The sequence below is a fragment of the Kocuria varians genome, assembly GCF_006539885.1.
Taxonomy (GTDB): domain Bacteria; phylum Actinomycetota; class Actinomycetes; order Actinomycetales; family Micrococcaceae; genus Kocuria; species Kocuria varians.
The window spans coordinates 1-56,614 of sequence record NZ_BJNW01000019.1 but is presented as its reverse complement, the minus strand read 5'-3'; the positions used below and the strand labels follow the sequence as shown (position 1 = coordinate 56,614).

Below are 56,614 nucleotides of genomic sequence, written 5' to 3'. Positions count from 1 at the left end.
CGAAGCGCCCATGCTGGCCACGTACTCCTTCAAGCCCATGGTCGAGGCCTTCGCGTCGACCGCCGGTGTGGAGGTGGAGACCAGGGACATCTCCCTGGCCGCGCGCATCCTGGCCCAGTTCCCGGACCGGCTCACCGAGGAGCAGCGCGTCCCGGACACCCTGACCGAGCTGGGGGAGCTCGCGAAGACCCCCGAGGCCAACATCGTGAAGCTGCCCAACATCTCCGCGTCCATCCCGCAGCTCAAGGCCACCATCAAGGAGCTGCAGGCGGACGGCTACGACCTCCCGGACTACCCGGAGGACGCCGCCACGGACGAGGCCAAGGACATCCGCGCCCGCTACGACCGCGTCAAGGGCTCCGCCGTGAACCCGGTGCTGCGCGAGGGCAACTCGGACCGCCGCGCCCCCAAGGCCGTGAAGAACTACGCGCGCAAGCACCCCCACACCATGGGTGCCTGGAGCAAGGACTCCAAGACCAACGTGGCCACGCTCGGCCACGACGACTTCCGCACCAACGAGCAGTCCGTGGTGATCCCGCAGGACGACACCCTCACCATCCAGCTCGTGACCGACCACGGCACCACCGTGCTCAAGAAGTCCGTGCCCGTGCTCGCCGGGGAGGTCGTGGACGCCACGTTCATGAGCGCCTCGGCCCTGGACGCCTTCCTGCGCGAGCAGGTGGCCCGCGCCAAGGAGGAGGGCATCCTCTTCTCCGCGCACCTAAAGGCCACCATGATGAAGGTCTCGGACCCCATCATCTTCGGCCACGTGGTCAGGGCCTTCTTCCAGGACGTGCTCGAACGCTACGGCGAGGACCTCGCCAAGGCCGGGCTGTCCCCCAACGACGGCCTCGCAGGCATCCTCGCCGGGCTCGACCAGCTCGAGAACGGCCAGGAGATCGCCGCCGCGTTCCAGAAGGCCATCGACGAGGGCCCCGAGCTCGCGTACGTGAACTCGGACAAGGGCATCACCAACCTGCACGTCCCCTCGGACGTGATCGTGGACGCCTCCATGCCCGCCATGATCCGCACCTCGGGCCAGATGTGGGGCCGCAAGGGCGAGCAGAAGGACACCCTCGCGGTGCTCCCGGACTCCTCCTACGCCGGTGTCTACCAGGCCGTGATCGACGACTGCCGCGCCAACGGCGCCTACGACCCCACCACCATGGGCACCGTCCCCAACGTGGGCCTCATGGCGCAGAAGGCCGAGGAGTACGGCTCCCACGACAAGACCTTCGAGATCCCCGAGGCCGGCACTGTGCAGGTGGTCAACTCCGCCGGGGACGTGTTGATGTCCCACGACGTGCAGCCCGGTGACATCTGGCGCGCCTGCCAGGCCAAGGACGCCCCCATCAAGGACTGGGTGCAGCTGGCCGTGCGCCGCTCCCGCGAGTCCGGGATGCCCGCCGTGTTCTGGCTCGACGAGACCCGCGCTCACGACCGCAACCTGATCGAGAAGGTCAACACCTACCTCGCCCAGGAGGACACGGACGGGCTCGACATCCGCATCCTCTCCCCCGTGGAGGCCACGCAGTTCACCATCGAGCGCCTGCGCCGCGGTGAGGACACCATCTCCGTGACCGGCAACGTGCTGCGCGACTACCTCACGGATCTGTTCCCCATCCTGGAACTGGGCACCTCCGCGAAGATGCTCTCCATCGTGCCGCTCATGAACGGCGGCGGGCTCTTCGAAACCGGTGCCGGCGGCTCCGCACCCAAGCACGTGCAGCAGTTGCAGCAGGAGAACCACCTGCGCTGGGACTCCCTCGGTGAGTTCCTGGCGCTCGCGGCGTCCTTCGAGCACCTCGCCAGCCGCTACGACAACGCCAAGGCGCAGGTCCTCGCGGACACCCTGGACCGCGCGACCGGCACGTTCCTGGACGAGAACAAGTCCCCCTCGCGCAAGGTCGGGGAGCTCGACAACCGCGGTTCGCACTTCTACCTGGGCCTCTACTGGGCCGAGGAGCTCGCGAAGCAGACCGAGGACGCCGAGCTCGCCGCGGCGTTCCGCGAGGTCGCCTCCGAGCTGCGCGCCAACGAGGACACCATCAACGCCGAGCTGCTGGGCGTCCAGGGCTCCCCGGTGGACCTGGGCGGGTACTACTGGCCCAAGCCCGAGCTGGTCTCCGGCGTCATGCGCCCCTCCGCCACGCTGAACCGGATCGTGGACGGCCTCTCCGCCTGACACGCTCCACGCACGACGACGCCGCCGCGTCCCCTTCCGGGGGCGCGGCGGCTTCCGTCTGTGCTGGGTTGTCCGTGGCCCGCGGGCTCACGCGAAGGCGGGGGTCAGGAGAGGGCGGCCACGGCGGCGTCGTAGTCCGGCTCCTGGCCGATCTCCGGGACCAGCTCGGTGTGCACGACCGTGCCGTTCTCGTCCACGACCACCACGGCGCGCGCGAGCAGGCCGGCCAGCGGACCGTCCTGCTGCAGGACGCCGAAGTCCTCGCCGAAGCTGGAGCGGAAGGCGGAGGCGGTCACGACGTCGTCGATGCCCTCCGCGCCGCAGAAGCGGCCGAGCGCGAACGGCAGGTCCTTGGACACGCACAGCACGGTGGTGTCCTGCAGGCCCGCGGCGAGCTTGTTGAACTCGCGGACGGACTGCGCACACACGCCGGTGTCCACGGACGGGAAGATGTTCAGGACCACGCGGCGGCCCGTGAGCTCGTCCGAGGTCACGGGAGACAGATCCGCCCCCACGAGTTCGAAGGACGGGGCGGTGGAGCCCGTGGCGGGCAGTTCGCCGCTGACGGTGACGGGAGTTCCTTGGAATGCAGTAGTAGCCATGAGTTCATTGTGGTGCGCCGCCGGAGTGCGGGCCAGCGCCTTATGCCGTGCGCTGAACCAGCCCCGCTGCTACTGTCGGTGCCACCGGACCCGCAGTGACGCGGCCCACACGCGCCACCCCAACCAGGAGGTATTCCGTGAGCCCCACTCCCCTGACCGTGGCCGTGACCGGCGCCGCGGGACAGATCGGCTACAGCCTGCTCTTCAGGATCGCGCACGGCGATCTCCTGGGCCGCGAGCGTCCGGTGCGGCTGCGGCTGCTGGAGATCCCCACCGCGCTGTCCGCGCTCGAGGGCACCGTGATGGAGCTGCAGGATTGCGCGTTCCCGCTGCTGCAGGACGTGGAGATCGGCTCGGACCCGCGCACGGTGTTCGACGGCGCCCAGGTCGCCCTGCTCGTGGGGGCTCGGCCGCGCTCGCCCGGCATGGAGCGCGGGGACCTGCTCGAGGCCAACGGCGCCATCTTCACGGAGCAGGGCAGGGCGCTGAACGACGTCGCCGCGGACGACGTCCGGGTGGTCGTGACCGGCAACCCCGCCAACACCAACGCGCTGATCGCCCAGCGCAACGCCCCGGACATCCCCGCCTCCCGCTTCAGCGCGCTCACGCGGCTGGACCACAACCGTGCGGTGGCGATGCTCGCGGCGCAGACCGGCGCGTCCGTGGACGACGTCAAGCACCTGAGCGTGTGGGGCAACCACTCCGCCACGCAGTACCCGGACCTCGACCACGCCCGCGTGGCGGGTCGGCCCGCACTGGACCTGGTCTCCCGGGAGTGGGTCACGGACACGTTCATCCCCACGGTCGCGCAGCGCGGGGCGGCGGTGCTCAAGGCCCGCGGGGCGTCGTCGGCGGCGTCTGCCGCGAACGCGACCATCGACCACGCGCGGGACCTCATGCTCGGCAACCAGCGCGGGGACTGGACCTCCATGGCCGTGGCCTCCGACGGCTCCTACGGGGTGCCCGAGGGGCTCATCAACTCCTTCCCCGTGACGACTTCCGGCGGGGACTGGTCGATCGTGCAGGGGTTGGAGATCTCGGAGTTCTCCCGCTCGCGCATCGACGCGTCCGTGGCGGAGCTGGAGTCGGAGCGCACGGCGGTGACGGACCTGGGGCTGGTCTGAGGGGGCGGTCGGTGCGCCGGGTGCTGTGAAGTGGAGTAAATGCAGCCTGACGGGCCGGAACCTGCATTTACTCCACTAGAAAGCACGAGCTGTCCGCTGAAGCCCATGCTCCGGGGCGCTCCGGGCATTCCTGGGCTCCGCGTGGGTTCCTAGGGTTCTGGCTCGGGTCAGGCCTTCGACGCGGCGAGGGCCGCCTGGAATGCTTCTTCCGCATCCGCGGAGAACGGGACGAAGACGACCGTCTCGACGTTCGTGTCCGCCGCCAGGACGGTGTCCACCGCGATCTGCGTGGCGCTGTCCATCGGCCAGCCGTAGATGCCGGCCGAGATCGCCGGGAACGCGACGGACTTCGCACCGATCTCGTCCGCCACGCGCAGCGACTCCCGGTAGCACGACGCCAGGACGTCACTCTTGTCCTTGGTCTTCGCGTACACCGGGCCTACCGTGTGGATGACCCAGCGCGCCGGGAGGTCGTAGCCGTCCGTGGCGACCGCCTGCCCCGCGGGGAGACCATCCACGAGGGTGGTCTCGCGCAGGTGCTTGCACTCGGCCAGCAGCTGCTTGCCCGCGGCCCGGTGGATCGCGCCGTCCACTCCCCCGCCGCCGAGCAGCCGGGAGTTCGCGGCGTTGACGATCGCGTCCGTCTCCACCTTGGTGATGTCTCCCTTGCGGATCTCGATGTTCATGTGGGCCACCCTACTGCGGGGGTGCGGAGGTGCGAGGATGCGGGCGCGCACGAGGCGCGGCGAGTGCCGCTCTGCCCGCCGGCCGTGGACATCAACTTCAGGTGCCCGCGGCGCCTCTCACGGATCAACCGGCCCGGAACGCCGTGGCCTCTCGCAGATCGACCGCTCCGGAAGGACGGGGCCTCGGTTCGATCCACGCGATGTCGTCCCCGCGAGGCTACTGCGAGGCGGGCCCCACGTACATCCAGCGCTTCGCGCGCTTCGTGAACTCGGAGACCTCGTGCATGCCGCCGGGTTCCCCGTCAGCGACGTAGTGCGCGGTGAAGTCGACGACGCCGCTCTCGTCCTCCGCGCCACCGGCCACCACGCGGTGGATCGTCAGTCCCGTCCACCGGGTGTCCGGGTCCACGGACGTGTCCGCCGGACGGGTGCGGGGGTGCCAGGTGCGGAAGAGGTGGTCCTCGGAGCCGGTCGCGAAGGCCGTGTACCGCGAGCGCATCAGGGCCTCCGCGGTCTCGGGCCATGCCTCGTTGGCAAGCGCCGGTCCGCAGCACTCGGCCAGGGACGCACCGGCAGGGACACCACCGCAGGGACAGACGCTCATGGTCACCGAGCCTACCGGGAGGGCGGGGCACCGAGGCGGGCAGACCTGCGGTTAACCCGGGCCCGCCGAGCCGGTGCGTTGCGCGGCCCGCCAGCCCGCACTCAGGCGAGGGGCGCGGCGGCCAGGGCGAGGGCGTCGTCGAGCATCTGCTCCGTGAGCAGACCCGTGAAGGTGTTGCGCTGGCTCACGTGGTAGCAGCCCACCAGGCGGACGTCGCGCCCGTCCGGGGTGCGCAGCATCACCACCGTGCCGTGGCCGAACTTCGGACGGGGGCGGGGCACCTCCCACCCCATGCGCACCGCCGCCGCGAGGACCGTCTGCCACGCGATGCCGCCCAGGGCGAGCATGCCGTGCAGCTCGGGCAGCAGGGCGATCTCGCGGTCGAACCAGCCGCTGCACGTGGCCTTCTCCTGCGGCAGAGGCTTGTTGGCCGGCGGGGCGCAGCGCACGGGCGCGATCATGCGGACACCGTGCAGCTCCTGGCCGTCCCCGGCGGTGCTCACAGTGGCGTGCTCCGCGAAACCCGCGCGGTGCAGGGCCGCGTAGACCCAGTCCCCGGAACGGTCCCCGGTGAACATGCGCCCCGTCCTGTTGCCGCCGTTGGCCGCGGGGGCCAGCCCGATGATCGCGAACCCCGCCCGCGGGTCCCCGTAGGACGGCACCGGTCTGCCCCAGTACGGTTCCCCGGCGAAGGACGCCCGCTTGCGCTGCGCCACGTCCTCGCGCCACTCGACCAGCCGGTCGCACGCGCTGCACACGCTGCACAGGGCGTTGAGGTGCTCGACGTCGTGCGCGCTCGCGGCCAGTTCCCGCACCTCGGCCGCCGTGCGGGCCACCGGGGTGTCCCGCGCCGCGGGGTCCTCGGGCCAGCCCGTTCCGGGCGGCACCGGCGACGGGAAGAGCTGCCCGGTCAGCGGGTGCGGCAGGTGCTCGGCATCCGGCTCAGTCACGGTGAAACCTCTCCTGGAATCAGTGGGTGTGCCCTCTCGCAACCGCAGAGCACGGGGCGCCGGGCGAGACGGTGCCGCCCCGGGCCGGGCGCCGGCAGACGGGGAAGGGCTTCGCAGGCCGACGGCAGGTGGCGGGTCCGCCCCGCCCGCCCGGCGAGCGCGCCCGGACCGAGCGGCGTCGTCGTCCCCGCTCAGAGCAGCGTGTCCTCGCCCAGCCTGCGCAGGATCTGGCGGCGCCACCGCTCCGGAAACTCCGGGGCGCGCGTCAGGCCCCGCAGGGCGTCCCGGTCCGCAACGCCCGCGGCCATGATGCGCACGACGTCGGCCACGGGCACCGCGCCCGAGGGTCGACTCACGAACTCGAAGGCGTCCCCCACCGTCACGTGGCCCTCTCGCAGCACGCGCAGATAGAAGCCGGTGCGGGCGGTCCGCTCCATCTCGCGCGGCAGCTCCCAGTCCGACCAGCGCCGGGAGAGGGTGTTGCAGGGCGTGCGCGGCTGGGTGACCTGCACGATCGCCGTGCCCACCTGGAACACGTCCCCCAGGGCCACGAGGCCCTCGGTGGCGCCACGCAGCGTCAGGTTCTCCGAGAACGCGCCGGCGTGGAGGTCGCGCCCCTCACGCTGCCAGGCGTCGTAGTTCTCCGCGGGGTAGCAGCACACGGCCTTGTCCGGACCGCCGTGGTTCGTGAGGTCGCCCTGCTCGTCCCCGATGAATCCGGTACCGCTGAGGAAGACCCTCCCGCCGCACGGCGTCTTCTCCGCGCCGGTCTCGAATTCGCGGCCGTCCCAGTGCTGCCTGCGCACCGCGCCGGTGTGCAGAGCGGTCACCGTGGCGCCGGTGACGGTCTGCTCGGGGTTGTCCATGGGAGCTCCTGGGAAGTCGGGCGGTGGTGGGCTAGTTCCCGGTCACCGGCACGCAGTCGGGGCACCGGGTGCGCGTCCCCGTCTGCGTGCAGCGCTCGCAGCACAGGAACAGGCGGCGGCACTGCGGGTCTGAGCAATTCACGTAGCGAGGGGTCGCGTCGCCGCACTCGGCGCAGCGCCCCAGGGACTGCGCGTGCGGTGAGAACTCAACGTGCATGCGCTTGTCGAACACGTAGAGGGAGCCGTCCCACAGACCGGCGTCCCCGTACTGCTCGCCGTAGCGCACGATGCCACCGTCCAGCTGGTACACGTCCCGAAACCCGCGGTTCTTCAGCAGCACGCTCAGCACCTCGCAGCGCACGCCACCGGTGCAGTAGGTGACCAGCGCCTTGTCCTTGAGGTGGTCGTAGGCACCGGAGTCCAGGTCCGCGACGAAGTCCCGCGTGGTCTGCGTGCGGGGGACGACGGCGCCGCGGAACCGTCCGATCCCCGCCTCCAGCTCATTGCGGCCGTCGAAGAAGACGACCTCCTCGCCGCGCTGCTCCACGAGCTCGTGCACCTCGCGCGGTGTCACGTGCGTCCCGCCGCCGGCCACGCCGTTCCCGGTCACGGTGATCCGGTCCGGCGCGTCGAAGGTGACGAGCTCCGGGCGGACCTTCACGCTCAGCCGGGGGAAGTCCTCCCCCGCGCCGTCCGACCACTTGACGTCCGCGTCCTTGAACGGTCCGTACTCCCTCAGACCCCGCACGTAGGCCTTCACATCCTGGATGTCCCCGCCCACGGTCGCGTTGATGCCCTGCTCCGAGACGATGATGCGCCCGGTCACCCCGCAGCGCTCCGCCAGGGTGCGCTGCCACAGCTTCACGGCCTCCGGATCGGCGAGCGGGGTGAAGACGTAGAAGAGCACGATCTTGGGGAGGGCCATGCGTTCCAGGGTAGTGGCGGGGTGCGGTGGCGACCGAAAGGTGGGCGACCCCGGACGGGAGTGGGCGGCGTCGTCGCACGTCATGTGCCGGGCGGCCAAGAGCTGTCCCCCAATGCACCCACATCACCGGATACTCTTGCCCGGTGGCCCGCCCCCCCCGTCGCGCCGTCGGACGTTCCCCGCCCAGCAGTTCCTCGTGTCCTCGGGTGGCGGCTGGACGCTCACGCCAACGCCCTGAACTTCCTCCGGCTGCTGCTCGCCGCGGCCGTGATCCTCGGCCACTCGGTTCCGGTGGGCGGCTTTCCCGAGAGCGCGTGGCAGAGCGCGAGCGGCACGGCGGTCAACGGTTTCTTCGCGATTTCCGGCTACCTGATCGCCGGTTCGCGCATGCGGCTCTCCCTGCGGGCGTTCCTGTGGCGTCGGGTGCTGCGGCTCTACCCGGCGTTCTGGGTGTCACTGGCCGTTACGGCGGCGGTGACAGCACCCTTGAGCTCCCTCGTCAGCGGTGAAACCTACGTGCCCACGAGTGCCCTAGCCTACGTCGTGGCAAACGCGACCCTCTACGTCACGCAGTGGGACATCCAGCACCTGCTCACGGGCGTGCCGTTCCCCGGGGTGTGGAACGGCTCGCTGTGGACGCTGTGGTACGAGGCCGCCGTGTACGTCCTCACGGGCCTCGCCCTCACCGTTCCCCGCGTCCGACGCCGCCCGCTCCCCTGGCTCCTGCTGCTGTTCGCCCTCGTCGCGCTCCTGCAGATCGTCTCCGAGGGGCCCGTGGACCTCACGACCACCAAGGCCTACCAGGGCTTCCGGCTGGCGGGCTTCTTCCTGGCAGGCATGGTGCTCTGGGCGGCCCGTACCCGTGTGCCGCTGCGCTGGTGGCTCGGCGTCCCGGCGCTCGTCATCACGCACTTCGCCCAGTCGTGGCCCGTTCCCTGGGGCTGGTTCGCGGCCGCGTTTCCCCGCGCGTACGGCCTGCTGTGGCTCGGCGCGGTGCTGCCGGTCCGGATCGGTGCACGCAATGACATCTCCTACGGCACCTACATCTACGCGTTCCCGGCCCAGCAGCTCCTGGTGGCCCTGGGCCTGAACACGGCGCTCGGCTACTGGGGCTACTGCGCGGCCAGCCTGGCCCTGACCCTGCCGCTCGCCTGGGTCTCGTGGAAGGTCGTCGAACAACCTGCACTGCGCTGGAAGTCGCTGGTCAGGTAGACCACCGCGGCGTCGTCGCCCCGATCTCAGCCGCGCTTCTCGTGCCGTCCCTGGCGAGGACGACGCCGCAGCTTGCGCAGGGTGCTCGGGCTCAGGTTCGCGGGGCCGGGCAGCCGCCAGCAGAAGCGCCGAGCGGGGACGCTGACCACCGCGCTCACCACGATGGCCCCGGCCATGCCCCAGGTCGGGTGACCCAGGCCGGCCAGCAGCGCCATGAGGCCGCTCGCGAGCACCGCACTGGTCGCGTAGAGGGTGTTGCCGCCGAAGATCGCGGGCAGCCGGCCGACCGAGACGTCGCGGATCATGCCGCCGCCCACCGCCGTGACGACACCCAGCAGGGCCGCCGGGGGCCATGCCAGCCCGGCGCCGAGGGCCTTCACGGTGCCCGTTGCCGCCCAGCACCCCACGGAGAGGCAGTCGGCGAGGAACAGCGCGCGGAACGTCCACCGGCTGCCGAACACCAGGAAGTAGGCGAGGACCGCGCCCAGGAGCGAGCACGTGAGGTACGCCGGGTTGGTCAGGGCCACCGGGAAGCCCTGCTGCAGCAGGGTGTCGCGCAGGATGCCGCCGCCCAGGCCGGAGAGGATCGCGAGCACGGTGAACCCCACCAGGTCCATGCGCAGCTGCCGGGCGACCACTCCGCCCAGGATGCCGTTCGTGACCACTCCGAGCAGGTCCACGAGATCGAAAACGACCTCCGCCTCAAACGTCACTGCGTGCTCTCCCGTCCGTCCTGCCCGTCCCGCGCCCGGTCCAGCATAGGGGCGCGCCGGTCGTGCGCGCCCGTCCGCCCTGGCGCGGGTGCCGAGGTGCCGGCCTCCGCCGAGGCTCTTCTGCGTGTCGGTCCGGTGCGCCAGGATGGCACCATGACCCACACACCCGCCGGATACACCCTGCTGGACGGCCCGCCCACCGTCCCCGAGTACGTGAGCCTGCGCCGGGAGACCGGCCTGAGCCCCAAGAACGAGGAGCAGGCCAGGGCCGGGATCGACGGCGCGTGGGCGGCCGTCCGTGTGCGGCACGACGCCACGGGAGCCACCGTGGGGATGGGCCGGGTGATCGGCGACGGCGGATGGTACTTCCACGTGATCGACATGGCCGTGCCGCCCGAGCACCAGGGGCAGGGAATCGGCAGCGCCGTCCTGCAGCACCTGCTGGACCGGATTCGCCGGGACGCTCCCCCCGGTGCCTACGTGAGCCTCATGGCGGACCGCCCCGGCCAGCCCCTGTACGCCAAACATGGTTTCGAGGACCCCTCGCCCAGGACCATCGGCATGACCCTGAACCTGGACGACTCAGCGGGCGGGTCCGAGAGTCGTGGCTGAGCCGCTGCCAGACGCTGGTGGGCACGCTGACCCCTCGGCGCCGCGCTGGGAGGCGCCGTGCGGCGTCGTCGTGGGACGCCACGACGGTCTCGTGGACCGCGCCACGGGAATCTGCTACGCGACCGCGGGTCGCTACGAGGCCCCACGACCGCTGGCGCCCTCCACCGCGGAGATCGACGCCACGCATCCGTCCCCGGCGTGCCCGCAGCCGCCCATGCCGTTCCTCGACGACATCGTGGGCAGCACCCTGGGTGACCTGCCGCAGGACGAGGACTGCCTGCGCGTGTCGGTGACGGTTCCCGCGGGCACCCCACCGAACGCCGAGCTGCCCGTGATGGTGTGGATCCACGGCGGCTCGTACGCCTCCGGCGGCGGGGACGCCCCGTTCTACGACCCCGCGGCGCTCGTGGCCGAGCAGCGCGTGGTGGTCGTGAGCGTGACCTACCGTCTCGGCCTGCTCGGATTCCTCGGGGATGGGGTGACCATCCCCGCGAACCTGGGACTGCTGGACATGATCGCCGCCCTGCGGTGGGTGCGGGAGAACATTGCCGCGTTGGGCGGGGATCCCGGCAACGTCACGGCCTTTGGCCAGTCCGCGGGTGGCGACGCCGTGGCGCACCTGATGATCGCGGACGGAGCCTGCGGCCTGTTCAGCCGCGCAATCATCCAGAGCGCGCCGTTCGGCCTGCTCCCCGGGCGCGCCCGCATGAACTCCGTCATGTCCGCCACGGCGAGGAGCCTCTCACGGGACGCCACGCTGTCCGAGGTGGGGGCGGTGCAGGAGCGTGTCGCCCGAGCGGCCGTGCGGTTCGGGCTCAAGGGACAGATGCCGTTCGGACTGCAGTACGGACACGCACCGCTGCCCCCGGAAGCGGAGCTGGACGCGCGGTGGCGGGAGACCGCCCAGGACGTGGAGGTTCTCGTGGGCAACACCGCACGGGAGGCAGCGCTGTTCACGGCCCGGATTCCGACCCTGCTGCGGTGGATGCAGCGGCGCCGCTCCGCCCACTGGATCGAGCGGGCCCTGATCCGGCCGTTCACCCGACGGATCTACGGGGCGGGCGCTGTCCGCTTCGCTCACCGCCATGCCGCGGCCGGCGGCGCGGGGGCGCGCTACGAGTTCTCGTGGGGCGTGGGCCGCAGTCCGGCGGCCGCCGCGCACATCTCGGAGCTGCCGCTGCTCTTCCCCGGGGACGGTGTCTGGCAGCGCACCCCGCTCGTCGACGGTCACTCGTGGTCGCAGGTGCTCGACGACGGTGCCCGGCTGCGGCGGGCGTGGGCGGGCTTCGCCCGCGGTGAGGGAATCGGCGACGATCCGCAGGCCGGGCTGCGGGTATTCGCCCTCGGGGAGGCCCGGCCGGTCCGGTGATGCGCCCGTACCGTGCGGGGTTGTCACCGTTCACCGCGCAGGACTCGTCATGGCCCGCCGCGCAGGATCGTGTGGGACACCCACGGTGCGTGACAGACAGCGGTGGCGGGTGACGGTCACCCACGCGGCGTCGACACGATGCCAGCGGCGCGCGCGATCTCCCGGTAGGTCCGCACGAGGTCGTCCAGCGAGGAGTGCGCGTTGAGCCCGCTGGGGTTCGGCGCCACGAACAGCTCCGTGCCCGGCCAGGGCGACTCCTGGCGGCCGGTGGTGGCTTTCGGGCGGTCGAATGCGGAGCGGTACGCGGTGATGCCCAGCACCGCGACCACCGCGGGCCTCCGCTCCCGGATCAGCCGGTCCAGCCGCTCAGCACCCTCGTGGAGCTCGTCGCGGGTGAGCTCGTCCGCCCGCGCCGTGGCCCGCGGGCACACGTTGCTGATCCCGATCCCGCGCTCGGTGAGCTGCGCGAGGTCCGCCGGATCGTAGCCGTCCGCGGCGTCCACCAGGGTCTCCGTGATTCCGGCCCGGTGCAGGGCCGGGTAGAAGCGGTTTCCCGGGCGGGCGAAGTGCGCCCCCGTGGCGGCCGTCCACAGCCCGGGGTTGATCCCCACGAACAGCAGCCTCAGCGGGTCCGGCAGCAGGTCCGGGACGGTGCGGTCGCGGAAAGATTCGAGGTCGGCGCGCGAGAAGCCCATGGCTCCATGCTAGGTGCCGCTCCCCGGGCCAGTCCCCATCAGGCGGCGGGCGGCGTCGGCCCCTTCGACGGCGCGCGGCCGGTGCGAACCGCGGCGGCACTCGCGAGGATCACAAGTGCCATGCCCGCCAGTTCGAGGGGCCCCAGTGCCTGTCCCAGCAGCAGCCAGCCCACCAGCGCGGCGACCGCGGGGGCCGTGCTCAGCAGGATGGAGAACGTCTCCGCGGCCAGGCGCCGCAGCGCCGCGAGCTCCAGCGCGTAGGGAAGGGCGGAGGACATCAGCGCGACCGCGAGACCGATCAGCAGCACCCGCGGTTCCAGCAGCCCGGCTCCCCCGCTGACGATGCCGAACGGCGCCGCGACCACCGTGCCCACGACCATGGCGAGCGCAAGCCCATGGATGCCGGGGAACGAGCGCCCGGCCTGGCGGGACATCAGGATGTAGAGCACCCACATGGACGCGGCGCCGAGGGCGAAGAGCACGCCCACCAAGTCCGGGACGCCCGTTCCCGGTCCCACGCCGCTGAGCAGCAGCACCCCGGCGAGCGCGAGGCCGGCCCACAGCACCCCGCTGAGCCGCCGCGAGAGCACCACGGAGAGCACGAGCGGACCGAGCAGCTCGATGGTCACGGCCACCCCGAGCGGCAGCCGGTCGATGGCCTGGTAGATGAGCATGTTCATCCCGCCCAGGCTCACCCCGAACGCGAGCACCACGCCCAGGTCGCGGCGGGTCAGACGAGCCAGGGAGGGGCGGACGACGGCGCACAGCACCACCGCGGCCATGGCCAGTCGCAGGAACACCGCCCCCGCTGCGCCGACGTCCTCGAAGAGGCCCACCGCTATGGCCGCACCCGTCTGGGTCACGAACGCGGCGGCAAGCACCAGCAGCACGCCCTGGGTGGTGGTGCCCTCGGCGGGCCGTGCCCCGGCCACCGTCAGCGGTCGCCGAGCAGGAAGGTGCGCAGGGCGTCGATGAACTCGCGGGGCCGGTCCGCGTGCACCCAGTGGCTTGCGCCGCGGATGGTGATGCGCACGGTGCGCGGGAACAGGGAACGCATCACGGGGGCGTCCTCGTCCTGGATGTACGCGGAGTGCTCACCCGCGATCCACAGGACGGGTCCCGTGAAGGTGCACCCGGCGACATCGCCCGTGGGCCAGGCGCCCACGGCCTCGAGGTTCCCGTGCAGCAGGGCGAGGTTCGGCTGCCACGTGAACGAGCCGTCACGGTGGCGCAGGTTCTGCAGCAGGAAGCCGCGCACCTGGTCCTCGGGGATCTGGTCCCGTAGCGCGGCGTCCGCCTGGGACCGGTGGGTCATCCCGCGCAGGTCCAGGCGGGAGAGCGCCCCCAGGAGGTGCTCGAAGTTGCCGCGGGGCGAGTCCTTGTCCGACTCGCGGGTGTCCACGGGGGCGATGTCCACGACCACGAGACGCCGCACGATCTCCGGGTGGCGCAGCGCGAGGATCATGGCGACCTTCCCGCCCATGGAGTGCCCGACGACGTCCACGGGCCCCTCCGCGGCGAAGCCCGAGCGCAGCTCCTCGGCCACGGTGTCCGCCATCGCGGCGTACCCGAAGGTCTCGGTCCAGGCGGAGTCCCCGTGGTTGGGGAGGTCCACGAGCAGGCAGCTGAACTCGGGCTGCAAGCCCTTGGCCACGTTCGTGAAGTTCTTGCCACGGCCGAAGAGCCCGTGCAGGAACACCACGCGGTGCTCCCCCGAACCGACGAGGGTGGTCTTCAGCCTGGGTTCTGTTTCGTGGGGCACGCCGGTCAATCTACTGCGCACCCCTGGTGCGGCCAAAGCCGCCGCCCGTTGCGGGGAACGCCGCCCAGAAGCACCCGTGGGCCGCCCCCTGCTGCCGGGAGACAGCTGGGGGCGGCCCACGGGATGGGGTTCGTGCTAGTTCGAGGTGCCCTTGAGCCGCTCGATGTGCTCGGAGGCCTCCGCCTTGGTCAGGTCCGCCGGCAGTTCCTCACCCGCCTGCTTGGCGAGGGTGTCCAGGTATGACTTCTGCGCCGGGGTCATGGGCTCGTCACCACTGACCCACTCCGAGGGGTCCTTCTCGAGAGTGGAGTCCTGGGCGTCCCCGGTCGCACCGATCGTCTCGCCCTGGGCCCCGCCGTCCTGGGCAGCACCGCTGCGGGCCGTCGCGTCCTGGGGTGCGCTGCCGTCCGGGGTGCCGTTCTCGAGCGGGGGCTGGGCGTCCTGGCCCTGGGGATCATGAGCCGGGGTCTCGGTCATGGTTGCTCCTTCGTGTCGTCCGGGTTGTTCGTGTCCTCGACGGTAGCCGCGGCGCTGCACCGCGGTCAGGGGGTTTCGCTCACGGCGCGCACTCCGAGCAGCAAACCCCGGGGTCAACCCCGGAGCTGACCCAACGGCCGGGCGCGGTCCACGCCGACCGTAGCCCCGGAACTCGCAGCACATCGCGCGTCGAGGACGAGCTGGCGGTGCAGCCCGGATCGGGGCCTCAGCGCACGATGCTGCGGTTGCTGCCGTCCTCGCGGCGCGTCCAGCCCTTGGAGTCCAGGTGTTCGAGCAGGGGGATGGCAACGCGCCGCGTGGTTCCCCACGCCTGGCGGGCCTGGCTGGTGGTGAACGGCTGTGGCAACCGGGCCAGTTCGCGCATGGCGAGGGCGGGCGCGGTGGGCAGCAGCACGACGTCGCCCGGCAGGCGCAGCAGCCTGCCTAGCCGTAGCGCCGCGGCGAGTTCGCGCGGTCCGAGCCCCAGGGCGTCCAGTTCGTAGGCCTCGGGCGCCGCGAAGGGCTTGGCGCGCAGCCTCGACTCGAGCTCCGCGATCGCAGCCTCCGCCGCGCCGAGACCGCCACCGCGGCCCGGAACGGTGAGGTGGCCGTCGCGCTCCTCGAGACCGGCCCGCGCGATCACAGCGGGCAGCACCTTCGCACCGGGGTCACCGAGCGTCGTCGCCGCCGCGCCCCGTGAGAGCCCCGGCGCGAGGGGCTCGCGCGCGTGCAGTGTCTCCGCGGCTTTCCTGAGCTGAGCGGCCCAGCGGTCCATGGCGGGCTCGTGGATCCACCACCCGTCCGCCGCGTGCACCGGGGCGCCCGCGGGAACGGCGGACGTGTCCCACCCCAGCAGGCGTAGCCGTGCCTCGGGAATGGCACCGCGCTTCACGGTCTCCGCCACCGGATCGCCGGTTTCCGGCACGGCCGCGAGGCGCTCCGCCTCCCGCGCGGCGGCACCGCGGCGCTCCAGCCGGGGCGGGTCTACGTCCAGCACGCGCGCCCCGCCCACGACCACCCGCGCCCCGGGGTAGCGCAGCACCAGCCGGTCCCCGGGCACGAGAGTGAGCGGGTGCTCGAGCTGCAGCCGCGCGTGGTCCTCCCCGAGCGGCCGCAGGTGAGCGCCCGCACCGGCGGTCCCGGCGTGCACGACGACGTCCTCCGGGACCTCCGTGAAGGCGGCCCCGCGGTCGCGCCGCACCTCCACGCAGTCCGTGGTGGGCCACGCGCCCGGAGTGAGCAGGACGTCCCCGCGGTGGATCGTGTCCTTGTCAAGGCCGCGCAGGTTCACGGCCACCCTGTTCGTGGGTCCGATCTCCCGCACGGACGTGTTCTGGCTCTGCAGCGAGCGCACCGTGACCTCCCGCTCCCCCGCGGGGCCGCGCAAGACCATGCGGTCGCCCACGCGCAGGGTGCCCGCGGTGAGCGTGCCCGTGACCACGGTCCCCGCGCCGGAAATGGTGAACGCGCGGTCGATCCACAGCCGGACCCGCGCCGACGGATCAGGCGCTCGGACCCGGGCCAGGACGACGTCGAGCGCGGCGCGGAACTCGTCGAGCCCCGTCCCCTCCTGCGCGGAGACGACGACGGCGGGTGCCGCCGCGAGCCCCGTCCCGGCGAGTTCCGCGCGGGCCTGGGCGACGACGGCGTCCACCCGTTCCCGAGCACGGTCCGCCTTGGTCACCACGATGAGTCCGTCCGTGATGCCCAGCGCGGCCACGGCGTCCCGGTGGTCGCCGGACTGGGCCTGCCAGCCCTTGTCCGCGGCCACCACGAAGCACACGACCGGCGCGGGACCCACCCCGGCGAGCATGTTCCCGAGGAACCGCTCGTGCCCGGGGACGTCCACGAACGCCACGTGCGTCCCGGACGGCAGCTCGGTCCACGCGAAGCCGAGGTCGATGGTCAGCCCGCGCTTCTTCTCCTCGTCCCAGCGGTCCGGCTCGATGCCGGTGAGGGCGCGCACGAGGGTGCTCTTGCCGTGGTCCACGTGCCCGGCAGTCGCCACCACGTGCATCAGCGTGTCCCCTCCAGCGCGCGGCGCACGGCGTCGAGCAGCACGTCGTCCTGGCTCTGCGGAACGCAGCGCAGGTCCACTAGGCACGCGCCGTCGTGCACGCGCGGCAGCACGGCGGGTGAGCCGAGGCGCAGCGCACGTGCTGTGGCCTCCGGCAGGCGCACGGCCCAGCCCGGCAACGGCACCCCGGGGGCGCCCCCGCCGCCCACACGCCCGTCGTGCGGCACGACGTCCGCGCCCACGGCGGCCGCGAGCGCCTCCGCACGCTCCCGCAACTTTTCCGGGTCCGTGTGGAGGGCTCGGGCCACGGGTGATGGCCCACCGCGCAGCGTCGCTTCCAGCGCGGCGAGGGTCAGCTTGTCCGCGCGCACCGCTCGGGCGAGGGGGAACGTCGCCAGGCGCTCGATGATCTCCGCGCGCCCCAGCAGCAGTCCGGCCTGCGGTCCGCCGAAGAGCTTGTCACCGCTCGCGATCACGGCGTCCGCGCCGGCCTCCAGCGCCTCCGAGAGGCTCGGCTCGTCCGGCAGCACGGGGTCCGGGGTGAGCAGGCCGCTGCCCACGTCCACGACCAGCGGGATCCGGTGCTCGTCCGCGAGCGACCGCAACTCGCCCAGGGGCACCGAGGAGGTGAAGCCGGCCACGCGGAAGTTGCTGGGGTGCACGGCGAGCAGGCATCCGGTGTCCGGGCCGATGGCGTCGCGGTAGTCCGCGAGGTGCGTGCGGTTGGTGGTTCCCACCTCGCGCAGCCGGGCGCCGGTGGACTCCATGAGGTCCGAGAGCCGGAACCCCGCCCCGATCTCCACGAACTGGCCGCGGCTGATCACCACCTCGCGGCCCGCGGCCAGCGCGGTCGTGGCGAGCACGAGCGCGCCCGCCCCGTTGTTGACCACCAGGGCGTCCTCGGCCGCGGGGCAGGCCTCCAACAGTGCCTCCCGTGCGGCGACACCGCGCTTCGAGCGCTGCCCGGTGGCCAGGTCCAGCTCCACGTCCACGTAGCCGGAGGCGTCCCGCAGGGCCTGCCGCGCGGCGTCGGAGAGCGGCGCCCTGCCCAGGTTGGTGTGCACGACCACGCCCGTGGCGTTGAGCACGGGTGTCAGGGAACTCGCGCCGCGCCCGGCGAGCTCGGCGACGACGGCGTCGACCACGGCTTCGGGGGCGATCTCCCCTGCGCGCGCCCGCTGCTGGGCGGCGCCGACGACGCCGCGCACCGTCGCGTCCGAGAGCCCGGCGCCCGCCGCGTGCACGGCGGGGTCCGCGAGCACCCGGTCGGTGCGGGGAATCCGGCGGCGGGGGTCCTCAGTGGTCACGGTGCTCCTCGGATCTCCTGGAGAGCGGTGTGGACCTCGGCGCCGGGGAACCACCGCGCGAGTGGTTGGCGGAGGCGGACGGGAATCGAACCCGCCAGACCGAGCTGCTCGGTCTCACCGGTTTTGAAGACCGGGGCGCCCACCAGGACACGTACGCCTCCGCCAGTGAATGTATCACCGCGCCGGAAGGCCCCGGTCAGCAGGCTGTCGGTGCCCGTTCCTAGACTGGCGCCATGACTGATCGCACCGCAGCACCCGGTTCCACCACCCCTGGCGGCCAGGCAGAGAGGTTCCCCGGCGTGGGTCGCCTCACCGACTACGCGCACGGTGGGGGCTGCGCCTGCAAGATCCCGCCGGGCGAGCTCGAGGACGCCGTGCGCGGCCTCACCGGCCAGGACGCACCGGACGTCCTGGTGGGCCTCGACGACGGCGACGACGCCGCCGCGGTCCTCGTGCGCCCCGACCTCGCGGTGCTCTCGACCGCGGACTTCTTCACCCCCGTGGTGGACAGCGCCTACGACTGGGGCCGGATCGCCGCGGCCAACGCCCTCTCGGACGTCTACGCCATGGGCGGCACCCCGGTGGTCGCCATCAACCTGGTGGGCTGGCCGCGGGAGCTGCTGCCCATGGAGCTGATGTCCGAGGTGCTGCAGGGCGGGCTGGACGTCGCCTCGCAGGCGGGCTGCCCGGTGATCGGCGGGCACTCGATCGACGCCCCCGAGCCCACGTACGGCATGGCGGTCACGGGCACGGCGGATCCCCAGCGGCTGATGCGCAACGACGCCGCCCGCCCGGGGCTGCCGATCACCCTCACCAAGCCGATCGGCGTGGGACTGCTGAACAACCGCCACAAGGCCACGGGCGAGGTGTCCGAAGCCGCCGTGGAGACCATGACGAGCCTGAACAGGGACGCCTCCCAGGCCGCGCTGGCGGCAGGGGTCGAGGCCGCCACGGACGTCACCGGCTTCGGGCTGCTCGGCCACCTCTACAAGATGTGCCGCGCCTCCGGCGTGGGTGCAGCCGTCGACGCCGCCGCGGTGCCCCTCGTGGCCGGTGCCGGAGAGGCCCTGCGGGACGGCTTTGTCTCCGGTGGCACACGACGCAACCTGGACTGGGTGCGCCCGCACCTCGCCGCCGGACCCGGCATCTCCGAGGACATGCTCCTGCTGCTCGCGGACGCCCAGACCTCGGGCGGTCTGCTGGTGGTCGGGGAGGTCCCCGGCTACCCGGTGATCGGCGAGACCACCGCGCTGCCGGCAGACACGGAGACACTCGTCACGGTGCGCTGAGCTCCACGCGGATCAGCGGGGTCCCGTGGTGATCGAGTCGTCGGTGATGCCCGCGGCGCGGCGCTTGTTGAGCCGGTTGCGTTGCGGGATCACAGTGTACTTGGGGTCCTTCACCGACTCCTTGCCGGCCCAGAACACGCCGAAGCGGGTCAGCGCGGAGGACGCCACGAGGGCGGCGCCCGAGAGCACGGCGACCCAGCGGCGTCGTCCCCCGAGCAGCGCGCCGAGACCGCCCACCACGGACAGCCGTTCGCTCCACTCGAGCCACTCGCCGGGCTTGCCCTGCTCGAGCGGTTCCACCGTGACGGGGTCCATCGCGTTCTTCATGACGTGCATGGCCGTGAGCTCTCCGGCCACCCCCGCGATGGCGAAGAACCGAGCCGGGCCCGTTTCCTCGACCGGCGTGGTCAGCATGACCAGCCCTCCCGAGGCGAGCGAGGCCGAGCTCGCGAACACGAACGCCAGGTGCCCGTGCATCTCGTGCCACGTGGGCACGGAGGTGTCGCTGAGCAGCATGGCCGTGTAGGTGGCCATCGGGGCGCCGAGCAGACCGGCCGCGACGCTCGTGGGCAGCTCCAGCGCGTGCAGCACGGGCCGCAGCGGACCCAGCGGCAGGCGTTCGCCCGTCACGCGGTCCACCTCCACGGCGGCGGCCACGCCCGCGTTCGTGGAGAAGGAGGCGAGCACCCACGAGCCCATGCTCATGGGCGAGGTGGGCTTGAACGTGCGCATCATGTGCAGGAAGCGCTCGGGTCGGCCGAGGTCCGCGACGAGGGCGATCCCGCCCAGGCCCGCCGCGGTCAGCGCCGCCAGCCGGGCGTTGCGTCGCATCGTGGGGCGGTCGGTCAGGTAGCCGCCCAGCGCGAGGATCGCGGAGCCCCCGGAGAGCCCGCCCAGGAAGAGGTACGTGGCGATCTTCGAGTCCCACGGCGGGGCCTTGACGATGGGACGGCCGTAGTAGGAGGTGAACTCCGGCTCCGGCACCATGGCGACCTCGCGGGAACCGTCCCCTCCCCCGCGGCGGAACGCCCCGCCGCCGGGTGCGCGGTTCTTGCGACGGCGCCTGCGGCGCGGCTCCTCCGGCGGGCGGTAGCTGTCGTAGGGCGAGATGCTCATGCGCGATCACCCGCCGTGAACGCCGCGACGCCGAGCGCCAGCATCCCCAGGACAGCCACCCCCGCGCGCTTGTACATGCGCGGCAGGTCCGCCGTCGGCACGCGCGGGTCCGGCGGAAGACCGTAGACCTCCGGCTCGTCGAGCAGCAGGAAGATGGAGCCCGTGCCGCCCACGCCGTCCTTGGGGTTGGCGCCGTAGAGCCGTGCCTCGGTCCGGCCCTGCTCGTGCAGCTGCGCCACGCGCTGCTGCGCGGACTCGAGCATGGTCTCCCGCTCCCCGTACTTGATGGACGTGGTGGGGCAGGCCTGCGCACACGCGGGCGTCTGGTCGTTCTTCATGCGGTCGTAGCACAGCGTGCACTTCTGGGCGATGCCGTCCTGCGGCACCTTTACGGTGTCCGGCATGGGCGGGGCGCCCCGCTGCGTCTTGGGCTCCACGAGACCGTCGTTTCGACGCTCGATCACGCCGAACGGGCACCCCGCCACGCATGTTCCGCAGCCGTTGCAGATGTCCTCCTGCACCACCACGGTGCCGAACTCCGTGCGGAAGAGTGCACCCGTGGGGCACACGTCCAGGCAGCCGGCGTGGGTGCAGTGCTTGCACACGTCCGAGGACATGAGCCACCGGAAGTCGGGGGTGTCCAGCACCGGGGAGCCGTCCGTCGCTCCCGTGGCGTCGGCGGGTGCCGGTCCCGAGGAGCAGCCGCAGCCGCCGGAGGAACCGCAACCGCCCGCGGGGGCGGCCTGTGAGGGTGCCGCACCGAAGGGCGCGGAGCACGCGCACCCGAGCCCGGCGGCGTCGTCGGCGGGCTCGGCCGCACCGCACGCACAGTCGCCACCAGCGGGGCCGGCCGGAGCCGCCGAACCGCACGCGCAGCCTCCCCCGGACGGTGACGCCGCGGCGAGAGTTGCCGAGGGCGGCGGACCCACGCGCGGCATCCCCAGGTTCACGAGGGCACGCCCGGACTCGCGGGCCTGCTCGATGCGCTCCTGGGACTGCTCGATGAACGCGACGTGGCGCCACGTGTCCGCGCCCAGGCCGCCGGTGTTGTCGTAGGAGGAACCCAGGATCTCGTAGTCCGAGTCCGCCGGGTTGCGGTTCCACTCCTTGCACGCCACCTCGCAGGCCTTGCAGCCGATGCAGATGGACGTGTCCGTGAAGAAGCCCCGCCGGGGGTGGGAGTGCTCCCAGTAGGTGTCGTTCGAGAAGGTCGAGGTGGGCGTCATGCGGTCCGTGCTCACGTGTCTTCTTCCTGGTCACTCGCGGTGCTCTGCGGGCGGTATGCCGTGGAGCGCCCCGCGGTGTCCCCGCTGCTGCGTGCTCGCAGCGGATCGTCGTTCAGCTCGCGTTCCGGGTCCGTGATCCGTTCCATGCCGGTGCGCACCGTGAGGCCCGCGCGCCGCTGGTACTCGTGCACCAGCTCGTTGCGCTGCGCACCTCGCGGCCGCCGGCCCGGGACGATGTCGCACGAACCCGTCTTGAAGTTCTGGATCTGCACGTTGGGGTCCAGCGTGATGCCCAGCAGGTCGTTGGCACCGTCACCGGTGACCACCGCATCCGTGCCGGCACCCCAGTGGTACGGCAGGCCGATCTGGTGGATGGTCTTGCCCGCCACGGTCAGCGGCGTCATGCGGTCCGTCACCAGGACCTTGACCTCGATGGCCGAGCGCGGCGAGATGATCGTGGCCCAGCCGTACGGCTCCAGCCCCTTGAGCTCCGCGAGCTCCGGGGAGATCTCGCAGAACATCTCGGGCTGCAGCTCGGAGAGGTACGGCAGCCACCGGCTCATGCCACCGGCGGTGTGGTGCTCGGTCAGGCGGTAGGTGGTGAACATGAACGGGTAGACGTCCGTGCCCGGCGCATCGCCACTGGCCGCCGAGAGGTTGTCCTCCCGCGGGAACATGATCCGGGTGGGGTTCTGCTGCTGCGCGTAGAGCGGATTCTCCACGGGGGATTCCTGCGGCTCGTAGTGCGTGGGCAGGGGCCCGTCCAGCATGCCCTTGGGCGCGAAGAGCCACCCCTTGCCGTCCGCCTGCATGATGAACGGGTCGTCACCGGCCAGCGCGGCCGGGCCGCCCTGCTGCGGGTCCGGCGTGCTGCCGGGCTCACGGTCCAGGGGGAAGTCCGGATTGTCCTTGCCCGTCCACGACTTCTTCTCGGGATCCCACCACACGAGCTTCTTGCGCTCGCTCCAGGGCCTGCCCTCCGGATCCGCAGAGGCGCGGTTGTAGAGGATCCGCCGGTTGGCGGGCCACGCCCACGCCCACTCGGACGCGATCTCGTCCTGCTGCCACCCGGGGACGCGCATGGCCGCGCGGTTCACGCGGTCCGCGTAGATCCCCGTGTAGATCCAGCAGCCGCCGGACGTGCTGCCGTCCGTGGTCATCTGGTTGTAGTTCTCGAGCGGCTCTCCGGCCCGCTCACCCGACTCGAAGCGGCCGTTGATCTCGGCGAGCACCGAGACCGGGTCCACCTCGCCCTGCTCGTCCAGCGGGTAGTCCCACGTGAGGTCCAGCAACGGGCGGTCCCGCGGGTCCGTGGAGTCCGCGAGGCGCTCGCGCAGCCGCTTGCCGAGCTCGAAGAAGAACTCCAGCTCGCTTTGCGCGTCACCCGGCGGGGCCACCGCCTGGTGGCGCCACTGCACGAGCCGCTGCGTCTGCGTGAAGGAGCCGGACTTCTCCACGTGCGTGGCCGCGGGCATGAAGAAGACCTCGGTGTCGATGTCCTCGGTCTTCAGCTCACCGGAGGCGATCTCCGGACCGTCCTTCCACCACGTGGCGGACTCGATCATGTTGAGGTCCCGCACCACGAGCCACTTCAGGTGGGACATGCCCAGGCGCTGCATCCGGCCGTTCGCGGAGCCCACCGCCGGGTTCTGGCCCAGCAGGAAGTAGCCCTCCACCTCGTCCTTCAGCATGGACATCAGCGTCTGGTACGTGCCGTGCGCCCCGTTGATCCGGGGGATGTAGTCGTAGGCCCAGTCGTTCTCCGCGGTGGCGGCGTCACCCCACCACGCCTTGAGCAGGTTGACCGTGTAGGCCTCGGCGTTCGCCCAGTAGCCCTTCTGGCTCGTGGTGCGGATGCTGTCCACGTACTCGGTGGAGTTCCCCATGGTCACCGACGGCATGGGCAGGTATCCCGGCAGCAGGTTGAACAGCGTGGGGATGTCCGTGGAGCCCTGGATGGTCGCGTGACCGCGCAGCGCCATGATGCCGCCGCCCGGGCGTCCCATGTTCCCCAGCAGCAGCTGCAGGATGGACGCCGTGCGGATGAACTGGGCGCCGAGCGTGTGCTGGGTCCAGCCCACCGCGTAGGCGAAGCACGTGGTGCGCTCGCGACCGGAGTTCTCGGTGATGGAGCGCGCCAGGTACTCGAAGTCGTCCACCGAGATGCCGCACGCCTCTCGCACCATCTCCGGGGTGTAGCGGGCGTAGTGGCGCTTGAGGATCTGGAACACGCTGCGGGGGTGCTGCAGCGTCTCGTCCCGCACCGGTGTGCCGCCGCCCACGGGCGCGCCGCCGCTGCCGAACTTGTCGCCACCGGCCTCGGCACGCTGCTTGCCGCCCTGGGCGTGCTCGCTCTCGCCCCGCCCGCCGGATCCGTGGTTGATGACGCCGCGGCCCTCGGCGGCGTCGTCCGAGCCCTCCGCGTCCGTGTCCACCGTCTGGTAGGCCCACGACTTCAGGCGGTAGGAGCCGCTCTCCTCGTCGTAGCCGGAGAAGATGCCGTCCAGGTCCTCGGCGTCCTCGAAGTCCTCACTGATCAGATTGGACGCGTTGGTGTACACGAGCACGTAGTCGTGGAACCACAGGTTGTTGCTGAGCACGTAGTTGATGAGCGCACCGAGCAGCACGATGTCCGAGCCCGCACGGATGGGCAGGTGCTTGTCCGCCACCGCGGAGGTGCGCGTGAACCGCGGGTCCACGTGGATGACCCGGGCACCGCGCGCCTTGGCCTCCGTGACCCACTGGAAGCCCACGGGGTGGCACTCGGCCATGTTGGAGCCCTGGATCACGATGCAGTCCGCATTGGCCATGTCCTGCAGTGACTGCGTGGCGCCACCGCGGCCGAACGAGGTTCCCAGACTGGGAACCGTGGCGGAGTGTCAAATCCGGGCCTGGTTCTCGATCTGCACGGCGCCCGCGGCGGTGAACAGCTTCTTGATGAGGTAGTTCTCCTCGTTGTCCAGCGTGGCGCCGCCCAGGGACGCAATGCCCATGGTGCGGCGCAGCGGACGGCCCTCCTCGTCCGTGTCCTGCCAGCCGCGGCGTCGGGACTCGAGGAAGCGGTCCGCGATCATGTCGATCGCGGTGTCACGGTCCAGGGGCTGCCACTCGGCGGCGCCCGGGGCCCTGTAGAGCACCTGGGTCTGGCGGCCCGGGGAGTTCACGAGCTGCTCGCTCGCGGAGCCCTTGGGGCACAGCCGACCGCGGGAGATCGGGGAGTCCGGATCGCCCTCGATCTGGATGACCTTCTCGTCCTTGACGTAGACCTTCTGGCCGCAGCCGACGGCGCAGTAGGGGCAGATGCTCTGCACCACACGGTCCGCCGTGGCGGTGCGGGCAGTGATCTCCCTGGTGTGCTGGGACTGCACCGCCGAGCTGCGGCCGGTGCGGTCCCCCGAGCGGAGCTGGCGGATGACCGGCCACTCCAGCGGGCTGAATCGAGACATGCGAAAAGAATAGACCCTGGCGGGGACACGGTTGTGCACCATCTGTGTCCCGGCCGGGGCCGGGCGGCGCCGCACCGTCCTCCCCCACCGGCCGCGGCGCGGCTCGACGACCTGCCGGGCCGACGACGCCGCCCGCGCGCCGCAGGGCGCCCGTCAGTCCTCGGTCTCGAGCGGGTCCGAGCTGTCGTAGCCGGCGTCCTCGAGGGACTCGTTGACCTCTTCGTCCGCCTCGGGGTCGTCGATCATCGCACCGACCTCGGGGTCGGAGAGCTCCGGGTCGCCGCCCGGTTCGACCATCAGGTCCTCGTCGTCGGCGAGCTGGCGGGCGTCCGCGTCCTCGGGGTGCTTCAGGGGGTCGTTGTCCTGGCCCCAGGCGGCGTCGTCCTCCTCCCAGGCGTCGTCCTCGTCACCCGAGGTCTCGGCGAACTCGTCCTTGCCCAGGATCTCGTCCTGCACCTCGGGATCGTCGAGCGGGTTGGGATCCGGGATGGGCTGCGTCATGGGGTCTGCTCCTCGTTGAAGGTCTCCGACGGCGCGCTGTCACGCGCACGCCCAGACTACGGCCCGCGGCGATCCCCCTCCACACCGGTCCCGAGCCATCCGCGCACTGACACACGGAGGAATCCGGGGGCCGACACGGCATAGATGCATCCATTTGCATACTTTTGGTGCTTAAGTTAAATCGTGCCCGCCACACCGGGCAGATCCCGCGCCACACCGGGGTCCTGACGTCTTCGAGAGGCCCACCATGAGCCCGTCACGCTGCGCCGCAGCCACCACCGCGCTCCTCGCGCTCGCGCTCGGCGGTCTCACCGCGTGCGGCTCGCAGTCGGCAGAGGAACCGCACTCCATGTCCACGACGTCGGTCATCGAGAACGCTCCCACCTCCGGGATCCGGTCCAACGCGGCGTCGGCTGCCCCGGAGAGCACACAGGACTCCAGCCCGAAGCCCCAGGTGACGGATCGCCAGACCGAGATGGCCTCCCCTGCGGGTGAGGCAGTGGGCAAGCAACACGCGTCGAAGACTCCGGAGCCGTCCGGTTCGTGCGGTACGGACTCGGCCCAGAGTGCGGTGGACGCGAACATCGGGAAGGTGAAGGGAATCGTCAACTCCTCGGACTGGTCCGTGGATTCCCTCAGCACCTACGACCCTTGCGCCGCGCTGTCCTGGGTGACGCTGTCGGGCGGCGGCACCGGTTCCTCCCCCAGGCAGCAGATGCTGTTCCACTACGGCGACTACCTGGGCACCACCACGTCCGAGGCCATCGGTTTCCACCCGGCAACGGTCCGCCTCTCCGACTCCTCGATCCAGGTGACCTACACCTACAACAAGGATGGGGAGAGCAACGCTGAAGCAAGCGGTCGCGCCGTGTCCACCTACACCTGGAACGAGTCGACCCAGTCGATCGACCACGCCGGCGAGTGGCCTCCCGGCATCGGCTGAGGCGACGCCGCCGTGGCGCTCACCACCGCTGTCCGCGCTGACGACACACAGTGCTCGGTCGTGCGGACAGCGGTGGCTGGGCGGTCGTACTGACCGCTGCCCCCGTGAGGCACCGGTCCGTTCCGGATCCGTGACATCGAGTCTCAGCATGCCCCTGACCTGGGGAAACTTTGAGACTCCGACTCATCGCAAGCCCCCGACGGCGGGCTGTCCGCCGGTTTGCCATTGCACACCGAGCATCGAGACCCCATGGTGGAGACAGGTCGTCACACCGACGGCCGTACGGAAACCGCCAAGGAGTCACATCATGGGACGCCTCACCCGTCTTTCCACCCGCACCACCGCCGCCGCAGCGGGAGCCCTCCTGCTGACCGGGGGTCTCGCAGGACCGGCGACCGCGTCCGCCCCGGCCTCCGCGTCGCAGGCCGCCTCCGTCGACTGCCCCAACGACTCTCCCGACGTCGCCCTGCGGACGGCGGCCTCCCTGCTCCCGCCGCCGTTCGGCCCGGACGAGCCGAACAACCCCGGATGGGCCATCGACTCCGCGGACACCTCCACCTACAACGGGTGCGTCGGCCTCTCCTGGATCTCCGTGGTGGCCGCCGGCGGCACCACGTCCTCGCCCGAGGCCATCCTGCTGTTCTCCAACGGCTTCTACCTGGGCACCGCGTCTGCCACCCACTTCGGCTTCGAGCCGAAGGTGGAGCGAGTGGACGACTCCACGCTCAAAGTCACCTACCGCTACCCGCTCGAGGGGGATGCCAACACGGTGCCCCGCGGCCGGGTCGTCTCCACCTTCCACTACGACGCCACCACCGGCTGCCGTACATCTGCCGCACGAGCTCCTTGGCCCGGGTGCCCTCCGCCTCCAGCATTCTCTGGAACTCTCCCGCCGAGCTGGTGACGCTCACCTCGCTGCGCACCAGCGGACCCATGAGAGCCCAGTTGGGCCACGGCTGGTGGAAGAACAGCCAGTCGTCCCCGCCCCACACCTTCAGCTCCTCGGGGATCGGCACGTAGTTCTCCTTGCGCAGGCACATGAACATGCCGAAGCTGTTGCCGATCAAATTGCTGCCCGCGATGCGCAACCGCGGTCGCGTGGCCCGTTCCCGGTTGAGGAACGTCCCCTCCAGCGCCAGGATGCCGTGCCGTGGCTTCACCACGAACTCGGCGGCGATGTCCAGGACCACCGGATCGAAGAGCACGTCGTCGTTGATGATGGCCAGGTGATCCGCCACGGCTTCCCGCGCCCCCAGGTTCCAGGCGGGGTTCACGAAGATGTTGCGCTCCTGCTGGAGCACCCGCACGTTTTCCTGCTCGAACACCAGCGGTGAGGGATGGTTGTTGATCACGAGCTCTTCCCGCACCGCGGGGTGCGCGGCGCACAGCGCCACGAGATCGGGCAGCTCCCGGGCACGCTGCAGTGTAGGAATGATGACCGAGAAGATCTGTGTGGGGGGCACCACACGATCGTAGCGGCACGTCCGCGGATCCGGCTTCCGGTGAGTCATGCTTCCGGGCAACGGCCGTCCCGCCCGGACGCGGGTCGTAGCCTGGGCCCATGCCCGGTCTCCCCTCCCCCACCGAACCCCGCTCCGTGCGCTTCCTCGAACGGGTGCGCGCGGACCTCGACCGTCTGACACCGCAGCAGGCCCTGCGCGAGCAGCGCGACGGCGCGGTCATCGTGGACGTGCGCACCGAGACGCACCGGCGGGGCGGCCCGCACATCCCCGGCTCGCTCGTCATCGACCTGACCGTGCTGCCGTGGCGCCTGGACCCGGACTTCGCGTGGTCGATCCCGGAGGCCGTGTCAGCGGAGCAGCGCTGGATCCTGGTGTGCCGCCACGGGTACTCGACCTCCCTCGCGGCCTGGAACCTGCGCCAGATGGGGCTGTCCCGCGCCACGGACGTGATCGGCGGCTTCGACGCGTGGACCGAGGCCGGGCTGCCCACCACCACCGACGCGCCGGACGTGCGCCTCTGAGGTGACGGCGTCGGCCGTGCGTTTCCGAGCTGTGGCGTCGGGCCCCCGGCTCCGGGCGGAAGGCTCTCGGGCGTCCGTCTTTGGACGCGAGGCCCCAGGACGTGCCACGGGGCCGCACCCGTGTGACACGGATGCGGCCCCGAGGTGTGGGACGGGTGGGTCAGAGGTTGACGACGCCGCTGTCGCCCTCGACGGTCTCGCCCGTCACCCGGGTCTTGAGGAGGTTGGCGACCTGGGTGATCTTGCTGCCGCCCGGGGTGTCCCAGTACTCGGCGGTGTGTGCGTCGATCTCGATGAGCACGTTGTTCGGGTTCTCGGGCCCGCCCTCGAGCCACGAGTCGGTGAACGAGCTCCACAGCTCGCGCAGCTTGTCGGGATCGTTGACGATGCGCGCGGTGCCGCACAGCGAGACCCACGAGCCGCTGCCGGAGTAGGCGACGTTCACCTCGGGGTTCTTCTGGATGGCGAGGCCCTGGTCTGACGCGCGCTCGGCGATGAAGCGCACGGTGCCGTCGAAGTCGACCTCCTGCGTGGCCATCGGCCGGGACACGAGGTGTCCGTCCTCGTCCTGGTGGGTGAGCATCGCGATGCGCGTGCCCTTGATGATCTTCCGGACCTTCTCGACGTTCTCGTTCTCGAGGTTCTCGTTGTCTGCCACCGTGACGCTCCTTGTCGTTGAGACCGTGGTCGTGCGCCGCTCCCCGGCGGGATCCACCGGGCCGCACACATCATCAGTCTAATTACCATGGGGCAAGGACCCGAAAGACCCGCTGCGCCGGGCAGGACACGGAGGCATTCCCATGAGCCGTTCGCACGAGGAGACGGTGGCGCTGCTGCTGGAGCGCTTCGACCGGACCTACGCGCAGGAGGCCGGGATCGAGCTGGCGAACACCCCCGCTCCCCTCTACCAGCTGCTGGTTCTCGCGAACCTGCTCTCCGCGCGGATCGGGGCGCCGGCGGCCGTCGCCACCGCGAGGGAACTCTTCGCCGCCGGGTTCCGCACGCCGTCAGCCATGCGGGCGGCACCGCGGCGTGCGCGCATCGCCGCCCTGGGCCGCGGTGGCTACCGCCGCTACGACGAGCGCACGGCCACGATGCTCGCCGACGGCGCGGACCTGCTGCTGGAGCGCTACGACGGCGACCTGCGGCGCCTGCGCGATGCGAGCGCGTCACCCCGCGAGATCCTCCGGCTGCTGCAGGAGTTTCCGGGGATCGGCCCCACGGGTGCTGCGATCTTCGCCCGCGAGGCGCAGGGTGTGTGGACCGCGCTCGCCCCGTTCTTCGACGCCAAGGCGCTGGCCGGGGCGCGGAAGGTCGGTCTCCCGGACGAGGCCGCCCGGCTGGCCGATCTCGTGCCGCCCGCCCGGCTCCCGGTGCTCGCCTCCGCGCTCGTACGAGTGGCGCTGCACCGCGGTTCGGGGGATCCGCTGGCCTGAACGACCAACGGCCACGTCCGGGAACACCGGCGGACACGGCGGCGTCGCCCCTGTCCGGCGGCGCCCACCGCCTGTCGCGTGGAGGTTCGTGCCGCGGTGTGAAACTCTCGACAGCGGTACCGGCCCTGCGGGGTGACGACGCACGAGAGGACGAGGCACACGTGGTCAAGCGGATCATCATGATCGGACTGGCGTATTTCGGGGTGACCGTGGGCGCAGGATTCGCCTCCGGGCAGGAGATGCTCCAGTACTACGTGTCCTACGGCTGGTGGGGTGTGGCCGGGGCGCTCGTGAACCTGCTCGTGATGCCGATCACTGCCATGGCGATCCTGCAGTACGGCAGCTACTTCCGGGCCCAGTCCCACGGCAAGGTGTTCCACTCGATCACCTCGATGCTCGTGGCCAAGTTCATGGACTACGGGCTGTCCGTGGCCCAGTTCTGCGTGGGGTTCGTGATGCTCGCCGGAGCGGGATCCAACCTCCACCAGCAGTTCGGCCTGCCGCTGTGGGTGGGCTCCGCCCTCATGGTGGTGCTCGTGCTCGGGGCGGGCATGCTCAACACGGACAGGGTGAGCAACCTGATCGGCGGCATCACCCCGCTGATGATCGCGCTGCTGCTCGCCGCCGTGGTCTACGCGGTGCTCACGTTCGACGGCACGCTCGAGGGCGTCCACCAGTTCGCGCTGCAGCACGGCACCCCTGCCCTGCCCAACTGGTTCCTGGCCACCGTGAACTACACGGGGCTGTCCATGTTCAGCGGGATCGCGATGGCGATCATCATCGGCGGCTCCAACTGGAGCCCCCGCGCCGCCGGCTGGGGCGGGTTCCTGGGCGGGCTGATCTTCAGCGGCCTGCTGCTGCTCATGGTCGTGGCCCTGCTGCTGCGGATCGAGGACGTGTACGACGCCGACCTGCCCACCCTCGCGCTGATCGACAAGATCAACCCGGTGCTGGGCGTGATCGCGTCCGTGGGCACCTACCTCATGATCTTCAGCACCGCGCTGGGCGTGTTCTACTCCCTAGGCAGGCGCCTCGCCGCACCGCGGCCCGCGGCCGGTCGTCTGATCTTCGCGGTGGTGACCCTGGTCGGTTTCGGACTGAGCTTCCTGCCCTTCACGTCCCTGGTCAACAACGTGTTCCCGGTGATCGGCTGGCTGGGTGTGCTGTTCGTGGCGATCCTGCTGGGCACCTGGCTGATGAGCGCCCGCACGGACATCAGCGAGGAGGGACTGCGCCGCGACAGGATCCGTGCGCTCCTGCTCTACCGGCTGGACCCCCAGCGCCGCTGGACGCCCCGACACGCGAACACCCTCATCCAGGCCGTGGACGAGTCCAACCTGCGGGCCCGCCAGCTCGGGGACTTCGTGGCCCCGGACCTCGCCCGGGAGGCGCAGCTGACCCGCGGGATCGAGATCTCCGAGGAGGAGCAGTCGCGGCTGGGCGAGCGGCTCTCGGACCTGCAGCGCGAGCACCGCGAGGGTTCCGAGAAATCCGGCGCGCACAGCGCCCAGCAGTCCGACGAGCGGGACTGACCCCGCCCGCGGAACGCAGCGGCGTCGTCGTTCTCCTGGCGCTCACTGCCGCACCGCGCGCCGGGGCGGCACAGAGGTTCAGTCCCTCAGGATCAGCCGCAGCCCGCGGTCCAGAGCGGCCTCGACCTCGACGCGCACGCGCGCCGGGGCGTTGAGGTGGTCAAGCGTCAAACCGTTCACCAGCGCTGTGACCAGGGGAGCCGCGGTCTCCGGGGTGAGGCCCTCGCGCAGTCTGCCGTCCGCGCGTGCCCGCTCCAGCGTCTCGCGCACGCCGTCGTGGAACAGCCGCATGCCTGACCAGTACGGGCCCGCGAGCCAGTCGCGCGTGGCCGCCGCCGCGCCGTAGCTCACCCAGACCGCGGCGTCCTCGTACCGGACCCCGTCCAGGGGAAGCAGCTCACGGAGCGTGAGTGCCATGGACTCCCGGTAGCTCTCCACCCGCCCGACCGTCCTGATGCGTTCTGCCTGCCGTGCTACGGACCGTTCGAGGGCCGCGAGCAGCAGGTCCTGACGCGTCCTGTAGTGGTACTGCACCGTGCCGGCCGAGAGTCCCGACTGCTGGGCGACGCTGCGGACGCTGACCACGTCGAATCCGCGCTGGGCGATCACCCGGATCGCGGCGTCGGCGATCTTCACCTGTGTGGCGGTCCTCGCGGGAACCGTCCGTTCGTCCTTCATGTGCCCCTCCCCTCTCGTACGAGTGTATAGTCCATGGCAGTTCATACATTCGTACGAGACATGAGGTGCACATGGGCGACCTTCTCGCACTGGCCGGACTCGCGCTCCTGGACAGCACGAGTCTGGGAACGCTCGTCATCCCGCTCGTGCTGGTCATCGCGCGGCGCAGGGTGGACGTCGGACCCCTGTCGATCTACTTCGCCACCGTGGTGGTCATCTACTACGGGCTGGGCGTGGGAATCGCCCTGGGCTTCGACATGCTCTCCGACACGGCCTCGCAGGTCTGGTCGAGCCGGCCCGCCCAGTGGTTCAAGCTCGTCGCGGGACTGGCCCTGTTCGGCTACGGGCTCCTCGCGCCCGATCCCGTCAAGCGGGAGGAGAGCCGCAAGGCACCCACACGGCTGAGCCCCGGCACCATGATCGCGCTCGGTGCGGGCGCCGCCCTGACGGAAGCGGCAACCATGGTCCCCTACCTCGCCGCCAACGGGATCATCACCGCCATGCCCGTCGGGTGGCCCGTGCGGCTCGCACTGCTGGCCGGGTACTGCCTGGTCATGATCCTGCCGGCACTGGTGCTGATCGCAGCTGCGGCAATGCTGGGTGAGAGACTTTGGCCCCGACTCGAACGTCTCGTTCCCACGCTCGAGCGCCAGACCAAGATCACGCTGCTGTGGGTCGCATCGCTCGCTGGTCTGTGGATGGCGGGCACCGGGTTCTCCGAACTCGATCTCTGACCCCGCGGCGTCGTCGCCGGACGAAGGACACACCCGGAATCCTTGAGCGTGTCAGAGGCGGGCGGGACAATGGTTCGGCACGCGGTGTCGTGCACCCTCCCGAGACAACGGAAAAGAGAAGCATGCGCACCCGGCACTCCCGTCTGCTGGCCCTGCCCGTCACCCTGGTGGTGGCGGCGCTCTCGCTGAGCGGCTGCTCCGGCGGTCAGGGCTCGGGCACGGAGAACACGCGGACCACCCTGAACTACGCGACCGGCGATGCCGAACCGGAGTGCCTGGACCCCCACGTGGGCGGCAACTACCCCCAGGCGCTGCTCGGCACCAACTTCGCGGAGTCGCTCGTGAGCCGGGACAAGGACGGCAAGATCGTCCCTTGGCTGGCCAAGTCCTGGAACGTCTCCGAGGACGGCTCCACGTGGGAGTTCCACCTCAAGGACGGTGTGAAGTTCACGGACGGGACCCCGCTCACGTGGGAGGCCGTCAAGGCCAACGTGGACCACCTGCTCAACCCGGACACCGCCTCCTCCACCGGCTACCTGGCGTTCCAGCAGATCAAGGACGTCACCCGCGGCGCGGACGACCACGTGGCCGTGGTGCACCTGAAGCAGCCGGACTCCGCCCTGCTGGAGTCCTTCGCGCAGCCGTGGAACGCGATCGAGTCCCCCACCGCGCTGAAGCGCACCCAGGCGGAGAACTGTGCCTCGCCCGTGGGGACCGGCCCGTTCGTCGTCGACTCCTGGACCAAGCAGGACCGCGTGGTGCTCAAGCGCAACGAGAACTACTCCTCCGCCCCCGCGGACGCCGCGAACCAGGACGGCCCCGCCAAGCTGCAGGAGATCGTGTGGCGCTTCATCCCGGACGCCACCACCCGCTACAACGCGCTGTCCTCCGGTGAGGTGGACGTGATCGACAACGCCCAGCCCAATAACATCGTGGCCGCCGGGAAGGACTCCGGACTGGAGGACCTCAATGCACCGCGCCCCGGCTCCTCCAACCGGATCGAGCTGAACTCGGGCCACGCCCCGTTCAACGACAAGAAGGTGCGCGAGGCGTTCATCCGCGCCGCGAACGTGGACGACGGCATCAGCTCCCTGTTCATGGGCACCGCCCAGCGCTCGACCTCCGCCCTGGGCTCCACGGAACCCCTGGGGCGCGAGATGCCGAACTCCTACCCGCACGACCTCGCGGAGGCGAACCGCCTGCTGGACGAGGCCGGCTGGACCAAGGGCTCGGACGGCATCCGGCAGAAGGACGGCAAGAAGCTCACCGCGCGCTTCCCCGTGAGCACCAACCAGTCCATCCCGGCGGAGCAGTCGCTCTTCGAGCAGATCCAGGCCGGCGCCAAGGAGGCCGGCTTCGACGTGAAGCTCGAACCCGTGGACCTGCAGTCCTGGTACGCCGCGCTCGGCAAGGACGAGTACGAGCTCGTGGACGCCCCCTACACCAAGGTGGGCCCGGACGTGCTGCGGATCCTCTACCATTCGGACTCCATCAAGCCCGCGCCGTCCGGCTACTTCGCCAACCACGCGCAGATCGACGACAAGAAGCTCGACGACGTCCTCGACAAGACCCAGGCCTCCACGAACGCGGACGAGCGGAGCAAGCTCTACGAGCAGGCGCAGCAGATCATCGCGGACGCCCAGGTGATCCTGCCGCTCTACGACCAGCAGAACCACTTCCTGCACTCCACGGGTGTCAAGGGTCTGCGCGCCCTGCCGACCGTCAACACCCCCACGTTCCTGGACGTGGGACCGCTGCCGGCCCGGTGATGCCGCGACCGGCAACGCCCGCGCAGAAGCCGGTGCGCTGAAGTGGCCGCGGTGACCCGCCGTCGTCCCCTCTGGCGCGCCGCCCTGGTCCGCCTGGGTGGCGCGCTGGTGGCGCTGTGGCTCGTGGCCACGGTCGCCTTCGCCGTGCTGCAGCTACTGCCGGGCGACCCCGCGGAGGCGGCGCTGGGTGGACCGGGATCACAGGCTAGCGTCGAGGCCCTGGAGGCCGCGCGCGAGCAGTACGGCCTGGACCGTCCGCTGCCCGTCCAGTACGTCGCGTACCTGGGGCGGGTGCTGACCGGTGACCTGGGCACGAGCTACTCGCACCGCGCCCCCGTCACCGCGGTGATGGGCCCGCTGATCGGCCCCACCCTCACCCTAGCGGTGCTGGGCCTGCTCGCCGCGTGGGTGCTGGCGCTGGTCACGGCCATGATCGCGACGGGCATGTCCCGGGCCGCCGCGCGCGTGGCCTCCGGCGTGGAGCTCGTGGCCTCGGTGCTGCCGGGGTTCTGGCTCGCGTCTGTGCTCGTGATCGTGTTCTCCTCCCGCCTGGGCTGGTTCCCGCCGGTGTCCAACGGCTCGGCGGCGGGGCTTGTGCTGCCCGTCCTCTCACTCGCGATACCCCTGGCCGGGTACCTCTCCCAGACCATGCGCGAGGGCATGCTCGAGGCCATGGCCTCCCCGTTCGCCCTGGCCGCCCGCACCCGCGGCGAGAGCCAGTGGGGTCTGCGCGTGCGCCACGCCCTGCGCCACGGACTGGTCCCCGGCATCAACCTCTCCGGGTGGTCCTTCGGCTACCTGGTCTCGGGGGCGGTGGTGATCGAGACGGTCTTCGCCCGCCCGGGTCTCGGCCGCTCGCTGGTCGCCGCGGTGACCTCGCGGGACGTGCCCCTCGTGCTGGGCGTGACACTCTTCGCTGCCCTCGGCTACGTGGTGGTCACCATGCTCGCGGACGCCCTGAGCACCGCCGTGGACAGGAGGGGTGCCGCGTGAGCGCCGCTCCCTCCCTCCACGCCCCGGAACACACGGCACGACGACGCCGCCGCCCCGCCTCCCACGGGCGCGCCACCGCCGCCGCGCGCCTCGGCCGGTGGACGCTGCTGCTCTGCGCCGCGCTGCTCGTGCTCGCGGGACTGTTCCCGGACCTCGTGGCCCCCGGTGACCCGCTCGCCGTGGACCCGTCCCGGGCCTTCCGCTCCCCCGGCTGGGGTCACCCGTTCGGCACGGACGAGTCCGGCCGGGACGTCTTCACGCGCGTGGTGCACGGCGCGGGCCCCTCCCTGTTCATCGGCGTGACCGCGACCGTGCTCGGTGTGGGTCTCGGCGCCGTCCTGGGACTCGTCACGGGTCTGGGTGGCCGGAGGGTCGACGCCGCCGGGTCCCGGCTCGTGGACGCCATGCTCGCGTTCCCCACGCTGCTGCTCGCCCTGCTCGTGATCGCTGTGCGGGGCCCCGGGGTGGCGGGCGTCGTCGTCGCCGTGGGGCTGTCCTCCGCGCCCGGCTATGCGCGGCTGCTGCGCTCCGAGGTGCGCCGCGTCGCTCGCTCCGGCCACGTGGAGGCCGCGCGAATGCTCGGCCACTCGCCCGCTCGAATCGTCGTGCAGCACGTGCTTCCCGGGGCGCTCGGCCCGCTGCTGGCGGTGGCAACCCTCGGCATCGGTCAGGCCATCGTGTGGGCCTCCGCGCTCGGCTACCTGGGCCTCGGGGCGCCACCCCCGGAGCCGGAGTGGGGCGCGATGCTCAACGCCGGCCGCACCTACATCACGAACGCCTGGTGGATGACGGTCTTCCCGGGACTGGCCACCGTGGCGGTGGGCGTGGTCGCCACGCTGCTCGGGCGCCGCACGTCCGCCCGTCTAGCCGGACGGAGGGCTTCCGATGGCTGACCCCACACCCCAAGACCCTGTGGTCGTGGCCCGGAACCTGCGCGTGCGCTTCGGGGACGTGGAGGTCGTGCGCGGGCTGGACCTCGTGCTGCCGCGCGGCCGAGCCGTCGCCCTCGTGGGCGAGTCCGGCTCCGGCAAGTCCGTCAGCGCCCGGGCGCTCGTCGGCCTGACCGGCGGCACCGTGACGGCGGACGAGCTGCGGGTCGCGGGGCACGACGTCGTCGGGCTCCCCGAGCGGGGACGCCGCGCGGACCGCGCGTGGCGCCGGATCCGCGGCCGCGCCGTCGGCACCGTCCTGCAGGACGCCCTGGGCTCGCTCGACCCCCTGCGCACCGTGGGCGCGGAGGTCGCCGACGCAGCCCGTCTCGCGGGCGTGGACCTGGACCTCCCCGCGCTGTTCGAGTCCGTGGGACTGGATCCAGCGGCGGCCCGACGACGCCCCGACGAGCTCTCCGGCGGCATGCGCCAGCGCGCCCTGATCGCCGCAGCGCTGGCCGCGGACCCGGACGTGGTGGTCGCGGACGAGCCCACCACCGCGCTGGACACCACCCGCCAGGCCGTGGTGCTGGACCTGTTGCGAGCGCGGGTGGAGGCCGGCGGCTCGTTGCTGTTCATCACCCACGACCTCGGAGCGGCGCGCCGGGTCGCGGACGACGTGCTGATCCTCGACGCCGGGCGCGCGGTCGAGTCCGGCCCGTTCCGCGAGGTCATGGCCTCCCCGTCCTCGGCCGAGGGCCGTCGGTTGGTGGCCTCGGTGCCCTGGCAACGTCCGCGTGGACAGGCACTGCACCCCGACGCCGCCGCCTCCGGTACCGTGCGCACGAGCCGTGGCGGGGCGGTCGCCGTGCGTGGCACCGAGGCCGTCGCTTCCCGCACCGAGCGGGATGCTTCCCCCGCAGCCCCGGGCACACCGCCCCTCGCGGCCCCGCACTCCGGCGGGGGCTCCTCCCCGGGTGCCGCGCAGGGCTCCGTTCCGGGCACCGCCCCGAGGCTCGGGGATCCAACCTCCGAGGGTCTCGCACCGGGCGAGCCGCCTGTGCACGTCACGTCCCCGGGCCCGGGGACGGTCCACGCCGGCCGGGTGCTCCTGGAGGCCCGCGACGTCGTCGTGCGGTACCGGGGCGCCGCCGAGCCCGCCGTGCGCGGGGCGGACCTGACGCTGAGGGCGGGCCGCACCGTCGGTCTCGTGGGCGAGTCCGGATCGGGCAAGTCCACGCTGCTGCGCGCGCTGGCCGGGCTGCTGCCGGTCGAGTCCGGAGAGGTGCTGCTGGACGGCGAGGCGTGGTCCGCGCTGCCGGAACGGCACCGCCGCACCCGACGCCGCAAGCTCGCCATGATCGTGCAGGACCCCCTGGGCTCGTTCGAACCGCGGTGGGACGTGGGGCGGCTGCTCACGGATGCGCTGGGTCGTCGCGACCCCGAGCGAATCCGGGAGCTGCTGCGCTCCGTGCACCTGGACCCCGCGGTGGCCGAAGCCCGCCCCAGGACACTGTCCGGGGGTCAGCGCCAGCGCGTGGCGATCGCCCGCGCCCTGGCCGTGGAACCCGCGGTGCTCCTGGCGGACGAACCCGTCTCCGCCCTGGACGCCTCCGTCCAGGCCCAGGTGCTGGACCTGCTCGACGAGCTGCAGGCGGAACGCGGGCTCGGGATCGTGCTCGTCTCGCACGACCTGGGCGTCGCGCGGCACTCCTCGGACGACCTCATCGTGCTGCTCGACGGTCTCGTGGTCGAGTCCGGCGCTACTGAGGACGTCCTTTCGCACCCGCAGCACCCGTTCACGAAGGAGCTCATCGCCGCCGCCCCGCGACTGGGGTAAGTGCCGCCGCTGAGGTACGCGTCTGCCGGATCAGAGCAGACCCTCGCGGTACAGCTCCTCCAGCAGCATCCGCATCCGCGGGGTGTACATGATCGCGGTGTACTCCTGCCCCTTGGCACCGCGCCGCTGCTCCGTCAACACGCCCAGCCGTCCGGCGAGCGCGGTAGGCTCCCACGCCCCCGTCTCGCCCTCCAGCACGCCGGCCTCCGCGAGCCGCAGGTTCCACGCGCTCGTGGCCAGGGCGGCGTCGTGCTCGGTGAGCATGCCGTGCTCCCGCCACTGCGCGAGCAGGGCCGTGAGGGTCAGCGGGGTCGAGGGCGGCCCGTCATCGGCCCCTGCGCCGAGCGCGGGACCGGCGACGACGTCGGGGGCTGTCGTTCCCGGCCCGACGTCGCCCGAGTCCGTTCCCGGGGTGGCACCGGGGTCCGGGACGGCCCCGGCGCCCGGCGGAACGTCGGCCCCGGGAGACGACTGGCTCTCCGGCGCGGGCGCGGCGTCCGGAACCTGTGCGGCGTCGAGAGCTCCAGCGGTACCCGCGAGCAGCGCATCCGGCACGTCCGACGTTTGGGAGGACGGTTCCTCAGCCGCGCCGAACCGGGCGTCCGAACGGTGCGCCACCGGCGTCATCGCCTCGAACACGGGTCCGTTGTCCCAGCGGTTCGCCGCGGCGCACACGATGAAAAGGTCCTTCGCGCGGGACACGGCCACGTTCATCAGTTCGGGGTTCGCGTCGATGAACCCGGCCCGCCCGCTGTTCTGCCCGTAGACCGCCGAGAAGAGCACCACGGGCCGTTCCGCGCCCTGCAGCCGGTGAGCGGTGCCCACCGTGATCTTCTCCGCGAACCGCGCGGGGAGGTCGGCAGGAGCCTCGGACGACGACGCCGCGCGGCGCAGTTCCCGGGTGATCAGCCGGGCCTGCGCGCTGAACGGCGTCACCACGGCGATCAGCTCATCCTCCGCCGGGGCCTTCTCCGGGTCCGGCTCCCGGGTGATGTAGAGGTCCCGGAGGTGCCCGTAGGTGGTCACGAGCCACCGGGCGACGAACTCCGCCTCCGCCTGGTTCTGGCGGCTGGACCCGTGGGTGACGTCGTGCGAGCCCGGCACCTCTGTGAACAGGAACGCCGGCCCCTCGATCCGTGACGCGGACGCCGGGCGCTTCGGCTCCAGCAGCCCGTGGTAGAGCAGGTCGTTGCAGTAGCCGATGATGTCCGGGTGGCAGCGGAAGTGCTCGGAGAGGAAGAGGCCGGGGGCGCCGTCGTCGTAGCACCACAGGGAGGCGTGGGACGCGGCGCGCATCAGGCTCGAGTGGGGCGAGCAGGTGAGTCCGCGCACCTTCAGGTCCTCGGTCCACTCGGCCGCGGAGATGCCCGCGCCGGCGGCGACCTCGCGGTCGGTCTCCTCGTCGATCGACCATACCGGTGCGAGCTGCTTCTCGTCCCCCACCACGAGTGCTCGCGAGGCCAGGGCGAACGCCGGCAGCCCGATGGGTGTGTCCACCTGACCGGCCTCGTCCACGATCAGGAGATCGATCCGCCCGGTGTCGAATGCCGCGGGCTCCCCGTTCTTCGTCCAGAGCGAGAAGTAGCGGGGCACCTGGTAGGCGGTCATCACGAAGCACGGGGTCAGGGCGGCGGCCTGCGGCCAGTAGGTGCTCATCACCCGGGCCGTGTTCTTGAACCGGTCCTCGGGGGCCACGAAGTCCTCCGTGAGCAGCCACCGGGACTCGTAGTAGTGCACGGCGAGCCAGAACTCGGCGTAGCGCAGGGTGGTGTCCAGGGCGGCGTCGAGCTCGGGGAGGTCCGTGCACGCGGCGAGCGCCGCGACCCCGGCCACCTCCGCGAGGTGCGGGGACGCCTCCGCCCGGGCGCACAGTGCCGCATACCGCGACGACGCCCCGTGCCGGGACATCTCCTCGATCAGGGCCGTGCGCAGAGCGTCGACCTCGGCGAGCGCGTCCGAGATCCAGCCCTGGATCCCGGCGATGTCGTGGGCGTGGCCGAAGTACGCACTGGCGCGCATGACGAACGCCGTCTTCGCGTCCTCCAGGTAGCCCGGGTCGCTGAAGTCCGTGTACGTGCCGCTCTTGTTCGTCTGCTCCACCAGGTAGCGTGCGCGGGCCTCCGCGAGCCGGGAGGAGGCCGGGCAGTAGACGGCCAGGGAGCGCAGCGGGGTGTCCGGGGCCGCGCGGCCGTTCTCGACGCCCGGCAGCCACCGCAGGTCCAGGGTGCCCGGTTCGTTCTTCGTCACGGAGCTGAACGAGGAGATGATGTTGGTGACGGCCTGGTTGTTCGTGGAGGTCCCCACGATCACGGGCGCGTCCTCGCCGTCGAGCGCGCGGCGGGTGAGCATGTTGGCGACGACGGCTTGCAGCATCGTCGTCTTGCCCGTCCCCGGCGGACCGCTCACGGCGGTGACGTCCCCGTCCGTGCCGCTCAGGAACGCGTGCACGGCCCGGCGCTGGGAGGGGGTCAGGGGGAAGCCGTCGCTCATCGACCCGCAGGACAGGGTCATGGTCTCGGCCAGACCGTCACCCTCGTGGATCGCCCGCTCGGAGATGCGCGCTCCCCGCCAGCCCTGGCACAGCCGGTCCAGCAGCGGGGGCGCACCGTGCGTGGCCACGTGGTCGTAGACGTCCAGGAGCCCGCCCACGGCGTTGACCCGGTCCAGCTCCCGCACGAAGCACAGCTCGTGCTCCACCCGCGAGGTCCCGGGCTGGTGCGCCGCGAACTCCTCGACGCTCTCCCCTGCGACGTCCTCGAAGAGACCGCGCGCGAGGTCGAGCGCGTCCGCCATCGACGCCGCCCGCGAGATCTCCGCGCCCAGCTCCCGCCGCGAGTACGCCCAGAACTGCGAGAGCTCCCCCACCATGACCTCACGGTCACCGACCATCGGGGACGAGAGCCGCTCCGAGGGGATCCACGGTGAGCTCGCGGTCTCCAGGATGGGGACCAGACGGCCGTCCCGGAAGAGCTGCGCCTCCAGCAGGAGCAGCCCGGTGTGCCCGCCATCGCGCAGCTCCAGGGAGATCGGGGCGATCACCACGGAGAGCGGGGGCCCGTCGTCGTCCCAGGAACCTGCATCGTCCGAGGCACCCCCGGTAGAACCGTCTGTCGGGCTGGCTGCAGCGCCAGCCTCTGAGCGTTCCGGTCGTGTCTCAGCCACTGCATTCGCCGTCGCTGGCGCCGCCGACGCCGCCGATGCCCATGCCGTCGCCGTGGTGGCGGAGGACGACGGTGCCGCGCCCCGCCCGCGGCGCCCCGCGGCGGCGTCGTGCGCGGAGAAGAGTGCGTCGGCGTGCTCACGGGTCAGCGAGCCGCCACGCACCTCCCCCTCGGTGGCCGCCACGTACGGGGAGTCCTTGAACTCCACCTCGTCCAGCCGACCCCGTCGCACGACTCGCGCGAGGTAGTCCGTGACTGCGAGTGTGTCCACCATCGGCGGCCTCGTGCTTCCTGTGCGTGGGGGTGGGTGGGAGCAGCCCGGCGCGCCCACCGCTGGGGGTTCCGAGTGTAGCCACGGGTGCCTGCGCCGAACGTGATGTGGCATACTCTCGTGCAGTCGGCGTGCCCAGCGCCCAGCCCGCGCACGGACCCCAGCTCCTGCGCAGCGGCGAAGGGAAGAGCATTCTCGGGCCGTCGTCCACCGTGGTTCCTCGTCCGACCGCGCGATCATGCTGGGGGTGGTTCGCCCGGTCCTGGTACGAGATGACACGAGACAACGACTTCAAGACCCTGGTACGCGCCCGCATGCGCGCGACCGGTCAGAACTACACCTCCGCCCGCGCGGACCTCCTGCGAGAGGGCGGCCCGTCGGAGGCCGAGGCCACGCGTCGCAGCGCACCACCGGCCGCTCCCGAGCGGGCCGTCCCCACCGCGCCGCCCGTCCCCACCGGCGTGGACCCCGACGAGTGGCAGCGTGCCCACGACGAATACCGCAGGATGCTCGCCCGGTTCCTACGCGACGGTTGTCTGGTGGACACCCCCGCCCGTCGGCGTGCTCGTGTGTTCGTGCTGCTGCACCTGATCTCGCTGATCCCGGCGGGACGCACCTACTCGGAGCCGGAGATCAACCGGATCCTGCTGACCGTCGTGGAGGACCAGGCGTTCTGGCGGCGCGAGCTCGTGGAGTACGGCTACCTGCGGCGGGACGCCGGGGTTTACTGGCTGCCGGAGGAGCTGCCCGAGCGCTCGGCGTCGGAGCGGCAGGAGACGCCCGCGTGGGAGGCCCTGTGGCTGCCCCTCCACCTCAGCAACCGCGCGTGACACCGCCGCAACCGCGCCGGGACGCGTCCCTCGTGGTCCTGCTGGCGGGGCTGCTGATCTCCGCGTGCGGTGACGACGTCGCCGCGATCGCCTTCTCCCTGCGCGCCGCGGAGTCCGGCGCCCCGCACCTGCTCGCGGCGATCCTGCTGGCCCAGACCGTGCCCGCGATCGGGCTGGGCCTCTTCGGCGGGGTGCTCGTGGACCGGGCGCTGCGCTGGTGGTGGTGGCCGGTGTCCCTGGGCGTGCAGGCCGCGCTCTTCCTGGTCATGGCGGTGACACGCGAGGACACCGTGATCGTGGTGTGCGTGGCCGCCGTGAGTGCCGTCTCCGCGCTCACCGCGCCCGTGGCGAGCAAGCTCATCGCGCTGCGCAGCCACGACCACCGGAGGATCAGCGGGCACCTGGCCACGGTCAACGGGCTCTCGCAGGCGTGCGGTGCGGCGCTCGGCGGGATCGCGTTCGGGGTCGGTGGAATTGCGCCGCTGCTGTGCGTCAACGCCGCGACGTTCGCCCTGCTGGCCGTGGTCGCGGTGTTCGTGACCGGCCGCGCTCCCCTGCCGCTGGACGCCTCCCCCGGCGGGGGCGTGCTGCTCGGCCTGCGCCGTCTACTGCGTCCGGCCGCTTTCGGAGTGGCGGGGGTGGCCCTGCTGGCGTGCACAGTTTTCGCGACGTCCATCGAGGGTGTGTCCGGGGTCTTCGTGCTCACGCACGACGCCGCGTGGGACCCCGCGTGGGTCGGTGCGGCCTGGGGCCTGTGGGGGCTCGGGGTCGTGCTCGGCGGGCAGGCGGCCGGGCGGGTGACGCGCTGGGCGGCCCCCGCGATGCTCGTGACGGGCGCCGGCGGCATGGGCGCGGTCTTCCTCGTCCTGGCCCTGGGACTGCCCGGGTTCGGACTCGGCGCGCCCCTGTTCCTGCTGGGCGGTGCCGCGAACGGCGTCTTCAACGCGGCCGCCTCGCGCACCCTCCTCACCGGCGTGGCACCGGAGGAGCAGGGCAGGGCCTGGGCGGCCTACCGCTGGATCGTCACGTGCTGCCTCGTCGGCGGGTTCCTCACGGGTGGGGCGCTGGGCGAGCACGACGCCGTGGCGGGCCTCCTCCTCGCCGGCGGCCTGGCCGTGGCCGGGGCGCTGGTGCGCGGCGTCGTCCTGGCGCTGGCCCCGGCGACGGCGCGACGCATGTTTCCCGCCGCACCGCGATCCGTGATCGACTAGCACCGACGCACCCCACAGCACCCCACCGCACAGCACCGGCCCGACCCGCACGACGGGCCCCGCGGACCCCGCCCGGCGCCGCGCCAGCGCCAGCCCAACCCGAGAGCCGCCCCGTCCAGCCAGCCCCGCCCCCGAAGGAGTACCCCATGGCCCAGCGCCTGTTCGACACCCACCTGCACATCGTGGACCCCGTCCACCCGCTCGTGGCGAACAACGGGTTCCTGCCGGAGCCGTTCACCGTGGCGGACTACCGGCGCCGGACCGAGGGGCTCTGCATCGCCGGGGGTGCGGTGGTCTCCGGGTCCTTCCAGGCCTTCGACCAGGGCTACCTGGTGGACGCGCTCGCCGCCCTCGGGCCGGGCTTCGTGGGCGTCACCCAGATCCCCGGTGACACCCCCGACGAGCGGATCCTGGAGCTGCACGGGGCGGGCGTGCGGGCGGTGCGCTTCAACGTGGCCCGCGGCGGCTCGGCGGACCTGGACGACCTCGACCGGCTTGCCCGGCGCGTCCACGACCTCGCCGGTTGGCACGCGGAGTTCTACATCGACGCCCGCACCATCGACTCAGCACTCTCCCGCCGGATCGCATCCCTCCCGGCCGCGAGCATCGACCACCTGGGCATGCACGAGGACGGCCTGCCCGCCCTGCTGCGGCTCGTCGAGCAGGGGGTGAAGGTCAAGGCCACGGGCTTCGGCCGCGTGGAGCTGGACCCCGCGGACACGATCCGCGCGATCGTCGCTACGGATCCCACGGCGCTCATGGTGGGCACGGACCTGCCCTCCACCAGGGCGCGCCGGCCCTTCCGGGACGAGGACCTCCGCGTGGTGCAGGTCGCACTGTCCGAGGACCAGGTCGCGGACGTGTTCTGGAACAACGCCGCCCGCTTCTACCTCGGGGCCACGGCCGACGACGACGCCGCGTAGGGTCTCAGGCGGCGCCGAGCGTCCGCCGCGTCACGGTGATGCCGTCCCCCAGGGAGGCCAACGAGGAGGCGAGCTCGTCACCAGCCGCTTCCAGAGCGTCGTCGGACACGGGACCGAGCGCGCCCATGATGAACAGCGCGCGGGTGGCGCCGTCCGAGAGCGCGGTGCGACGGCCCTGCCGCCAGTTCCAGCGGCGGCACGTGACCCCGGCGTCGTCGCGCCACACGACCTCCCCGGCGTCCGGGTGCTCCACGACGTCCTCGCCGCCGGAGACCGTATCGAACGCCTCGTCGCCCGTCGCACGCACGAGGTGCGCCGCGCCGTCGTAGCGGTCCAGGTCCTCCCCGCCCAGCGGGATCTGGTGCAGCACGGAGATCGCGTTGTAGAGGTCGGTCAGGGCGTTCACGCGGGGCAGCCCGCCCTCCGCGCGGCGGGTCAGCGCCTCCAGGCTGTTGCGGGTGCGCTGCGGCTTGGCGCCGAACGCGCGGTACGCCTCGCGCCACGCGGCGATGTGCGGCAGCTGGTCCACGGGCGTCTCCGCGAGCAGTTCGCGCGCACAGGCCTCGGCCCGCGCGATCAGTTCGTCCGCGCACGACGACGCCGCGTGCGCGTCGAGCCCCTCGACCACCAGCAGCTCGGCGCGGTAGTCCGGCCGCAGCTCCAGCACCGCGGGGCCCACGGTGCAGGCCGCGAGGAACTCCTCGGGCGTGAGGGTGTCAGACATGGGCGACCTCCGGGGTGCTCGTGGTGTCCGCGTGCTCGGCCGGATCGAGCGTACCCGTGTCCGCGGTGGATCCGGTGCCCGCGGTGGACCGGGTGCACAGCACCCCCGCGGAGGCCGAGGCGATCAGCGTCAGCACCACGAGCAGCACGAACGCTTGGTTGAGCGGGACCACGTGGGTCAGCCACCCGATCACCGCTGGGCCGGCCAGCATGCCCAGGTATCCGAGACCCGCGACCCGGGACACGTTCGTCCCCGCCATCGCGGGATCCACCCGACCGGCCGCGCTGAACAGCTGCGGCACACAGCCGGAGAGCCCCAGACCGAGCACGCCCCAGCCCACGACCGCGAGCCACACCCACGGGGTGAAGGACGCCGCGAGCGCACCCACGGCGGCGAGCGCGGCGCCGTGGCGCAGCACGGCCTCGGACCCGAAGCGCTGCACGACCCGGTCCGCCACGAGGCGTCCCACGGTCATGGTCGCGGAGAAGCTGCCGAACGCCACGGCCGCGGTGCCCGCGGAGGTGCCGAGGACGTCCCGCAGGTGCAGGGCGGACCAGTCGTTGGCCGCACCCTCGGTCAGCATCACGAGCATGGCCAGGGCGGCGAGGATCCAGACGCGCCGGGAGGTGCCGCGGCGCGCGGCGGTGGCCGCGGCGTCGTCGGCGTGCTGTGCCGTGGCAGCGGGGCGAGGTCCACGCGCAGCAGCCAGCGGGCGGACACGACCGCGACGACGGCGCTCACGACGCCCACCACGCCCATGCCGGCCGCCGGGCCCACGAAGGCCAGCGCGGCACCGGCGAGTGCCGCGATCACGCCGCCGATCGAGAACATGGCGTGGAACGAGGACATCACGGGGCGCCCGTAGCCCTCCTCCACATGCACGGCGTGAGCGTTCATGCTCGCGTCCAGGCAGCCGTGGCAGAAGCCGAAGACCACGAGGGCGGCGGCGAGCGTCCAGAGGTTGCCCGCGAGACCGGGCAGCACGACGGTGAGGCTCGCGAGGACCGCGGAGACCGGGACCACGCGGTGGACGCCCAGCCGGTCGCTCAGCCGCCCGGCCACCTGCATGCCGAGGAACGCACCCACGCCGAGCAGCACGAGCAGCGTGCCGAGCGTGGAGTGCCCGATCCCGGCGCGCTCCTCGATCACGGGGATGCGCACGAGCCACGTGCCCACGAGGGTGCCGCAGAGGATGAAGTAGACGAGGGTGGCCCAGCGGGCGGCCCGGAGCGTTGAAGTCATGCTCCGAGCGTATCGAGCATTATTTATGTTTGTTAGTGCTGTTTCGATCACATTGCGTGTTTGCAATCTGTGCGGTTGAATGCTCCCATGAGCAGCACAGAACGACACCGGGTGATCACCGAGACCGTGCGCGACTCCGGCCGCGTGTCCGTGCAGGACCTCGCGCGCCTCACGGGCTCCTCCGAGATGACCATCCGCCGGGACCTGGACGCCCTCGCCGCGCAGGGCGTGCTCGAGCGCGACCGCGGCGGCGCCCGCTCCCTGCTGCTGCGCGGTGAGGAACCCCCGTTCTCCCTGCGCTCCTCCGAGGCGGAGGACGCCAAGCGCGCCATCGCGGCGGCCGTGGCCGGGCGGATCGCGGACGGCGAGACCGTGCTCCTGGACAGCGGCACCACCTGCGTGGAGGTCGCCCGCCTGCTGAAGGACCGCGAGGTCACCGTCATGCCGCTGTCCCTGCAGGCCGTCCGCGTGCTCAGCGACCCGCCGGGCCGGGCCCAGCTGTGGCTCCCGGGCGGGCAGTGCCGTGCCACCGAGGGGGCACTCGTGGGACCGCTCGCGCTCGCATCCATCGGCGCGCTGCGCTTCGACACCTTCGTCCTGGGGTGCTGCGGTCTCAGCGCAGCGGACGGACTGACCGCCTACGACCTCGACGACGCCGCGGTCAAGAAGGCGGGCCTCGCCGCCTCCGCGCGCACGGTCCTCGCCGCGGACAGCGGCAAGCTCGGGCGCACCGCGCGCGCCAGGGTGGTCCCGGCGGACGGCACGGACGAGATCGTCACGGACTCCGGGGCGGCCCCCGCCGAGATCGCGGCACTCGAACGCGCGGGCGCAGCGCTCGACGTCGTCCCGCTCCCCTGAACGAGGCGATGCCACGCGCAGGCTCGGCGCCTGACGTCGTCGCCCTCCCCTGAGCCGGTCGCCCTCCTGTGCCCCGGATCACCACCGGGCCTCTACAGTGGGTCCGTGCAGAACACTCAGCCTTCACCCGCGAGCACCCCGCGCCGCGAGGACCTCGTCATTCCCGTGCCGGCCTCCGAGGCCACCGTGGCCGGTTCCGTGGCAGGAACCCTGTGGCTGCCGGAGGGCGGGCCGAGCGGCGTCGTCGTCCTGCACCCGGCCACGGCGACCCCGGAGCGCTTCTACGCGGCCTTCGCCGAGTACGTGACGGGCCGCGGTCTGGCCCTGGTCACGTACGACTACCGTGGCACGGGCAGGTCCGGCGATCCGCGGGAGCACCGCCGGATCCGCATGCGCGACTGGATGGCCGGGGACGTTCCCGCGGTCGCCGCGTGGACCCGCGCCCACTTCCCCGACCCGCCGGTCAGCGCCGTGGGGCACAGTGTGGGCGGGCACGCCATGGTGCTCGGCCACGGGCTCGAGGGCCTGGACAGGTTCGCCGTGGTCTCCTCCCACCTGGCCTTCACCGCACGCATCAAGCCCGTGCCGGAGCGGATGCGGGTGGCCGCGATGCTGCACGTCGCGGGGCCCACCACCAGCAGGGCCCTGGGCTACCTGCCAGGGCGCAAGCTCGGCATCGGCGAGGACATGCCTACCGGCGCGATGGTCGAGTGGGGGTCCTGGGCGCGGCGGCCCGGCTACTTCTTCGACGACCCTCGATGGACGCCACCGCCCGCGCGGCCTCGGTCACGCAGCGCGTCCTGGCACTGGGCGCCTCGGACGACCCCTGGGCGAGCCCCGAGCAGATGCTCGCGCTGACCTCCCGCCTCACGGCGGCACCGGTGGAGCACCGCACCTTCACCCCCGAGCAGCTGGGGGTTGCGCGGATCGGCCACCACGGTCTGTTCCGCCGCGCCGCCGACGACGCCGCCTGGCCGGCTCTGGTGGACTGGCTCACCGAACCGTTCGCCCGCGACTAGCCCGTTCCCGGCCACGGCTTCGGCAATGTGGCCCAGGTGCTGCGGGCCGTCACGAACCGGCGGGCGCCGTGAACGCCCACATCACTCCGAAGCGGTCCAGGACCTGCCCGTACCAATCGCCCCACGGCGCGACGGCGAAGGGCATGTTCATCTGACCGCCGCCCGCCTCGAGCTTGCCGATGGCCGTGCGGGCCTCATCCGCAGACCCGGCCGTGTAGAGCAGGGAGTAGGCGGTGCCCGTGAGGGGGTACTCGCCGTCGCCCATGGCATCTCCCGCCGCAATGGTGCCGCCCGGCAGCACCAGGGTGGAGTGGGCCACCGCCTGGGGATCGGGGTCGAAGGGGATGCCCTCCAAGCCCAGGTCTCCGTAGCGGGTGATGGACAACTCTCCGCCGAACACGTCCTGCCAGTGCTGCATGGCCTCGGCGGCGGTTCCGGGCAGGGAGATGTAGGTGGCGAGCAACGGCTTCATGGGAGCTCCTCGGGTGGACCGGTACGGGATCCCAGTATCGCCCGGGGAGTGCCCCGTGGGAACAGACTCCGGGACGACGGGCGCCCGGCCTTCGCGCAAAATGACGGGGGGCCCGGGTCTGTTGACCCGGGCCCCTCGTGCAGAAATTGGGCATCACGGCGTTTTCCACGGCGGTCATCCTGCTTTTCACAGCGTGTACTGATGCCGTGCTGAATATCGCCGTCGATTCTTCAACGTCACAGACGTTTCACGCCTGAGTTGTTCCATGTGAATTCCTGCACGGGAATTCCTACGGGCGGCGCGGCACCGAGCCGCGCACACGCCGTCGGCAATTCCAGGGGAATCACACGTACATGAACGTCAGGGCAAAGGTCCACACGCAGATCACCGCGAGCATGCCCAGGCTGTAGAAGAGCGAGCCACGCATGATCTCCGCCTCGCGACCGTTGAGCCCCACGGCACCGGCCGCGATGGCGATGGACTGCGGGGAGATGACCTTGGCGGTGGTACCGCCCGCGGTGTTGGTGCCCACGAGCAGGGCGGGGCTCGCGCCGATACCCTCCGCGGTGGCCACCTGCAGCGGCGCGAACAGCGTGTTGTTGTTGACCACGGAGCCGGTCAGGAACACCCCGATCCAGCCGATCACCGGGGCGATCAGCGGGAAGATCGGTCCGGCGGCCGCAAGCGCCGTGCCCATGGCGGTGGAGCCGCCCGAGTAGTTGGCGATGTTCGCGAGCACCAGGATCACGGCGATCAGCACGATGGCCGGGCCCAGCGCCTTGACCGCGCCGGAGAGCTCCTCGAAGAGCTCCTTGGCGTGCAGCTGCGGGGTGGTGAAGAACGTGATGAGCACGGAGATCAGGATGGCCGTGCCCGTGGCACCCAGGATGGAGAAGTTCCAGGTGGCGTTGACCACGTTGCCGGCGGCGGTGGTCACCTGTCCGGTGAGCCCGGGCATGGGCACCTTGAACGTGGTGAAGCCCAGCGCGCCCTTGGTGAAGATGTTCTGCACGGCGGGCACGGACCACAGCAGGATCACGAAGGTCAGGATGTAGAACGGGCTCCAGGCGCGGATCACCTCGCCCGCGGGGTGGCTCGCCTCCGCCGTCTCCGGCGCCTCCGGGGCACGGGAGACGTGGCGCGGGCTCCACACGTGGCACAGCGCGAACAGGGAGACCATGGCGAGCAGGCCGGCCGCGAGGTCCGCGAGCTCCGGGCCCATGAACCAGAGCAGCCCGCCCTGGGCCACGCAGAACACGGCACCGGACACGAGCGCCGGCAGCCAGGTCTCGCGCAGGCCGCGCACGCCGTCGACCATCCAGACCAGCAGGAACGGCACGAGGAACGTGAGCGGCTGCAGCAGCAGCACGAGCGCGCGGGAGAGGTCCTGGACGTCCATGCTGGTGACCTGGGCGCCCACGAGCACGGGCACGCCAATGGCACCGTAGGCACCGGCGGCGACGTTCGCCACGAGGCACAGCACCGCGGCCCGCAGCGGCGGGAACCCCAGCTGCACGAGCAGCGCCGCGCAGATCGCGATGGGCACGCCGAACCCGGCCACGCCCTCCAGGAACGCGCCGAACGCGAAACCGATCAGCAGCACCTGGATGCGCTGGTCCGCGGAGACGCTGGCGATCGACGAGCGGATCACTTCGAAACGCCCCGAGCGCACGCTGAGCCGGTAGAGCCACACCGCCATGATGATGATGTAGGCGATGGGCCACAGCGCGGTCAGCAGGCCGAGCAGCCCCGCCCCCGCCACCGCGGGGACCGGCATGTGGAACACCAGCAGCGCCACCAGCACCTGGACCACCAGGGCGATCACACCGGATTTCAGTCCGGTGAGCTTGAACAGCATCATGCACACGAGGAACACGATGATCGGCACGGCGGCCACGAGGGCGGTCAGGGGCAGGCTGCCCAGGGTGTCAAGGGTTTGGGTCCACATGTGGGTCTCCGGGTGGCGGGGTGAGGTGGACTCAGGACAGGCTGTCGACGACGCCGCGCAGGGTCTCCGCGGACGCGGTCAGGCGGGAGAGCTCGTCCTCGGAGAACGGGGTCTCCCGGATGGGACGGGCACCCTCGGCGCTGACGATGCTGGGCACGGACATGGCAATGCCGTCGATGCCGCGGAAGTCCGAGAGCACGGGCGCCACGTTGAGCACGGCGTGCTGGTCCCCGGTGATGGCCTCGACGATGCGCGCGCTGGACAGGCCGATGGCGTCGTTGGTGGCGCCCTTGCCCTCGATCACCTTGTAGGCCGCGCCGCGCACCTCCGCCAGGATCTGGTCCAGGTCCTCGCGGGTGAACACGGGCTGGCCGTCACGGGTCCACTCGAGGATGGGCACGGTGCCGATCGTGGCGGTGGACCACAGGGCGAACTCGGAGTCGCCGTGCTCCCCCACGATGTGCGCGTGCACGCTGGAGGTGGCCACGCCGGCCTTCTGGGCGATCAGCCAGCGCAGGCGGGAGGTGTCCAGCACGGTGCCGGAGGCGAAGATCCGCTCCGCGGGCAGACCGGTCTCCTTCTGGGACAGCGTGGTCAGCGGGTCGCACGGGTTGGTGACCACCACGAAGATCGCGTTCGGGGAGGCCTCCAGCAGCGGCGGCACCAGCTGGGACATGATCTTGGCGTTGGTCCCGGCCAGTTCCAGGCGGGTCTGCCCGGGCTTCTGCTTGGCGCCCGCGGTGATGACCACCACGTCCGAGTTCTCGGTCAGGGCGATGTCCGACCCGCCGCCCACGATGTCCGTGTGGGCCGCGAACTGCGAGCCGTGGGCGAGGTCCAGTGCCTCCGCCTCGGCCTTCGCGGAGGCGATGTCGTAGAGGGCGATGTGGCGCACGGACCCCCGAATCAGCGAGGCATACGCCACGCTCGATCCCACGGCTCCGGCTCCGACGACGGTGAGTTTCGAGTCCTTGATCATAGTGTCAACGCTAGTCCTCCCGGGGCGTTGGAACACGGGTGACACCCGAAATTTCTGGCGATTTCTTGTCTTGTCACGGCGGATTTTCCTGGCCCGTGACGGCCCCCGCTCGGCCCCGTGCCCGGGACCACACGGCGTCGTCGCCGGAACCCCGTCGGTACGCTCCCGACCGGCGCCCACCCACCCGGACGAAGCTCCGCGACCGCTCCGGAGTGCTCCGCCGCCAGCGACGACGCCGGTCAGTGCCGGAGCGGCAGCAGCGTGACCGTGAGCGTGGTGGGCTCCACGGCGTCCACAGCGTGGCGCAGACCCGCGGTGAGGTGCAGGACGCGGCCGGGCGCGAGGTCCACGACGCCGTCCGGGAGCGTGAAGTTCACGCGGCCACGGACCACCTGCACCAGGGCGGGGTGCGGGGCCGCGTGCTCCTTCAGGGCATCACCGGCGCCGAACTCGAAGGCCACGACCCGCACGCCGTCCTCGTCCAGGACCGTGGTGGCGGAGGGGTGGCCGTGCTGGGGCTCGCTGCGGCCCACCAGCTCCACGAGGATCGACTCCCCCGTGGCGGAACGGACGGTGGCGCGGTCGGACGGTTCGTGCACCATGGCTGCTGAGGCTCTCCTGAATGGGTGACGCGAGACATGTTCAGCCTATGAGATGCACCTTTAGGGGTCAACGACACTTCGGACCGGGCCCGCTGGTGCGCGGGGCGGCCCCCAGCCCCTCTGGACCAGCAGGTTCAGGCCCAGTGGGGGGATCGCACCGCACATGTTTCCCGGGCAATTGTTTACGCTGCAGTAAGCACCGGCTGAGGCTTTTTCTGAACCAGTCAGAAATACTGGAGAAAGCCCCGGAAAAACCCCGCCGCGCCCGTTTTCATCCCGCCACAGGAGTAACGTGGGGTGTGTCCAGGACGGGTTCACCCACCCGGTTCACGCACTGACGAGGGACAACCATGACAGCCACCGCCCAACGACAGCGACAGACACCTGTCCCGCGCCGAAAAAGACTTCCCGTCTCGAATTTCGCGGCAAAAACCACGATGGCCCTCACCGGGCTGGTCTTCGTGGGTTTCGTGTTCGTGCACATGTACGGAAACCTGCACATCTACCGCGGTCAGGAAGAGTTCGACCACTACGCGCACTGGTTGCGCGAGATCCTGATGCCCCTTCTGCCCTATGAGGGCATGCTGTGGATACTGCGCGTGGTGCTGCTGCTGAGCCTGGTGCTGCACATCGGGTGCGGGGTGCTGCTGTGGTCGCGAGCCCGCCGTGCGCGTGGCGCGTTCCCGCGCCAGGGCCTGCGCCGACCGGACGCCCTGATGGCCCGCTACATGCTGGGTACCGGCGTGGTGCTGCTGCTCTTCGTGGTCTTCCACATCCTGGACCTCACGCTGGGCGTCCAGCCGGTGGCGGCAGGTTCCTTTGAGGCCGGCTCAGCGTACGCCAACCTGGTCGCGAGCTTCCAGCGTCCCCTCGTGGCGGCGTTCTACATGCTCACGATGCTCGTGCTCACCGTGCACGTGGCCCACGGCACCTGGACGGCCGCCAACGACCTCGGCGCCACCGGCAAGCGGCTGCGTCAGGTGGCGGCGTGGGTGGCCGGGCTGGTCGCCGTCGCCATCTGCCTCGGCAACATCTCCATCCCCGTCATGGTTCTCCTGGGAGTGATTCAGTGATGAAGGCGTCCACATCCACCTCCCCGCAGGCCCTGCTGGACGGGCTGCGCAGCATCGGCTCGGACCTGCCCTCCCTGGACTCCCAGGTTCCGGCATCCGAGATCTGGGCGGACCGGCGGCTGCACTACCGCCTGGTCTCCCCGCTGAACCGGCGCAAGTTCACGGTGATCGTCGTGGGCACCGGCCTGGCCGGTGCCGGGGCGGCCGCCGCACTGGGCGAGCTGGGCTACAACGTGGAGTCGTTCACGTTCCACGACGCCCCACGGCGCGCCCACTCGGTCGCGGCCCAGGGCGGCATCAACGCGGCCCGCGCCCGGAAGGTCGACAACGACTCGGTCGCCCGGTTCGTGAAGGACACCGTCAAGGGCGGCGACTTCCGCGGTCGCGAGGCGGACGCCTGGCGGCTCGCGGAGGAGAGCGTCCGCGTGATCGACCACATGAACGCGATCGGCGCGCCCTTCGCCCGCGAGTACGGCGGTCAGCTGGCCACCCGCTCCTTCGGCGGCGTGCAGGTCTCCCGCACCTACTACACGCGCGGGCAGACCGGGCAGCAGCTGCAGATCGCGGCGGCCCAGGCGCTGCTGCGCCAGGTCTCCACCGGTCAGGTGAACCTGCACACGCGCACGGAGATGCTGGACCTGATCGTGGCGGACGGCCGCGCCCAGGGCGTCGTCGTCCGTGACCTGGTGACCGGCGAGATCTCCGCCGTGACCGGGGACGCCGTGGTGCTGGCCACGGGCGGGTACGGCAACGTCTACTACCGCTCCACGCTGGCCAAGAACTCCAACGTGACCGCCGCGTTCCGGGCGCACCGCCGCGGCGCGCTGTTCGCCAACCCGTGCTTCATCCAGTTCCACCCCACGGCGCTGCCGGTGTCGAGCGAGTGGCAGTCGAAGACCACGCTGATGAGCGAGTCCCTGCGCAACGACGGCCGGATCTGGGTCCCGGTGAAGCCCGGGGACACGCGCCCGCCCAACGACATCCCCGAGGACGAGCGCGACTACTACCTGGAGCGCCGCTACCCGGCCTTCGGCAACCTCACGCCGCGCGACGTCGCCAGCCGGGCGGCGCGGACCGAGATCGACGCGGGCCGCGGCGTCGGGCCCCTGAAGAACTCCGTGTACCTGGACTTCCGGGACGCGATCGAGCGGCTCGGAAAGAAGGTGATTGCCGAGCGCTACGGCAACCTCTTCGAGATGTACTCGGACGCGACCGGCGAGGACCCCTACCAGGAGCCCATGCGGATCGCGCCGGGCGCGCACTTCGCCATGGGCGGGCTGTGGAGCGACTACGACATGATGACGTCGATCCCCGGCCTGTTCGTGGGCGGAGAGGCCGGCTGGGGCTACCACGGGGCCAACCGCCTGGGCGCCAACTCGCTGCTCTCCGCGTGCGTGGACGGCTGGTTCACGCTGCCCTACTCCGTGCCGAACTACCTCGCTCCCCTGCTGGGCAAGCCCAAGCTCGCGGCCGACGACGACGTCGTGCGCGCCGCGGTTGCCGAGGCCGAAGCGGGCGTGCAGGCACTGCTCGACATCCACGGCACCCAGGGACCCGAGCGGTTCCACCGGCGCCTGGGCGACCTGCTCTACGCAACGTGCGGCGTCACCCGCTCCGCGCAGGGCCTCGCCGAGGGCTTGGAGGGCATCCGAGCGCTGCGCGAGGAGTTCTGGACGGACCTGCGCGTGCAGGGGCGCCCGGACGGCTTCAACCAGGAGCTCGAACGCGCCGGCCGCGTGGCCGACTACCTGGACATGGCCGAGCTCATGTGCCTCGACGCCCTGGACCGCGACGAGTCCTGCGGCGCCCACTTCCGGGAGGAGCACCAGACCGAGGGCGGGGAGGCGCAGCGCGACGACGCGCACTGGCTCTTCGCCTCCGCGTGGGAACGCGCGGCTTCCGGTGACGACGACGCCGCGGCCGGGCCGCGCTACGTCCGCCACCAGGAGCACCTGCAGTTCCCGAGCGTTCCTCCCGAGACCCGCGACTACCGATGATTGGAGCATCCTCATGAAGCTCACGCTGAAAGTCTGGCGACAGGAATCCGGTGCCGAGGAGGGCCGTTTCGAGGAGTACCCGCTGGAGGACGTCGGGCCTGAGTTCTCACTGCTCGAGGCGCTCGATAAGCTCAACGACGACCTCGTGGCGCGGGGCGAGGAGCCGATCGCGTTCGACTCAGACTGCCGCGAGGGCATCTGCGGGGCGTGCGGCGTGACCGTGGACGGCACTCCGCACGGCCCCCAGAAGAACACGCCGTCGTGTCGGCAGCACCTGCGGTCCTTCGAGGACGGCGCGACCGTGCAGCTCGAACCGTTCCGCAGCGGAGCGTTCCCCGTGGTCAAGGACCTCGCGGTGAACCGCAGCGCACTGGACCGGGTGATCGAGGCCGGCGGGTTCGTCTCCACCTCCGTGGGCACGGCGCCGGACGCGGACGCCATCCCGGTCTCGCACGAGGCCGCGGAGTGGGCCCTGGACCTGGCAGCGTGCATCGGCTGCGGTGCGTGCGTTGCCGCGTGCCCCAACGGTTCCGCGCAGCTGTTCGCCGGGTCCAAGACGATGCACCTGGCCACGCTGCCCTCCAGCTCCAAGGAGCGTGGCCACCGGGCCAAAGGCATCACGCGCGCGGCCGAGGAGGAGTTCGGTCCGTGCTCGGTCTACGGCGAGTGCGCGGAGGTGTGCCCCGCTGGGATCCCGTTGACCGCGATTGCCGGTCTCAACAAGGAGAAGCTGAGGCAGGTGCTGCGCAACAAGGACGACTGACCCGCTCCCCCGACGACAGACGACGACGCTCGGTGCCCCTGGGAGGGCACCGAGCGTCGTCGTGCGGGGAGGGTTTGCC

Annotated in this window: 52 protein-coding genes, 1 tRNA gene and 1 pseudogene (1 of these 54 cut by a window edge); 25 read left to right on the top strand and 29 right to left on the bottom strand. The window is 71.6% G+C overall.

Features of this window, described 5'->3' with window-relative positions:
• Positions 1 to 2,185 carry the 3' portion of an NADP-dependent isocitrate dehydrogenase gene (locus tag KVA01_RS10420; protein ID WP_141270152.1) on the top strand. It extends 29 nt beyond the left edge of the window, so 2,185 of the gene's 2,214 nt are visible here — the last part of the coding sequence; its start codon lies beyond the left edge, outside the window; it ends in the stop codon at positions 2,183 to 2,185.
• A gap of 104 nt (positions 2,186 to 2,289) precedes the next feature.
• Here KVA01_RS10420 and tpx read toward each other — a convergent pair whose 3' ends face one another.
• Positions 2,290 to 2,787 carry a thiol peroxidase gene (tpx, locus tag KVA01_RS10415; protein WP_141270150.1) on the bottom strand — a complete coding sequence of 166 codons (498 nt, stop codon included), beginning with the start codon at positions 2,785 to 2,787 and terminating at the stop codon, positions 2,290 to 2,292.
• Positions 2,788 to 2,924: 137 nt separating this feature from the next.
• Here tpx and KVA01_RS10410 point away from each other — a divergent pair, with 137 nt between their 5' ends.
• The gene (locus KVA01_RS10410) at positions 2,925 to 3,911 is read left to right on the top strand and encodes a malate dehydrogenase (RefSeq protein WP_068468886.1); all 987 of its coding nucleotides are present in this window, start codon (positions 2,925 to 2,927) and stop codon (positions 3,909 to 3,911) included.
• A gap of 167 nt (positions 3,912 to 4,078) precedes the next feature.
• Here the strand turns inward: KVA01_RS10410 and KVA01_RS10405 are convergent, their stop codons facing one another.
• The 5 genes from KVA01_RS10405 to trhO form a co-directional block, all read right to left on the bottom strand.
• Positions 4,079 to 4,597: an O-acetyl-ADP-ribose deacetylase gene (locus KVA01_RS10405; protein WP_068468884.1), complete on the bottom strand. Its 519-nt coding sequence runs from the start codon at positions 4,595 to 4,597 to the stop codon at positions 4,079 to 4,081.
• Between the two features lie 217 nt (positions 4,598 to 4,814).
• On the bottom strand, positions 4,815 to 5,201 hold the full coding sequence (locus KVA01_RS10400; protein ID WP_068468897.1) for a YchJ family protein: 387 nt from the start codon (positions 5,199 to 5,201) through the stop codon (positions 4,815 to 4,817).
• A gap of 101 nt (positions 5,202 to 5,302) precedes the next feature.
• Positions 5,303 to 6,151, bottom strand: coding sequence for a uracil-DNA glycosylase (locus tag KVA01_RS10395; protein WP_141270148.1), 849 nt, complete (start codon positions 6,149 to 6,151; stop codon positions 5,303 to 5,305).
• Between the two features lie 191 nt (positions 6,152 to 6,342).
• Positions 6,343 to 7,017 carry an MOSC domain-containing protein gene (locus KVA01_RS10390; protein WP_068468880.1) on the bottom strand — a complete coding sequence of 225 codons (675 nt, stop codon included), beginning with the start codon at positions 7,015 to 7,017 and terminating at the stop codon, positions 6,343 to 6,345.
• A 31-nt stretch (positions 7,018 to 7,048) separates the two neighbouring features.
• Positions 7,049 to 7,942, bottom strand: coding sequence for an oxygen-dependent tRNA uridine(34) hydroxylase TrhO (trhO, locus tag KVA01_RS10385; protein WP_068468878.1), 894 nt, complete (start codon positions 7,940 to 7,942; stop codon positions 7,049 to 7,051).
• Between the two features lie 21 nt (positions 7,943 to 7,963).
• Here trhO and KVA01_RS10380 point away from each other — a divergent pair, with 21 nt between their 5' ends.
• A complete protein-coding gene (locus KVA01_RS10380) occupies positions 7,964 to 9,154 on the top strand; it encodes an acyltransferase family protein (RefSeq protein WP_307723028.1) in 1,191 nt (396 codons plus the stop codon).
• 26 nt (positions 9,155 to 9,180) lie between these two features.
• Here the strand turns inward: KVA01_RS10380 and KVA01_RS10375 are convergent, their stop codons facing one another.
• Positions 9,181 to 9,867, bottom strand: coding sequence for a trimeric intracellular cation channel family protein (locus KVA01_RS10375; protein ID WP_141270146.1), 687 nt, complete (start codon positions 9,865 to 9,867; stop codon positions 9,181 to 9,183).
• Positions 9,868 to 10,020: 153 nt separating this feature from the next.
• Here KVA01_RS10375 and KVA01_RS10370 point away from each other — a divergent pair, with 153 nt between their 5' ends.
• Together KVA01_RS10370 and KVA01_RS10365 are read left to right on the top strand one after the other, a co-directional pair.
• Positions 10,021 to 10,479: a GNAT family N-acetyltransferase gene (locus KVA01_RS10370; protein ID WP_141270144.1), complete on the top strand. Its 459-nt coding sequence runs from the start codon at positions 10,021 to 10,023 to the stop codon at positions 10,477 to 10,479.
• Complete coding sequence (locus KVA01_RS10365) at positions 10,472 to 11,848, top strand: carboxylesterase family protein (protein ID WP_307723027.1); 1,377 nt, start codon at positions 10,472 to 10,474, stop codon at positions 11,846 to 11,848. The genes KVA01_RS10370 and KVA01_RS10365 overlap by 8 nt, the downstream gene beginning before the upstream one ends.
• Positions 11,849 to 11,964: 116 nt before the next feature.
• Here KVA01_RS10365 and KVA01_RS10360 read toward each other — a convergent pair whose 3' ends face one another.
• The 7 genes from KVA01_RS10360 to KVA01_RS10330 all read right to left on the bottom strand — a co-directional run bounded on the left by KVA01_RS10360 (position 11,965) and on the right by KVA01_RS10330 (position 18,267).
• Positions 11,965 to 12,543 carry a mismatch-specific DNA-glycosylase gene (locus tag KVA01_RS10360; protein WP_141270142.1) on the bottom strand — a complete coding sequence of 193 codons (579 nt, stop codon included), beginning with the start codon at positions 12,541 to 12,543 and terminating at the stop codon, positions 11,965 to 11,967.
• A gap of 38 nt (positions 12,544 to 12,581) precedes the next feature.
• Positions 12,582 to 13,475 carry an EamA family transporter gene (locus KVA01_RS10355; RefSeq protein WP_233438846.1) on the bottom strand — a complete coding sequence of 298 codons (894 nt, stop codon included), beginning with the start codon at positions 13,473 to 13,475 and terminating at the stop codon, positions 12,582 to 12,584.
• A 2-nt stretch (positions 13,476 to 13,477) separates the two neighbouring features.
• Positions 13,478 to 14,305, bottom strand: a complete 828-nt coding sequence (locus tag KVA01_RS10350) for an alpha/beta fold hydrolase (RefSeq protein ID WP_068468867.1) — start codon at positions 14,303 to 14,305, stop codon at positions 13,478 to 13,480.
• Between the two features lie 135 nt (positions 14,306 to 14,440).
• A complete protein-coding gene (locus KVA01_RS13015) occupies positions 14,441 to 14,641 on the bottom strand; it encodes a DUF3072 domain-containing protein (protein WP_068468893.1) in 201 nt (66 codons plus the stop codon).
• A gap of 367 nt (positions 14,642 to 15,008) precedes the next feature.
• On the bottom strand, positions 15,009 to 16,799 hold the full coding sequence (selB, locus tag KVA01_RS10340) for a selenocysteine-specific translation elongation factor (protein ID WP_141270138.1): 1,791 nt from the start codon (positions 16,797 to 16,799) through the stop codon (positions 15,009 to 15,011).
• Positions 16,799 to 18,106, bottom strand: coding sequence for an L-seryl-tRNA(Sec) selenium transferase (selA, locus tag KVA01_RS10335; protein ID WP_141270136.1), 1,308 nt, complete (start codon positions 18,104 to 18,106; stop codon positions 16,799 to 16,801). The genes selB and selA overlap by 1 nt, the downstream gene beginning before the upstream one ends.
• A 66-nt stretch (positions 18,107 to 18,172) precedes the next feature.
• A tRNA-Sec gene (locus tag KVA01_RS10330) sits at positions 18,173 to 18,267 on the bottom strand.
• Between the two features lie 72 nt (positions 18,268 to 18,339).
• Between KVA01_RS10330 and selD the strand changes: the two genes are divergently transcribed.
• Positions 18,340 to 19,395 (top strand): selenide, water dikinase SelD, encoded by a 1,056-nt coding sequence (gene selD, locus KVA01_RS10325; RefSeq protein WP_068468859.1) that lies wholly within the window; start codon positions 18,340 to 18,342, stop codon positions 19,393 to 19,395.
• Positions 19,396 to 19,407: 12 nt separating this feature from the next.
• Here selD and nrfD read toward each other — a convergent pair whose 3' ends face one another.
• The 4 genes from nrfD to KVA01_RS10300 all read right to left on the bottom strand — a co-directional run bounded on the left by nrfD (position 19,408) and on the right by KVA01_RS10300 (position 25,684).
• Positions 19,408 to 20,511, bottom strand: coding sequence for an NrfD/PsrC family molybdoenzyme membrane anchor subunit (nrfD, locus tag KVA01_RS10320; protein ID WP_068468857.1), 1,104 nt, complete (start codon positions 20,509 to 20,511; stop codon positions 19,408 to 19,410).
• Complete coding sequence (locus KVA01_RS10315; protein WP_141270134.1) at positions 20,508 to 21,752, bottom strand: 4Fe-4S dicluster domain-containing protein; 1,245 nt, start codon at positions 21,750 to 21,752, stop codon at positions 20,508 to 20,510. Before KVA01_RS10315 ends, nrfD begins: the two co-directional genes overlap by 4 nt.
• Entirely contained in the window at positions 21,749 to 25,183 is a 3,435-nt protein-coding gene (fdh, locus tag KVA01_RS10310) for a formate dehydrogenase (protein ID WP_231860621.1), read from the bottom strand. The genes KVA01_RS10315 and fdh overlap by 4 nt, the downstream gene beginning before the upstream one ends.
• 153 nt (positions 25,184 to 25,336) lie before the next feature.
• Positions 25,337 to 25,684 (bottom strand): hypothetical protein, encoded by a 348-nt coding sequence (locus tag KVA01_RS10300; protein WP_068468851.1) that lies wholly within the window; start codon positions 25,682 to 25,684, stop codon positions 25,337 to 25,339.
• Positions 25,685 to 25,931: 247 nt separating this feature from the next.
• Here KVA01_RS10300 and KVA01_RS10295 point away from each other — a divergent pair, with 247 nt between their 5' ends.
• On the top strand, positions 25,932 to 26,627 hold the full coding sequence (locus tag KVA01_RS10295) for an LppP/LprE family lipoprotein (protein WP_082810308.1): 696 nt from the start codon (positions 25,932 to 25,934) through the stop codon (positions 26,625 to 26,627).
• Positions 26,518 to 27,375: pseudogene (locus tag KVA01_RS13245) on the top strand (LppP/LprE family lipoprotein); the annotation flags it as partial. The gene KVA01_RS10295 and the pseudogene KVA01_RS13245, both read left to right, overlap by 110 nt.
• On the opposite strand, the gene KVA01_RS10285 reads toward KVA01_RS13245, so the two are convergent.
• Complete coding sequence (locus tag KVA01_RS10285) at positions 27,359 to 28,090, bottom strand: glycosyltransferase (RefSeq protein ID WP_141270130.1); 732 nt, start codon at positions 28,088 to 28,090, stop codon at positions 27,359 to 27,361. The pseudogene KVA01_RS13245 and the gene KVA01_RS10285 overlap by 17 nt on opposite strands.
• Before the next feature lie 98 nt (positions 28,091 to 28,188).
• Between KVA01_RS10285 and KVA01_RS10280 the strand changes: the two genes are divergently transcribed.
• Positions 28,189 to 28,611, top strand: coding sequence for a rhodanese-like domain-containing protein (locus KVA01_RS10280; RefSeq protein ID WP_068468842.1), 423 nt, complete (start codon positions 28,189 to 28,191; stop codon positions 28,609 to 28,611).
• A 160-nt stretch (positions 28,612 to 28,771) separates the two neighbouring features.
• On the opposite strand, the gene KVA01_RS10275 is transcribed toward KVA01_RS10280, so the two are convergent.
• On the bottom strand, positions 28,772 to 29,269 hold the full coding sequence (locus tag KVA01_RS10275) for a pyridoxamine 5'-phosphate oxidase family protein (protein ID WP_141270128.1): 498 nt from the start codon (positions 29,267 to 29,269) through the stop codon (positions 28,772 to 28,774).
• Positions 29,270 to 29,411: 142 nt separating this feature from the next.
• Between KVA01_RS10275 and KVA01_RS10270 the strand changes: the two genes are divergently transcribed.
• Positions 29,412 to 30,047, top strand: coding sequence for an endonuclease (locus tag KVA01_RS10270; RefSeq protein ID WP_141270126.1), 636 nt, complete (start codon positions 29,412 to 29,414; stop codon positions 30,045 to 30,047).
• Between the two features lie 98 nt (positions 30,048 to 30,145).
• A complete protein-coding gene (locus tag KVA01_RS10265; protein WP_141270124.1) occupies positions 30,146 to 31,579 on the top strand; it encodes a YkvI family membrane protein in 1,434 nt (477 codons plus the stop codon).
• A 78-nt stretch (positions 31,580 to 31,657) separates the two neighbouring features.
• Here KVA01_RS10265 and KVA01_RS10260 read toward each other — a convergent pair whose 3' ends face one another.
• On the bottom strand, positions 31,658 to 32,257 hold the full coding sequence (locus tag KVA01_RS10260) for a TetR/AcrR family transcriptional regulator (protein WP_068468837.1): 600 nt from the start codon (positions 32,255 to 32,257) through the stop codon (positions 31,658 to 31,660).
• 71 nt (positions 32,258 to 32,328) lie between these two features.
• Here KVA01_RS10260 and KVA01_RS10255 point away from each other — a divergent pair, with 71 nt between their 5' ends.
• From KVA01_RS10255 to KVA01_RS10235, 5 genes are all read left to right on the top strand, one after another.
• Entirely contained in the window at positions 32,329 to 32,991 is a 663-nt protein-coding gene (locus KVA01_RS10255) for a GAP family protein (protein WP_141270122.1), read from the top strand.
• Positions 32,992 to 33,113: 122 nt separating this feature from the next.
• Entirely contained in the window at positions 33,114 to 34,760 is a 1,647-nt protein-coding gene (locus KVA01_RS10250; RefSeq protein WP_141270120.1) for an ABC transporter substrate-binding protein, read from the top strand.
• A gap of 42 nt (positions 34,761 to 34,802) precedes the next feature.
• Positions 34,803 to 35,753 (top strand): ABC transporter permease, encoded by a 951-nt coding sequence (locus tag KVA01_RS10245; protein WP_141270118.1) that lies wholly within the window; start codon positions 34,803 to 34,805, stop codon positions 35,751 to 35,753.
• The gene (locus KVA01_RS10240; protein WP_068468834.1) at positions 35,750 to 36,646 is read left to right on the top strand and encodes an ABC transporter permease; all 897 of its coding nucleotides are present in this window, start codon (positions 35,750 to 35,752) and stop codon (positions 36,644 to 36,646) included. The genes KVA01_RS10245 and KVA01_RS10240 overlap by 4 nt, the downstream gene beginning before the upstream one ends.
• Positions 36,639 to 38,462, top strand: coding sequence for an ABC transporter ATP-binding protein (locus KVA01_RS10235; RefSeq protein ID WP_141270116.1), 1,824 nt, complete (start codon positions 36,639 to 36,641; stop codon positions 38,460 to 38,462). The genes KVA01_RS10240 and KVA01_RS10235 overlap by 8 nt, the downstream gene beginning before the upstream one ends.
• Positions 38,463 to 38,492: 30 nt before the next feature.
• On the opposite strand, the gene KVA01_RS10230 is transcribed toward KVA01_RS10235, so the two are convergent.
• Positions 38,493 to 41,894 (bottom strand): AAA domain-containing protein, encoded by a 3,402-nt coding sequence (locus tag KVA01_RS10230; RefSeq protein ID WP_141270114.1) that lies wholly within the window; start codon positions 41,892 to 41,894, stop codon positions 38,493 to 38,495.
• 272 nt (positions 41,895 to 42,166) lie between these two features.
• Here KVA01_RS10230 and KVA01_RS10225 point away from each other — a divergent pair, with 272 nt between their 5' ends.
• From KVA01_RS10225 to KVA01_RS10215, 3 genes are all read left to right on the top strand, one after another.
• Positions 42,167 to 42,724: a DUF2087 domain-containing protein gene (locus KVA01_RS10225; RefSeq protein WP_141270112.1), complete on the top strand. Its 558-nt coding sequence runs from the start codon at positions 42,167 to 42,169 to the stop codon at positions 42,722 to 42,724.
• On the top strand, positions 42,721 to 43,935 hold the full coding sequence (locus tag KVA01_RS10220) for an MFS transporter (protein ID WP_141270110.1): 1,215 nt from the start codon (positions 42,721 to 42,723) through the stop codon (positions 43,933 to 43,935). Before KVA01_RS10225 ends, KVA01_RS10220 begins: the two co-directional genes overlap by 4 nt.
• 146 nt (positions 43,936 to 44,081) lie before the next feature.
• On the top strand, positions 44,082 to 44,858 hold the full coding sequence (locus tag KVA01_RS10215; RefSeq protein WP_141270108.1) for an amidohydrolase family protein: 777 nt from the start codon (positions 44,082 to 44,084) through the stop codon (positions 44,856 to 44,858).
• Between the two features lie 4 nt (positions 44,859 to 44,862).
• Here the strand turns inward: KVA01_RS10215 and KVA01_RS10210 are convergent, their stop codons facing one another.
• Genes KVA01_RS10210 through KVA01_RS12755 form a run of 3 tightly spaced genes read right to left on the bottom strand, consistent with a single transcriptional unit; the run spans position 44,863 to position 46,875 of the window.
• Entirely contained in the window at positions 44,863 to 45,582 is a 720-nt protein-coding gene (locus KVA01_RS10210) for a B3/B4 domain-containing protein (protein WP_141270106.1), read from the bottom strand.
• Entirely contained in the window at positions 45,575 to 46,174 is a 600-nt protein-coding gene (locus KVA01_RS12760) for an MFS transporter (protein ID WP_218023609.1), read from the bottom strand. The genes KVA01_RS10210 and KVA01_RS12760 overlap by 8 nt, the downstream gene beginning before the upstream one ends.
• Positions 46,165 to 46,875: an MFS transporter gene (locus KVA01_RS12755; protein ID WP_267899945.1), complete on the bottom strand. Its 711-nt coding sequence runs from the start codon at positions 46,873 to 46,875 to the stop codon at positions 46,165 to 46,167. Before KVA01_RS12755 ends, KVA01_RS12760 begins: the two co-directional genes overlap by 10 nt.
• Before the next feature lie 36 nt (positions 46,876 to 46,911).
• Between KVA01_RS12755 and KVA01_RS10200 the strand changes: the two genes are divergently transcribed.
• From KVA01_RS10200 to KVA01_RS13010, 3 genes are all read left to right on the top strand, one after another.
• Positions 46,912 to 47,682, top strand: coding sequence for a DeoR/GlpR family DNA-binding transcription regulator (locus KVA01_RS10200; protein WP_141270104.1), 771 nt, complete (start codon positions 46,912 to 46,914; stop codon positions 47,680 to 47,682).
• 105 nt (positions 47,683 to 47,787) lie between these two features.
• Positions 47,788 to 48,540 carry an alpha/beta hydrolase family protein gene (locus KVA01_RS10195; RefSeq protein WP_233438845.1) on the top strand — a complete coding sequence of 251 codons (753 nt, stop codon included), beginning with the start codon at positions 47,788 to 47,790 and terminating at the stop codon, positions 48,538 to 48,540.
• Positions 48,528 to 48,701 (top strand): hypothetical protein, encoded by a 174-nt coding sequence (locus tag KVA01_RS13010; RefSeq protein ID WP_233438844.1) that lies wholly within the window; start codon positions 48,528 to 48,530, stop codon positions 48,699 to 48,701. The genes KVA01_RS10195 and KVA01_RS13010 overlap by 13 nt, the downstream gene beginning before the upstream one ends.
• Positions 48,702 to 48,750: 49 nt before the next feature.
• Here KVA01_RS13010 and KVA01_RS10190 read toward each other — a convergent pair whose 3' ends face one another.
• The 4 genes from KVA01_RS10190 to KVA01_RS10175 form a co-directional block, all read right to left on the bottom strand.
• Complete coding sequence (locus tag KVA01_RS10190; protein WP_068471014.1) at positions 48,751 to 49,173, bottom strand: VOC family protein; 423 nt, start codon at positions 49,171 to 49,173, stop codon at positions 48,751 to 48,753.
• 343 nt (positions 49,174 to 49,516) lie between these two features.
• On the bottom strand, positions 49,517 to 51,121 hold the full coding sequence (locus KVA01_RS10185) for an L-lactate permease (protein ID WP_141270102.1): 1,605 nt from the start codon (positions 51,119 to 51,121) through the stop codon (positions 49,517 to 49,519).
• 31 nt (positions 51,122 to 51,152) lie between these two features.
• A complete protein-coding gene (locus tag KVA01_RS10180) occupies positions 51,153 to 52,100 on the bottom strand; it encodes an L-lactate dehydrogenase (RefSeq protein WP_068471010.1) in 948 nt (315 codons plus the stop codon).
• A 239-nt stretch (positions 52,101 to 52,339) separates the two neighbouring features.
• Positions 52,340 to 52,702, bottom strand: a complete 363-nt coding sequence (locus KVA01_RS10175; protein WP_141270100.1) for a cupin domain-containing protein — start codon at positions 52,700 to 52,702, stop codon at positions 52,340 to 52,342.
• Positions 52,703 to 53,052: 350 nt separating this feature from the next.
• Here KVA01_RS10175 and KVA01_RS10170 point away from each other — a divergent pair, with 350 nt between their 5' ends.
• From KVA01_RS10170 to KVA01_RS10160, 3 genes are read left to right on the top strand one after another with little or no spacing between them, the layout of a single operon-like run.
• Complete coding sequence (locus tag KVA01_RS10170) at positions 53,053 to 53,775, top strand: succinate dehydrogenase cytochrome b subunit (protein WP_141270098.1); 723 nt, start codon at positions 53,053 to 53,055, stop codon at positions 53,773 to 53,775.
• A complete protein-coding gene (locus KVA01_RS10165) occupies positions 53,775 to 55,772 on the top strand; it encodes a fumarate reductase/succinate dehydrogenase flavoprotein subunit (RefSeq protein ID WP_141270096.1) in 1,998 nt (665 codons plus the stop codon). Before KVA01_RS10170 ends, KVA01_RS10165 begins: the two co-directional genes overlap by 1 nt.
• A 13-nt stretch (positions 55,773 to 55,785) precedes the next feature.
• Positions 55,786 to 56,535 (top strand): succinate dehydrogenase/fumarate reductase iron-sulfur subunit, encoded by a 750-nt coding sequence (locus tag KVA01_RS10160; RefSeq protein ID WP_141270094.1) that lies wholly within the window; start codon positions 55,786 to 55,788, stop codon positions 56,533 to 56,535.
• The last annotated feature ends 79 nt before the right edge of the window (positions 56,536 to 56,614 follow it).

Coding starts and splice junctions, on each gene's coding strand:
- tpx (WP_141270150.1), bottom strand. CDS start 2,787: ATGGCTACTACTGCATTCCAAGGAACTCCCGTCACCGTCAGCGGCGAA.
- KVA01_RS10405 (WP_068468884.1), bottom strand. CDS start 4,597: ATGAACATCGAGATCCGCAAGGGAGACATCACCAAGGTGGAGACGGAC.
- KVA01_RS10400 (WP_068468897.1), bottom strand. CDS start 5,201: ATGAGCGTCTGTCCCTGCGGTGGTGTCCCTGCCGGTGCGTCCCTGGCC.
- KVA01_RS10390 (WP_068468880.1), bottom strand. CDS start 7,017: ATGGACAACCCCGAGCAGACCGTCACCGGCGCCACGGTGACCGCTCTG.
- trhO (WP_068468878.1), bottom strand. CDS start 7,942: ATGGCCCTCCCCAAGATCGTGCTCTTCTACGTCTTCACCCCGCTCGCC.
- KVA01_RS10370 (WP_141270144.1), top strand. CDS start 10,021: ATGACCCACACACCCGCCGGATACACCCTGCTGGACGGCCCGCCCACC.
- KVA01_RS10360 (WP_141270142.1), bottom strand. CDS start 12,543: ATGGGCTTCTCGCGCGCCGACCTCGAATCTTTCCGCGACCGCACCGTC.
- selB (WP_141270138.1), bottom strand. CDS start 16,799: ATGCACGTGGTGGCGACTGCCGGGCACGTGGACCACGGCAAGAGCACC.
- selD (WP_068468859.1), top strand. CDS start 18,340: ATGACTGATCGCACCGCAGCACCCGGTTCCACCACCCCTGGCGGCCAG.
- nrfD (WP_068468857.1), bottom strand. CDS start 20,511: ATGAGCATCTCGCCCTACGACAGCTACCGCCCGCCGGAGGAGCCGCGC.
- KVA01_RS10300 (WP_068468851.1), bottom strand. CDS start 25,684: ATGACGCAGCCCATCCCGGATCCCAACCCGCTCGACGATCCCGAGGTG.
- KVA01_RS10295 (WP_082810308.1), top strand. CDS start 25,932: ATGAGCCCGTCACGCTGCGCCGCAGCCACCACCGCGCTCCTCGCGCTC.
- KVA01_RS10280 (WP_068468842.1), top strand. CDS start 28,189: ATGCCCGGTCTCCCCTCCCCCACCGAACCCCGCTCCGTGCGCTTCCTC.
- KVA01_RS10270 (WP_141270126.1), top strand. CDS start 29,412: ATGAGCCGTTCGCACGAGGAGACGGTGGCGCTGCTGCTGGAGCGCTTC.
- KVA01_RS10260 (WP_068468837.1), bottom strand. CDS start 32,257: ATGAAGGACGAACGGACGGTTCCCGCGAGGACCGCCACACAGGTGAAG.
- KVA01_RS10255 (WP_141270122.1), top strand. CDS start 32,329: ATGGGCGACCTTCTCGCACTGGCCGGACTCGCGCTCCTGGACAGCACG.
- KVA01_RS10250 (WP_141270120.1), top strand. CDS start 33,114: ATGCGCACCCGGCACTCCCGTCTGCTGGCCCTGCCCGTCACCCTGGTG.
- KVA01_RS10235 (WP_141270116.1), top strand. CDS start 36,639: ATGGCTGACCCCACACCCCAAGACCCTGTGGTCGTGGCCCGGAACCTG.
- KVA01_RS10225 (WP_141270112.1), top strand. CDS start 42,167: ATGACACGAGACAACGACTTCAAGACCCTGGTACGCGCCCGCATGCGC.
- KVA01_RS10215 (WP_141270108.1), top strand. CDS start 44,082: ATGGCCCAGCGCCTGTTCGACACCCACCTGCACATCGTGGACCCCGTC.
- KVA01_RS10210 (WP_141270106.1), bottom strand. CDS start 45,582: ATGTCTGACACCCTCACGCCCGAGGAGTTCCTCGCGGCCTGCACCGTG.
- KVA01_RS12760 (WP_218023609.1), bottom strand. CDS start 46,174: ATGCTCGTGATGCTGACCGAGGGTGCGGCCAACGACTGGTCCGCCCTG.
- KVA01_RS10200 (WP_141270104.1), top strand. CDS start 46,912: ATGAGCAGCACAGAACGACACCGGGTGATCACCGAGACCGTGCGCGAC.
- KVA01_RS13010 (WP_233438844.1), top strand. CDS start 48,528: ATGCTCGCGCTGACCTCCCGCCTCACGGCGGCACCGGTGGAGCACCGC.
- KVA01_RS10190 (WP_068471014.1), bottom strand. CDS start 49,173: ATGAAGCCGTTGCTCGCCACCTACATCTCCCTGCCCGGAACCGCCGCC.
- KVA01_RS10185 (WP_141270102.1), bottom strand. CDS start 51,121: ATGTGGACCCAAACCCTTGACACCCTGGGCAGCCTGCCCCTGACCGCC.
- KVA01_RS10180 (WP_068471010.1), bottom strand. CDS start 52,100: ATGATCAAGGACTCGAAACTCACCGTCGTCGGAGCCGGAGCCGTGGGA.
- KVA01_RS10175 (WP_141270100.1), bottom strand. CDS start 52,702: ATGGTGCACGAACCGTCCGACCGCGCCACCGTCCGTTCCGCCACGGGG.
- KVA01_RS10170 (WP_141270098.1), top strand. CDS start 53,053: ATGACAGCCACCGCCCAACGACAGCGACAGACACCTGTCCCGCGCCGA.
- KVA01_RS10165 (WP_141270096.1), top strand. CDS start 53,775: ATGAAGGCGTCCACATCCACCTCCCCGCAGGCCCTGCTGGACGGGCTG.
- KVA01_RS10160 (WP_141270094.1), top strand. CDS start 55,786: ATGAAGCTCACGCTGAAAGTCTGGCGACAGGAATCCGGTGCCGAGGAG.